42 protein-coding genes and 1 rRNA gene (1 of these 43 running past the window's edge) are annotated in these 57,671 nt (G+C 73.9%); 12 read left to right on the top strand and 31 right to left on the bottom strand.

The features are described from left to right. The 5 genes in view from ACZ55U_RS15845 to ACZ55U_RS15825 are tightly spaced (at most 12 nt apart) and all read right to left on the bottom strand, a layout consistent with a single transcriptional unit that may run on beyond the window. Positions 1-845 carry the beginning of an ATP-dependent DNA helicase gene (locus ACZ55U_RS15845; protein ID WP_465526603.1) on the bottom strand. The gene continues 1,264 nt to the left of window position 1, outside the view, so the window shows 845 of its 2,109 coding nt (coding positions 1-845); the start codon lies at positions 843-845; the stop codon falls past the left edge of the window. A 12-nt stretch (positions 846-857) separates the two neighbouring features. After that, positions 858-2,681 (bottom strand): IucA/IucC family protein, encoded by a 1,824-nt coding sequence (locus ACZ55U_RS15840; RefSeq protein WP_465526601.1) that lies wholly within the window; start codon positions 2,679-2,681, stop codon positions 858-860. Continuing rightward, a complete protein-coding gene (locus ACZ55U_RS15835; protein WP_465526599.1) occupies positions 2,659-4,047 on the bottom strand; it encodes a lysine N(6)-hydroxylase/L-ornithine N(5)-oxygenase family protein in 1,389 nt (462 codons plus the stop codon). The genes ACZ55U_RS15840 and ACZ55U_RS15835 overlap by 23 nt, the downstream gene beginning before the upstream one ends. 9 nt (positions 4,048-4,056) lie before the next feature. After that, positions 4,057-4,752 (bottom strand): GNAT family N-acetyltransferase, encoded by a 696-nt coding sequence (locus tag ACZ55U_RS15830; RefSeq protein ID WP_465526704.1) that lies wholly within the window; start codon positions 4,750-4,752, stop codon positions 4,057-4,059. Beyond that, complete coding sequence (locus ACZ55U_RS15825) at positions 4,644-6,443, bottom strand: IucA/IucC family protein (protein WP_465526597.1); 1,800 nt, start codon at positions 6,441-6,443, stop codon at positions 4,644-4,646. Before ACZ55U_RS15825 ends, ACZ55U_RS15830 begins: the two co-directional genes overlap by 109 nt. 412 nt (positions 6,444-6,855) lie before the next feature. Here ACZ55U_RS15825 and ACZ55U_RS15820 point away from each other — a divergent pair, with 412 nt between their 5' ends. Continuing rightward, positions 6,856-8,055, top strand: a complete 1,200-nt coding sequence (locus ACZ55U_RS15820) for a trypsin-like serine peptidase (protein WP_465526595.1) — start codon at positions 6,856-6,858, stop codon at positions 8,053-8,055. 54 nt (positions 8,056-8,109) lie between these two features. Next, positions 8,110-9,219 carry a trypsin-like serine peptidase gene (locus ACZ55U_RS15815; RefSeq protein WP_465526593.1) on the top strand — a complete coding sequence of 370 codons (1,110 nt, stop codon included), beginning with the start codon at positions 8,110-8,112 and terminating at the stop codon, positions 9,217-9,219. 54 nt (positions 9,220-9,273) lie between these two features. Here the strand turns inward: ACZ55U_RS15815 and hflX are convergent, their stop codons facing one another. The 5 genes from hflX to miaA form a co-directional block, all read right to left on the bottom strand. Beyond that, on the bottom strand, positions 9,274-10,776 hold the full coding sequence (gene hflX / locus ACZ55U_RS15810) for a GTPase HflX (protein WP_465526591.1): 1,503 nt from the start codon (positions 10,774-10,776) through the stop codon (positions 9,274-9,276). Between the two features lie 236 nt (positions 10,777-11,012). Next, the gene (locus ACZ55U_RS15805) at positions 11,013-13,193 is read right to left on the bottom strand and encodes a RelA/SpoT family protein (protein WP_465526589.1); all 2,181 of its coding nucleotides are present in this window, start codon (positions 13,191-13,193) and stop codon (positions 11,013-11,015) included. 211 nt (positions 13,194-13,404) lie between these two features. After that, positions 13,405-14,310 carry a diaminopimelate epimerase gene (gene dapF, locus ACZ55U_RS15800; RefSeq protein ID WP_465526587.1) on the bottom strand — a complete coding sequence of 302 codons (906 nt, stop codon included), beginning with the start codon at positions 14,308-14,310 and terminating at the stop codon, positions 13,405-13,407. Between the two features lie 32 nt (positions 14,311-14,342). Then, a complete protein-coding gene (locus ACZ55U_RS15795; protein ID WP_465526585.1) occupies positions 14,343-14,855 on the bottom strand; it encodes a hypothetical protein in 513 nt (170 codons plus the stop codon). Between the two features lie 227 nt (positions 14,856-15,082). After that, positions 15,083-16,042, bottom strand: a complete 960-nt coding sequence (miaA, locus tag ACZ55U_RS15790; RefSeq protein ID WP_465526583.1) for a tRNA (adenosine(37)-N6)-dimethylallyltransferase MiaA — start codon at positions 16,040-16,042, stop codon at positions 15,083-15,085. 195 nt (positions 16,043-16,237) lie between these two features. Between miaA and ACZ55U_RS15785 the strand changes: the two genes are divergently transcribed. Further along, a complete protein-coding gene (locus tag ACZ55U_RS15785; protein WP_465526581.1) occupies positions 16,238-16,492 on the top strand; it encodes an antitoxin in 255 nt (84 codons plus the stop codon). Positions 16,493-16,507: 15 nt separating this feature from the next. On the opposite strand, the gene ACZ55U_RS15780 is transcribed toward ACZ55U_RS15785, so the two are convergent. Further along, a complete protein-coding gene (locus ACZ55U_RS15780) occupies positions 16,508-17,206 on the bottom strand; it encodes a class III extradiol ring-cleavage dioxygenase family protein (RefSeq protein WP_465526579.1) in 699 nt (232 codons plus the stop codon). 80 nt (positions 17,207-17,286) lie between these two features. Further along, entirely contained in the window at positions 17,287-18,771 is a 1,485-nt protein-coding gene (gene miaB / locus ACZ55U_RS15775) for a tRNA (N6-isopentenyl adenosine(37)-C2)-methylthiotransferase MiaB (protein WP_465526701.1), read from the bottom strand. A gap of 156 nt (positions 18,772-18,927) precedes the next feature. Here miaB and ACZ55U_RS15770 point away from each other — a divergent pair, with 156 nt between their 5' ends. Then, positions 18,928-19,947, top strand: coding sequence for a TAXI family TRAP transporter solute-binding subunit (locus ACZ55U_RS15770; RefSeq protein ID WP_465526577.1), 1,020 nt, complete (start codon positions 18,928-18,930; stop codon positions 19,945-19,947). Positions 19,948-19,960: 13 nt separating this feature from the next. On the opposite strand, the gene ACZ55U_RS15765 is transcribed toward ACZ55U_RS15770, so the two are convergent. Both ACZ55U_RS15765 and ACZ55U_RS15760 read right to left on the bottom strand, forming a co-directional pair. After that, on the bottom strand, positions 19,961-21,385 hold the full coding sequence (locus ACZ55U_RS15765; protein ID WP_465526575.1) for a sensor histidine kinase: 1,425 nt from the start codon (positions 21,383-21,385) through the stop codon (positions 19,961-19,963). Positions 21,386-21,391: 6 nt separating this feature from the next. Beyond that, on the bottom strand, positions 21,392-22,141 hold the full coding sequence (locus ACZ55U_RS15760) for a response regulator transcription factor (RefSeq protein ID WP_465526573.1): 750 nt from the start codon (positions 22,139-22,141) through the stop codon (positions 21,392-21,394). A gap of 389 nt (positions 22,142-22,530) precedes the next feature. On the opposite strand from ACZ55U_RS15760, the gene ACZ55U_RS15755 reads away from it, so the two are divergent. The 5 genes from ACZ55U_RS15755 (at position 22,531) to ACZ55U_RS15735 (ending at position 27,828) form a co-directional block, all read left to right on the top strand. Further along, positions 22,531-23,304 carry an amino acid ABC transporter ATP-binding protein gene (locus tag ACZ55U_RS15755; protein ID WP_465526571.1) on the top strand — a complete coding sequence of 258 codons (774 nt, stop codon included), beginning with the start codon at positions 22,531-22,533 and terminating at the stop codon, positions 23,302-23,304. 118 nt (positions 23,305-23,422) lie between these two features. Next, positions 23,423-24,328, top strand: coding sequence for a glutamate ABC transporter substrate-binding protein (locus ACZ55U_RS15750; RefSeq protein ID WP_465526569.1), 906 nt, complete (start codon positions 23,423-23,425; stop codon positions 24,326-24,328). Positions 24,329-24,381: 53 nt separating this feature from the next. Next, on the top strand, positions 24,382-25,032 hold the full coding sequence (locus ACZ55U_RS15745; RefSeq protein ID WP_465526567.1) for an amino acid ABC transporter permease: 651 nt from the start codon (positions 24,382-24,384) through the stop codon (positions 25,030-25,032). Positions 25,033-25,105: 73 nt separating this feature from the next. Next, positions 25,106-25,954: an amino acid ABC transporter permease gene (locus tag ACZ55U_RS15740; protein ID WP_465526565.1), complete on the top strand. Its 849-nt coding sequence runs from the start codon at positions 25,106-25,108 to the stop codon at positions 25,952-25,954. 122 nt (positions 25,955-26,076) lie between these two features. Beyond that, the gene (locus ACZ55U_RS15735) at positions 26,077-27,828 is read left to right on the top strand and encodes an FAD-dependent monooxygenase (protein WP_465526563.1); all 1,752 of its coding nucleotides are present in this window, start codon (positions 26,077-26,079) and stop codon (positions 27,826-27,828) included. 347 nt (positions 27,829-28,175) lie between these two features. Here ACZ55U_RS15735 and ACZ55U_RS15730 read toward each other — a convergent pair whose 3' ends face one another. The 6 genes from ACZ55U_RS15730 to ACZ55U_RS15705 all read right to left on the bottom strand — a co-directional run bounded on the left by ACZ55U_RS15730 (position 28,176) and on the right by ACZ55U_RS15705 (position 34,271). Next, complete coding sequence (locus ACZ55U_RS15730; RefSeq protein WP_465526561.1) at positions 28,176-28,631, bottom strand: hypothetical protein; 456 nt, start codon at positions 28,629-28,631, stop codon at positions 28,176-28,178. Between the two features lie 134 nt (positions 28,632-28,765). Then, entirely contained in the window at positions 28,766-29,866 is a 1,101-nt protein-coding gene (locus ACZ55U_RS15725) for a regulatory protein RecX (RefSeq protein ID WP_465526559.1), read from the bottom strand. Positions 29,867-29,870: 4 nt separating this feature from the next. Then, on the bottom strand, positions 29,871-30,983 hold the full coding sequence (gene recA, locus ACZ55U_RS15720; protein ID WP_465526557.1) for a recombinase RecA: 1,113 nt from the start codon (positions 30,981-30,983) through the stop codon (positions 29,871-29,873). A gap of 192 nt (positions 30,984-31,175) precedes the next feature. Then, positions 31,176-32,414, bottom strand: a complete 1,239-nt coding sequence (locus tag ACZ55U_RS15715; protein WP_465526555.1) for an AI-2E family transporter — start codon at positions 32,412-32,414, stop codon at positions 31,176-31,178. 37 nt (positions 32,415-32,451) lie between these two features. After that, positions 32,452-32,646 carry a DUF3046 domain-containing protein gene (locus tag ACZ55U_RS15710; RefSeq protein WP_465526553.1) on the bottom strand — a complete coding sequence of 65 codons (195 nt, stop codon included), beginning with the start codon at positions 32,644-32,646 and terminating at the stop codon, positions 32,452-32,454. 98 nt (positions 32,647-32,744) lie between these two features. Then, a complete protein-coding gene (locus ACZ55U_RS15705) occupies positions 32,745-34,271 on the bottom strand; it encodes a S8 family serine peptidase (RefSeq protein WP_465526551.1) in 1,527 nt (508 codons plus the stop codon). Positions 34,272-34,468: 197 nt separating this feature from the next. Here ACZ55U_RS15705 and ACZ55U_RS15700 point away from each other — a divergent pair, with 197 nt between their 5' ends. Beyond that, the gene (locus ACZ55U_RS15700) at positions 34,469-39,253 is read left to right on the top strand and encodes an ATP-dependent helicase (protein ID WP_465526549.1); all 4,785 of its coding nucleotides are present in this window, start codon (positions 34,469-34,471) and stop codon (positions 39,251-39,253) included. Between the two features lie 145 nt (positions 39,254-39,398). Here the strand turns inward: ACZ55U_RS15700 and ACZ55U_RS15695 are convergent, their stop codons facing one another. The 9 genes from ACZ55U_RS15695 to ACZ55U_RS15655 form a co-directional block, all read right to left on the bottom strand. After that, positions 39,399-39,698: a hypothetical protein gene (locus tag ACZ55U_RS15695; protein WP_465526547.1), complete on the bottom strand. Its 300-nt coding sequence runs from the start codon at positions 39,696-39,698 to the stop codon at positions 39,399-39,401. A 55-nt stretch (positions 39,699-39,753) separates the two neighbouring features. Next, positions 39,754-40,122: a helix-turn-helix domain-containing protein gene (locus ACZ55U_RS15690; RefSeq protein ID WP_049660741.1), complete on the bottom strand. Its 369-nt coding sequence runs from the start codon at positions 40,120-40,122 to the stop codon at positions 39,754-39,756. A 306-nt stretch (positions 40,123-40,428) separates the two neighbouring features. Continuing rightward, on the bottom strand, positions 40,429-40,911 hold the full coding sequence (locus tag ACZ55U_RS15685; protein WP_465526545.1) for a CinA family protein: 483 nt from the start codon (positions 40,909-40,911) through the stop codon (positions 40,429-40,431). Positions 40,912-40,927: 16 nt separating this feature from the next. Next, positions 40,928-41,566, bottom strand: a complete 639-nt coding sequence (gene pgsA, locus ACZ55U_RS15680) for a CDP-diacylglycerol--glycerol-3-phosphate 3-phosphatidyltransferase (protein ID WP_465526543.1) — start codon at positions 41,564-41,566, stop codon at positions 40,928-40,930. Further along, positions 41,563-43,053, bottom strand: a complete 1,491-nt coding sequence (rimO, locus tag ACZ55U_RS15675; RefSeq protein WP_465526541.1) for a 30S ribosomal protein S12 methylthiotransferase RimO — start codon at positions 43,051-43,053, stop codon at positions 41,563-41,565. Before rimO ends, pgsA begins: the two co-directional genes overlap by 4 nt. 96 nt (positions 43,054-43,149) lie before the next feature. Then, the gene (locus tag ACZ55U_RS15670; RefSeq protein WP_465526539.1) at positions 43,150-44,013 is read right to left on the bottom strand and encodes a helix-turn-helix domain-containing protein; all 864 of its coding nucleotides are present in this window, start codon (positions 44,011-44,013) and stop codon (positions 43,150-43,152) included. Between the two features lie 283 nt (positions 44,014-44,296). Next, entirely contained in the window at positions 44,297-46,984 is a 2,688-nt protein-coding gene (locus tag ACZ55U_RS15665; protein ID WP_465526538.1) for an FtsK/SpoIIIE family DNA translocase, read from the bottom strand. 144 nt (positions 46,985-47,128) lie between these two features. After that, complete coding sequence (locus ACZ55U_RS15660; RefSeq protein WP_465526699.1) at positions 47,129-47,767, bottom strand: response regulator; 639 nt, start codon at positions 47,765-47,767, stop codon at positions 47,129-47,131. A gap of 294 nt (positions 47,768-48,061) precedes the next feature. Beyond that, positions 48,062-52,570 carry a HAMP domain-containing protein gene (locus ACZ55U_RS15655; protein ID WP_465526697.1) on the bottom strand — a complete coding sequence of 1,503 codons (4,509 nt, stop codon included), beginning with the start codon at positions 52,568-52,570 and terminating at the stop codon, positions 48,062-48,064. 575 nt (positions 52,571-53,145) lie between these two features. Between ACZ55U_RS15655 and ACZ55U_RS15650 the strand changes: the two genes are divergently transcribed. Continuing rightward, positions 53,146-55,707 (top strand): SpoIIE family protein phosphatase, encoded by a 2,562-nt coding sequence (locus ACZ55U_RS15650; protein WP_465526536.1) that lies wholly within the window; start codon positions 53,146-53,148, stop codon positions 55,705-55,707. A 312-nt stretch (positions 55,708-56,019) separates the two neighbouring features. Next, positions 56,020-56,583, top strand: coding sequence for a GPR1/FUN34/YaaH family transporter (locus tag ACZ55U_RS15645; RefSeq protein ID WP_465526534.1), 564 nt, complete (start codon positions 56,020-56,022; stop codon positions 56,581-56,583). Positions 56,584-56,661: 78 nt separating this feature from the next. On the opposite strand, the gene ACZ55U_RS15640 is transcribed toward ACZ55U_RS15645, so the two are convergent. Both ACZ55U_RS15640 and rrf read right to left on the bottom strand, forming a co-directional pair. Next, entirely contained in the window at positions 56,662-57,507 is an 846-nt protein-coding gene (locus ACZ55U_RS15640; protein ID WP_465526532.1) for a phosphatase PAP2 family protein, read from the bottom strand. Between the two features lie 59 nt (positions 57,508-57,566). Continuing rightward, a 5S ribosomal RNA gene (gene rrf / locus ACZ55U_RS15635) occupies positions 57,567-57,671 on the bottom strand; the annotation flags it as partial.

Below are 57,671 nucleotides of genomic sequence, written 5' to 3'. Positions count from 1 at the left end.
ACGGCGCCGACGGTCAGCTCGGCGGTGGCCGCGCCGGTGACCCGGTTGACCAGCTCGTGCGCCTCGTCCACGATCAGCAGCCCGTGCTCGGGCAGCACCGGCGCGCCCTCGATCGCGTCGATCGCGAGCATCGCGTGGTTGGTGACCACGATGTCCGCCAGCTTGGCCCGCTCCCGGGCCTTCTCCGCGAAGCACTCCTGCCCGTACGCGCAGCGGGTGGCGCCCAGGCACTCCTTGGAGGTGACCGACAGCTGGGCCCAGGCCTTGTCGGAGACGCCCGGGCTGAGGTCGTCGCGGTCCCCGGTGTCGGTCTCGTCGGCCCAGTCCCGCAGCCGCAGCACGTCCTGGCCGAGCTTCCCGGTGGGCCCGCCGAGCGCGTCCACCGGGTCGAACAGGCCCTCGCCCTCCTCGCTCGGGGTGCCCTCGTTGGCCCGGTGCAGGCACAGGTAGTTGGAGCGGCCCTTGAGCATCGCGAACAACGGACGGCGGCGCAGCACCGGGTGCAGCGCTTCGACCGTGCGCGGCAAGTCCCGCTCCACCAGCTGGCGTTGGAGCGCCAGGGTGGCGGTGGCGACCACCACGCGGTCCCCGTGGGCGAGCGCGGGCACCAGATAGGCCAGGGACTTCCCGGTGCCGGTGCCGGCCTGGACGAGCAGGTGCTCGCCGTGGTCGACGGCGTCGGCGACGGCCTCGGCCATCCGGACCTGACCGGGGCGTTCCACGCCGCCGACGGCCGCGACCGCCGCGTGCAGCAGTTCGGGGATCCGCGAGCGCGGAACGGCGACGGCTTCCTCGGCCTCGTCGCCGAGGTCCGCCGCGGGCTGGGATTCGGAGTCGTTCGTCATGACCCTCCCAGCCTACGGGGCGGGGGTGACAATCCGGTCCCGCTGCGCGGGCATCCGCACGTCCACGGCGACCAGCGCGTTCGGCACCGTCCCGTACCGGGCGGCGTGCGGTCGGTGTGGGCGGTCCTGGTAGCCGTCCAGCAGGAGCCGGTTGCGGTTGAGGCAGAGCCGGTCGATCCGGGGGCGGAACAGGTCGAACAGCTCGAAGCGCTCGCCCAGCTCGGGGAAGCGCTCCTGGTAGCGGAGCACCTCGGCGCGCAGCAGGGCCCAGAACTCGGCCTCCGGCAGCCCGGTCTGCTCCTCCAGCAGCGGGGCGAGGTAGCGGAAGACGCCGATGAACAGCCCGGAGTGGATGAACTGGCAGAGCCCCTGCGGGCTCTCCCGCAGCAGCACCTCGGCCACCTCGCCGGGCAGGCCGCGCAGTTCGGGCAGGTCCTGCGCGCTGAGGTTGACGTCGTCCACGAAGTCCTTGACCGCGAGCCGCACCGGCACGTCGGAGGAGTCGAAGACCACGATCGCGTTCTCCCCGTGCGGGGAGAAGACCAGCCCGTAGCGGTAGAGGAAGTGCAGCAGCGGCGGCAGCATCGCGGCGAACAGCCGGGCGGTCCAGTCCCCGGGGAGGAGGCCGGAGCGGGCGATCAGCTCGGCGGCGAGCGCCCGCCCGTCGGAGCCGGTCTGCAGCAGCGCGGCCAGGGTGCGGGCGCGCTCGTCGCCGTCCAGGAAGGGGCCGAGCGGCTGGCGCCAGATCGCGCCGAGCAGTTCCTTGTACTGGTACGGCGCCTCGGGCAGCTCGCGGTAGAGCGGGTGGTCGACGGTGACGGAGGCGATCTCCCCGAGCAGGATCACCCGGCACTCGTCGCGCAGGTACGGGTCGGCGTCGCGCAGCCCGAGCAGCCAGGCGGTGACGGCGGGCGCGGCCAGCGTGCGCTCGACCGGCAGGCCGCGCCAGACCAGGGTGTTGAGGATGGACAGCGGCAGCTTGACGGTGCAGCGCTCGGGGTGGGCGGTGTTGAAGAAGGAGCGGATGGACTGCTGGGGCAGCCGTGGGTCGCCGTCCGAGGGCAGCGGGACGATCTCCCCGGAGGCGATCCAGGGGGCGAACAGCGGCAGGATCGTCTGCTCCCACTGCCAGGGGTGGACGGGCAGCAGCAGGTAGTCCTCGGCGTCCGGGCCGAGCGCGGCGCGCAGCGCGTCGACGTCGTCCAGTTCGCGGGCGTACAGCTGCTCGGGCCGCTCCAGACCGGGCACGCCGCGGTACTCGGCGAGCCGCCGGTGCACCGCGATCCAGGGCAGCGGGCGCGGGCTGCGGGCCTCCGGGGCCCAGCGGGCGGCGTCGATCCCGGAGAACCCGATCCGGCCCTTGTTGGGGACGATCCAGGGGTGGCCGGTCTGCCGGCCTTCGAGCGCGGCGTGGTCGAGCCGGGCGAGTTCGGCGGCGGTGAGCGCGGTGGCGAGCTGGCGGGCGTCGGCGGTCAGGGTGGCGGAGAGCTCGCGGATCAGGTGGCCGGTGGTCTCACCGCTCATGCCGAGGGTCTGCCGGGCGTACGGGAGGAAGCGCAGCGGGTCCAGTCCGTCCGGGCGGGTGCAGCGGACGGACTCCGGGTCGACCTGCCAGCTGTCGTAGGCGCCGCGCCGGGCGGTGAAACGGTACTCCACCTCGGGCAGCTCCAGCCGGTACTCGCCGGGCTCGTCGCCGGGGACGGGCCGCAGCAGTTCCTCGTAGGCGAACTCGCCGAGCATCTTGGCCAGCAGGGCGCGGCCGGCCCGCCGCCAGTGCCCGGCGGTGAGGTGCGGGGGCAGGTGGAGCGGCGGTTCAGCGGCCGACGGTTGCGGCACGGGTCAACTCCTGTGGGCGGGGGACGACGGGGGTCTGGGGCGGCGTCGCGGGGGCGGGCGGTGCGAAGCCGGTCCAGGCGGTGCGGCCGGGCAGCCGGTGGACGGTGCGCCCGGTGACGGCGTTGAGGATCACGGCGGCCCGGTGGGCGCCGAGCCCGAGGTCCGGGGTGCCGACGCCGTGGGTGTGCAGTTCGGCGTTCTGGACGTACAGCCCGCCGGCGAGTTCGGGCCGGGTGGCGACCCGGTGGTCCAGGTCGACCCGGTAGCGCCCGGACTCGTCCCAGTCGATCAGCGCGGCGAGCGGTTCGAGCGCGGCCGGGCGGGCCGCCCGGTAGCCGGTGGCGAGCACCACGGCGTCGGTGCGCAGCAGGTGCTCGGCGCCGGAGTCGTCGTGCCGGCAGTGCAGTTCGAGGCCGCCGCAGGGGCCCGGCCGGGCGTCGGTGACGGTGGTGCCGGGGGTGATCTCGACCGGGGCGGTGTCGATCGGGCGGCCGATGGTGCGCTCGTAGAGGTGGTCGTGGATCTCGGCGAGGGTCTCGGCGCTGGCGGCCTTGTGCAGCTGCCACTGGGCGGCGACCAGCGCGTCCCGGACGGGGGCGGGCAGACCGTGGAAGTAGCGGGTGTAGTCGGGGGTGAAGTGCTCCAGGCCGAGCTTGGAGTACTCCATGGGGGCGAGCGCCCTGGTCCGGGTGAGCCAGCGCAGCCGGACCCGGTCGTCCTCGTGGCGCCGCAGCAGGTCGAGGAAGACCTCGGCGCCGGACTGCCCGCTGCCGACCACGGTGATGTCCCGGGCGCCGTCCAGGTCGGCGCGGCGGTCCAGGTACTCGGCGGAGTGGAAGGCGCGCGGGTGGCCGGCCAGCGCGCCGAAGGCCTCGGGCAGCACCGGCCGGGTGCCGACGCCGAGGACGAGGTTGCGGGCCCGCACGGAGGAGCGCCGCCCGGTCGCGGTGTCGGTCAGCTCGGCCCGGTACCAGGGCGCGTCCCAGTGCAGGGCGGTGACCTCGGTGCCGAAACGGCAGTTGGCCAGCCGTTCGGCGGCCCAGCGGCAGTAGTGGTCGTACTCGCGGCGCGGCAGCTGGAAGCGCTCGGCGAAGTAGAAGGGGAACAGCCGGTCCTGCTCGCGCAGGTAGTTGAGGAAGGACCACGGGTTGGTCGGGTCGACCAGGGAGACGAGGTCGGCGAGGAAGGGCACCTGCATCCGGGCCCCCTCCACCAGCATGCCGGGGTGCCAGCGGAACTCCGGGCGCTGGTCGCAGAAGAGCGTGCGCAGGCCGGGCACCGGCTCGGCGAGTGCGGCGAGCGAGAGGTTGAACGGGCCGATGCCGACGCCGAGCAGGTCGTACGCGGTGGTTGTCGAGGTGTCCACAGGGGTGTCCTAGGCGGGGAGTTGGGCCTGTCGCACGACAGGCCCCGGGGCTCGGTCGCGGACCATGAGGGCGGCGCGCTTGTCGGGCAGGTCGAGTTCGGCGGTGGCCCGGAACCCGGCCCGTTCGAAGGCCCGGACGGACCGCCGGTTGCGGACGTCGGGCTCGGCCACCACCCGTTCGCAGCGCGGAACACGGCGGAGAATCAATTCTGCGAGCGCGGCCAGGAGCAGGGCGCCGAGGCCCCGGCCGCGGCGGGCGGCGGGACCGAGCAGCAGGTGCACCCCGGTGTCGTACGGCCGGGCCGGGTAGTGGGCGGCGAGCGGGTCGAGGTCGGCGCGGTAGACCTCCCAGTAGCTCATCGGCTCGCCGTCGAGCAGGCCGAGGCAGGGGGTGCTGCGGCCGTCGCCGTCCAGTTGGGCCCGGAGGTGCCGTTCGGTGACCTCCGGCGGACCGGCGAGCCGCCAGAACTCGTCGACCTCGGGGTCGTTCATCCACCCGGCGACCAGCTCCAGGTCGGCGGGCAGCCGGACCGGGCCGAGCCGGAACTCGCCGGCCGGGGTGGGGACGGCGCCCCACCCGGGCAGGTCGTGCGGCATCAGGCGCCCGCCAGCGGATTGGGGATGTCCACGTAGACGGACTGGCTGGCGACCGGGCCGACCAGTTCGTCCATGCCGTTGATCCGGGTCAGCAGGTTGGCCTTGCAGGGCAGCGTGGGCGCGTCGAGCAGCAGCGCGGGCAGCGCCGAGCGGGTGGCGGTGGCCCGCGGGCCGGTCAGGAAGCGGCGCAGCGCGGCCAGCAGCACGGTCTCGTCGGCGAGCCGCTGGGAGCCGAAGGCGCCGATCAGGCCGAACACGTGGTTGATGCCGAGGTAGTAGGCGAAGTGGTGGTCGATCACCTCGTCGGGGAGGAAGGTGTCGCTGTCCGCGCCGAGCCCGGGCAACCGGGCGGTGAGCCGTTCGGCGGCGCTCTCCCGGTAGTAGTAGCCCTGGTTGTCGCGGTAGCGGCCGCCGCACGGCCAGCCCTCGGCGTCCAGGTGGACGATGCTGTTCTGCTGGTGCGCCTCCAGGGCGATGCCGCCCCGGCCGTCCAGCCAGAGGATGGGCAGCACGACCGCCTCCAGGTACCGCAGGAACCATTCGGCCGCCACGGTCCGCACCGGTCGGCCGCAGCGCGCGGCCAGCGCCCGCAGCAGGTCGCCGAGCCGGGAGGGCACGGTGTCGCCGGTGCCCAGCGGCTGTTCGGCGACCAGCCCGGCGACGCACAGCGCGCGCTCGGCGGGGGCGAAGGGCTGGGCGCGCAGCACGGTGTCCAGGCCGCCCGGGTCGCCGAGGCCGGGGTGGTCGACGCCGATCCAGGCCGGGTCGCGGACGATGTCGAAGCCGGGGTGGGCGGCCCGCCACTCGGCGGCCAGCCCGCTCTCCAGCAGCCGGTGCATCTCCAGGCCCCGGTGCAGTTCCTTGCGCAGGTTCTCCCGGCGGGAGTTGGTGATCCGCAGGCCGAGCGAGAGCTTGAGCATCCACGGGGTGCCGGGCCGGTAGACGGTGCGCACCGAGGAGGTGGGGTACCAGGGCTCGCCGGCCTGGCCGAGGTCGTGCAGCAGCCCGTCCGCGAGCAGCGCGGACACGGCCGGGCGGTGGGCGAGTTCGCGGGCCTGCCAGGGGTGCAGCGGCAGCGCGGCGGTGCCGGGCGGCAGCGCCGGGCCGCCGTCGAGGAGGCCGGCGGTGATCCGCTCGGCGCTCTCCGCGACGGCGGAGCCGGCCGCGAGCAGCGCGCGGTCCACCGCGAACCAGTGGAGCTGGAAGGAGCCGTGCAGCTCGGGCGAGTAGGCGGCGCTCTGGGCCGGGCCGAGGCCGTCGCGGCTCTTCGGGGTGGGGTGCAGCGGGTGGCCGAGCAGCAGGGACTGTTCGGCGGCGAGGAAGTGCGAGCGCTCCGGTCCGCCGGGGACGGCGCCGGTGCGGCGGTGGGCGAGGATCTCGGCGGTGCGCACGACCGAGTCGGCGACCCGGGCGGCGAGGTCGGCGACCTGCCCGGGGTCGGGCCGTTCGGCGGCCGCGGCGGCGAGCAGCGCGGCGGTGGTGACGGCGTCCACCGGGGCGTCGGCGGTGCCCTCGCCGGCCGCGAGGGTGGCGGGCCCGAAGCGGTGCCAGCCGCCCGGCGACCAGTAGCGGACGGGGACGGTGAGCCTGGCGGCGCCGCCGAGGACGGCGATCCGCAGCCGGCCGTCCGGCCCGGGCCGGGCTCCGGTCTCCCGCGTCCAGCAGCGCAGCAGGGCCTCCAGGCCGGCCTGTTCCGCGGCGACGGCCGGGTCGGGGTCCAGCAGCAGGTCGTGTCCGACGGACCGTTCCGCAGTGCGCGGCGGTACGGGCGGGGCTCCGGTGAGGGCGGCGGTGCTCAAGGCTGCTCCTTGGGGCGCGTGGGGGTGCTGACGCGCACTGCGGCGGAGGGGTCGGCGGGCACTCGCACCGTCGCGTCAGGTAAGGGTTACCTATCCGTGACGGGTGATCACAAGGACCGCTCACTCGTCCGGGTGAAGATCTTGGATTGTCCGCTTCCGAGGCCGAACACCCTGCTGCACTCTCGGACCGACCCGGCCCGGATCACGGATCGGTGACCTCCCGGCCGCCGCGGAACCCGGGGGGCGGGCACCGCCGTCCTCGTCCGCGATGGAAGACTCCAGGGCGGCGGACCGTCGCCGCACGCATCGGACGGGTACCCACCACCCCGGAGCGGAGCCGCCGGCCGCGGCACCGCCCGGGCCCGGGGCACCGCCCGGCACCGAACCACCGAGCACAGGGGGAAACGCACAGATGGCAACGATCCACCGGTCGGCGCTGGCCGCCGCCCTGGCCGCCGGCACCCTGCTCGCCGTGAGCGCCTGCGGGCCGGACGGGCCGCAGGGCGGCACGAGCAGCCCCGAGCCGCCGCCCGCCTCGACGGCCGGCCAGGCCGCGGGCTCGGGCTCGGGCGGCGTGATCGGCGGGATCACCCTCCCGTCCGGGCTGCCGACCAGCCTGCTGGAGGGGCTGCCCAGGAGCTGGGACGACCTGAAGAAGTGGAAGTTCGAGGACTGGGACAAGTGGGCGTCCAAGCACGTCTTCAACAACCCCGTGGTGAAGGACTTCTGGGACCCGGACAAGATGGGCGACTCCAAGCCCGCCGACCCGGCCCCGCCCGCCGCCAAGCCGGCGCCCGCCACGCCCAAGCCGGCCACCGACGACGGCGTGACCGACCCCGAGCCGCCCGCGGTCAAGGCCGTGGCGGTGCCCCGTCCGTACACCAAGCAGCCCTCCGGCAAGGTGTTCTTCTCCGCCCAGGGCGGCCGCGGCAACTGCTCGGCGACGGTGATCGCCGATCCCCAGCACCCGGGCAGGAGCAACCTGGTCTGGACGGCCGGCCACTGCGTGCACGAGGGCAAGGGCGGCAACTTCTACAAGGACCTGGTCTTCGTCCCGGCCTACAACAACTCGGGCGCCTCCAGCGGCGGCAAGCGGGCGCCGCTGTCCGAGCTGGCCCCGCTCGGCACCTGGTGGGCCGACCAGGTCACCACCTCGCCGCAGTGGATGGTCGAGGGCGGCGGCACCGGCGACGCCGCCAACCAGTACGACTTCGCGATCATGCGCGTGCACAACCAGAACGACACCGGCAAGTCCCTGGAGGAGACGGTCGGCTCGGCCGTCCCCGTCTGGTTCGACGCGCCGCGCGACCAGCTCAAGGTCACCGCCACCGGCTACCCGCTCGCCAAGCCGTTCGACGGCCAGGAGCTGTACAAGTGCGACGGCGGCAAGCCCACCCGGCTCTCCTTCGACGCCAAGCGCCCGACCATGCTGACCATCGGCTGCACCATGACCCAGGGCTCCAGCGGCGGCGGCTGGTTCGCCACCATGCCGGACGGGCGGACCGCCCTGGTCAGCAACACCTCGATCGGCACCCAGGAGCACACCTCGCTGAGCGGCCCGTACCTGGAGGCGGTCGCCAAGCAGGCCCTGGACTGGATCTCCAAGAAGTAGCGGCCGCCCGGGGGCGGTATTGAACCACCAGCACAGCACGGGGGACGATCCAGCATGCCGAGAACCACCAGCCGGGCCACGGCGGGCGCCGCCGCGCTGCTCGCCGTGCTCGCCCTGGGCGCGTCCGGGTGCGGTCCCAACGGCCCGGCCCGGCCCGCCGCCCCTCCCCCCGCCCTGCCCACGTCCGCGCCCACCAGCCTGGGCGACCTGAGCGGCTGGAAGGTGGAGGACTGGGCCCGCTACGTCGCCGACAGCGGCTTCCCGGGCGGCGCGGCGCCCGGCTACTGGACGGCGGCCCGGATGGACGCCGCCAAGCCCCGTCCCACGCCGGAGTACTCGCTGACCGCCCCCGCCGCGGCCGGCGTCGAGCGGGACGCCCCGCCCGCCGCCGTCCCGGCGCAGCCGCTGCCGCACCCGTACGGCCCGGCCGGCGCGGTGGTCGGCCGGCTCTTCATGACCACCCCGCAGGGCGACGCGGCCTGCTCCGCCACCGTGGTCTCCGACCCGGCCAGCCCGGGCCGCAGCAACCTGGTCTTCACCGCCGCGCACTGCCTGCACGACGGCAGGGGCGGCGGCTGGCTGAGGAACCTGGTCTTCGTGCCCGGCTACAACCGGGACGGCCGGGCGGCCCACGGCAGGCCGTACCCCGAGCAGCAGGCTGCCCCGTACGGCCGGTGGACGGCGGTGCGCGCGCTGGTCTCGCCGACCTGGCTCCAGGAGAGCGGCGTCGGCGCCCACGACCAGTACGACTACGGCATCCTCCGGGTGCGCGGCGAGGACGACTCCGGCACCTCCCTGGAGGAGGCGGTCGGCGGCTCGGTCCCGATCTGGTTCAACGCCCCGCGCGACCGGATCACCGCGGTCGCCGCCTACGGCTACCCGGCCGAGCGGCCGTTCGACGGCCTGGAACTCGAACACTGCGACTCCCCGGTCGCACCGGGGCGGCTCTCCTTCGACCCGACCCGCCCGCCGCTGTACGTGCTCGGCTGCACCATGACGGCCGGTTCCAGCGGCGGCGGCTGGTTCGTCGTCAGGGACGGCAAGCCCAACCTGATCAGCGTCGGCGCGGTCGGCGACCGCAACCCGGCCGGCTACCAGGCCGGCCCCTCGCTCCAGGACCAGGCGAAGCAGGCGTTCGACCACTTCACGAAGAACGTCAAGTAGGGACGGCGGAGGGCCCCGGAACGGCATCGCCGCTCCGGGGCCCTCCGTGCGCGCTCAGCCCTGGAGGGCCACCGCGAAGTACTCCAGCTCGGCGGCCAGCTCGGCCGGCACCTTGGCGTGCAGCAGGGTGCCCTCACCGGTGTGCTCGGTGGCGAGCAGCTCCCCCTCGGCGTGCACCCGGGAGACCAGCGCGCCCTGGGTGTAGGGCACCAGGGCCCGCACCTCGACCGCCGGCCTCGGCAGCTCGTCGTCGATGAGCTTCAGCAGCTCGTCGATGCCGGCGCCGCTGCGGGCCGACACCACGACGGCGTGCGGCTCGCGGCGCAGCAGGCGCTGGAGCACGTGCGGATCGGCGGCGTCCGCCTTGTTGATCACCACGATCTCCGGCACGTTCTGCGCGTCGACCGAGACGATGACCTCGCGGACGGCGGCCAGCTGCGTCTCCGGCTCCGGGTGCGAGCCGTCCACCACGTGCAGGATGAGGTCCGCGTCGGCGACCTCCTCCATGGTCGAGCGGAAGGCCTCGACCAGGTGGTGCGGCAGGTGCCGGACGAAGCCGACGGTGTCGGCCAGGGTGTACAGCCGCCCGCTCGGGGTCTCGGCCCGGCGGACCGTCGGGTCCAGGGTGGCGAACAGCGCGTTCTCCACCAGCACGCCGGCGCCGGTGAGCCGGTTGAGCAGGGAGGACTTGCCGGCGTTGGTGTACCCCGCGATGGCCACCGACGGCACCTGGTGGCGCCGGCGCTCCTGGCGCTTGGTGTCGCGGCCCTTCTTCATGTCCGCGATCTCCTTGCGGAGCTTCGCCATCTTCTCGCGGATCCGGCGCCGGTCGGTCTCGATCTTGGTCTCACCGGGACCACGGGTGGCCATGCCGCCGCCCGAGGAGCCGGAGCCACCGCCACCCATCTGCCGGGACAGCGACTGACCCCAGCCGCGCAGGCGCGGCAGCATGTACTGCATCTGCGCGAGCGAGACCTGCGCCTTGCCCTCCCGGGACTTGGCGTGCTGGGCGAAGATGTCCAGGATCAGGGCCGTCCGGTCGACGACCTTGACCTTGACCACGTCCTCCAGGTGGATCAGCTGGCCCGGGGTGAGCTCACCGTCGCAGACCACGGTGTCGGCGCCGGTGGAGGCGACGATGTCGCGCAGTTCCTTCGCCTTGCCGGAGCCGATGTAGGTGGCCGCGTCGGGCTTGTCGCGGCGCTGGATGACGCCGTCCAGCACCTGGGAGCCCGCCGTCTCGGCGAGCGCGGCGAGCTCGGCCATCGAGTTCTCCGCCTCCTCCAGGGTGCCGTCCGTCCAGACGCCGACGAGCACCACGCGCTCCAGGCGGAGCTGGCGGTACTCGACCTCGGTGACGTCCTCGAGTTCGGTGGAGAGGCCGGCGACCCTGCGCAGGGCGGCTCGCTCGCTGCGGTCGTACTGGTCGCCGTCGTAGTGGTGGCCGAGGTCCTCGTCGATGGCCGCGAGGTCCTCGTCCATGAGGGCTTCCGCCCGCAGACCGTCGAGGCGGCGCGGAGCGTCGGCGTGGTCGCGGGTGTCGAACGTGGAGGTCATTCTGTCCTTTGGCTCGCTGGTACGGATGGCCTTCCGGGGCCGCCTCCGCGGTCCCGTACGGAGTCTGCCCAGCTGCCGCCCCGGTTACCGTCCGGGCGGGGTGAGCTACCCCTCAGGCCCCCGGCTGTCGACCGGGCTCCTGTGCCCGGAGAACGCCGTGGACCGGCCGTGAATTCCCCATGATGGTCGCACGCCGGGCGCGCGCCGGTCATCCCCATTTCCCGCCGGACGCCGCCCTAGGGCCGCTCCGGGGCCTGCGGGCGGCTCACGTCGTACACCCCGGAGACCTTGAGCATCGCCCGCATCAGCGCCGGCAGCACGGCCGGATCGGGCAGTTCGACGGTGTAGGTGTGCCGGACCCGGGACTCCTGCGGCGGCTCGACCTCGGCCGAGACGATGCCGACGCCCGCGCCGGAGATCGCCGCGGTGAGGTCGGCGAGCAGCCGCGGCCGGTTCAGTGCCTCGGCCCGCAGGGTGACCCGGTAGCCGGCCGCCGGCGCGCCCTCCGGCTGCCAGTGGACCTCCAGCTCGGCCCGCCCGTCCGCGCGCATCCGCTCCCCCGCCGGACAGCCGGTGCGGTGGACCGCGACCGCCGCTCCGCCGCGGATCGGGTAGCCCGCCACCTCGTCCGGCGGTACCGGGGTGCAGCAGCGCGCCAGCCGGACCGGTGCCCCGGGCCGTCCGGCCACCGCGACCGGGGCGGTCCGCCGTTCGGCGGCCGGGCGGCCGGGCGGGGCGGGCTGGCCGCTGGCCGGGCCGGTGCGGACCACCGGCTGCCGGGCGGGGTGGTCGGCCAGCCAGCGTTCGATGGCCAGCCGGGCGGCGGGGGTGCGGGCGTGCGCCAGCCACTCCGGGGCGGGGCCGGAGGGCTGCCCGCCACCGGCCGGGAAGGTCTCGGTGAGCACCTCGATGAGGTCACCGTCCTCCAGCACGGTGGACAGCGCGGTGAGCCGCCCGTTGACCCGCACGCCGATGCACCGGTGGCCGGTCTCCTCGCCGAGCAGGTAGGCCGCGTCCACGCAGGTGGCGCCGGCCCTCAGCTGAAGCGTTTCGCCGCTCGCCGTCACCACGGTGATCTCGCGGTCCCCGGCGAGGTCGGCGGTGAGCGCGGACCAGAAGGCGTCCGGGTCGGGCGTCTCCTGCTGCCACTCCAGCAGCCGGCTGAGCCAGCCCGGCCGGGCCGGGTCGGTGCGGTCCAGTTCGTCGGTGTCCTGGACGGCGCCCGCCCGGGTCGGGTCGCCGAGCGCCACCACCCCGGTCTCGGCCACCTCGTGCATCCGCCGGGTGCGGACCAGCACCTCGACCACCGCGCCGCCGTTGAGCGCCACGGCGGTGTGCAGCGACTGGTAGAGGTTGAACTTGGGCGCGGCCACGAAGTCCTTGAACTCCCCGGGCAGCGGCGTCCAGCAGGTGTGCAGTTCGCCGAGCACGGCGTAGCAGTCGGCGTTCTCCTCGACCACCACCAGCAGCCGCCCGTAGTCGGCCGGCCGCGGCTCCTGCGGCCGGCCGTCCGGCCCGGACACGGCGGCCCGCCGCAGCAGCACCCGGTGCAGCGAGACGCAGTGCCGGGGCCGCACCGTCACCTCGGCGGCCACCCCGGCCTCGGCCAGCTGGCGGGCCAGCTGCCGCGCGAAGGGCTCCAGCAGGGTGTCCGGCTCGGCCTCGTGGCCGGCCATCAGGGCGCGGGTCCTGGCGTGCTCCTCGGGGTGCAGGGTGGCGAAGACGATGTCCTCCAGCTCCGCCTTGAGCACCTGGATGCCGAGCCGTTCCGCCAGCGGGATCAGCACGTCCCGGGTGACCTTGGCGATCCGCACCTGGCTGGCCGGCTTCATGTGCCGGATGGTGCGCATGTTGTGCAGCCGGTCGGCCAGCTTGATCACCATCACCCGGACGTCGTCCCCGGTGGCGACCAGCATCTTGCGGAAGGTCTCGGCCTCGGCGGCGGCGCCGAAGTCGACCTTCTCCAGTTTCGTCACCCCGTCGACCAGGTAGGCGACTTCGGGCCCGAACCCGGCGCTCACCTGATCCAGCGTCAACTCCGTGTCCTCGACGGTGTCGTGGAGCAGCGAGGCGACCAGGGTCGTGGTCCCGGCGCCGAGTTGGGCCAGGATCATGGTGACGGCCAGCGGGTGGGTGATGTACGGCTCGCCGCTCTTGCGCTTCTGGCCGCGGTGGCTGGCCTCGGCGAGCCGGTACGCCCGGGAGAGCAGGCCGAGGTCGGCCTGGGGGTGGTGCCGGCGGTGGACCTGGACGAGGGGTTCCAGGGCGTCCGGCACGGGCGGCCGGCCGGTGGCCAGGAGGGCGGCCCGCCCGGCCCGGCCGAGGGCGGCCCGGCCGAGTTCCCCGAGGGGCCTCCTGGCCCCGGCCTGCCGCACGGTCGTCGGCTGCCCCGTCACGGGCTGCCCGGCTTGTCGCATCCCCTCCAAGGGACTATCAACCCGCTGGTCCATGCCATAGAGCACACCACGTTCCACGGCGATTTGCGCCCCCTTCGCAGACGGCATCACCCGATCAGGGGGATTCGCCACCGAACGAAATGGGCAAACCGGGCCGTCCTTCTCGGCGCACCGGCTCCACCGGCCTCAGTACACCGGCTCCACCGGCCTCAACGCACCGGCTCCACCCGCCTCAGCGCACCGACTCCCACCAGCGCCCGTCCAGCCGCCCCTCGGCCACGATCACCGCCGGCCCGGTCATCTCCACCCGTCCGTCCGGGTTCTCGGTGATGACCAGTCGGCCGCCCAGCACGTCCACGGTGTACGCGACCGCCTCGCCGGTGACCGCCGGGTCGGCGCCGTCCCGGCGGATGGCCGCCACCGCGACGGCGCAGGCGCCGGTGCCGCAGGAGCGGGTCTCGCCCGAGCCGCGCTCGTGCACCCGCATCGCGACGTGCCGCGGCCCGCGGTCCACCACGAACTCGACGTTGACGCCCTCCGGGTAGGCGCTCGCGGGGCTGGTCAGCGGCGCGGTGAGCAGGTCCCCGGCGTGGTCCAGGCTCTCCACGAAGGCCACCGCGTGCGGGTTGCCCATGTTGACGTTCAGCGCCGGCCAGCTCCGCTCGCCGACCGCGACCTCGATGCCGTCCGGCCCGGGCAGCCTGGCCCGGCCCATGTCGACGGTGACGTCGCCGGGCGTGCCGTCCTCGGCGGCCTCGGCGACCCTCGCGGTGAGCACCCCGGCGCGGGTGGCGACGGCCAGTTCGCCGGGCTCGGCGAGGCCCGCCTCGACCAGGAAGCGGGCGAAGACCCGCAGGCCGTTGCCGCACATCTCGGCGATGCTGCCGTCCGAGTTGCGGTAGTCCATGAACCACTCGGCCCGGTCGGCCATCCCCGCGGCGGCCGGGTCGGCGGCGGCCCGCACCACGCGCAGCAGCCCGTCCCCGCCGAGGCCGGCCCGCCGGTCGCACAGCGCGGCGACGGTCCCGGGACCGATCTCCAGGGCGCCGTCCGGGTCCGGGACGATGACGAAGTCGTTCTGGGTGCCGTGCCCCTTGAAGAAGGGGATGCCGCCCTGCTGGGGAGAGGATGCGCTCACCCTCCCGATGGTACTGAGCCGCCGGAACGGGCTCAGCGCAGGTAGGCGACCCGCCAGACGGCGAGCGCGCAGGCCACCACCGCGACCAGGGTGTAGAGCGCGATCGCCTTCCAGCCGGCCCGCTGCCCGGAGCCCCGGCGCGGCAGTCCCGGCCACTTGTAGCCGGCGTGCCGGGCGGCCATCGCGCCCCAGCCCATCGAGGCGGCGGTGAGCAGCAGCCCCAGCATCCCGACCATGGTGGCGCGCGCGCCGGCCGAGCCGAAGGCGAGCGGGAAGGCGAACATCAGCGAGCCGAGGGTGCCCACCAGCGCGATCGGCAGCGTCTGCCACCAGCGCAGCCGGCGCCGCGGGCGGATCTCCCGTTCGTGCACCGCGCCGCCGGGCGGGGTGCGGGTGTCCAGGGCGGGTGCCGCGACCGCGTAGGAGGTCGGTGCCTCCAGCCCGGTCAGCACAGGGAGGTCGCCCATCGTCGACTCGTCGAACTCCTCGGTCGAGGCGGTGACGCTCCCGCCCTGGCCGGATTCGGGGCCGGTACCCGTCGACACGCGGCCTCCCCTGACAGTTCGACACGAGCGGACTCGCGGCCGGGCACGGTCGGCCCGTCCGGCCGACCCCTACGGCATCGATGATGGCATGTCCAGAGGGGCGTTCCGGGCCTGACCGGGGTCGACGGGTGATCCGTGGCCATCACGTGATCGGGCCGTGACCGCCGGTTGGTCCTGCACGGTCGCCTGCGCGCGCAGGTGCACCGCCGGAATGGCCGAAAGCCGTGCTAGGCGGCCGGAACTCCCTGACGTCCGATCAGTTCCAGGGACCGTTCCAGCAGCTCGACCGGGTCGGTTCCGGCCGGTCGGGAGAGCCAGTGGATCCGGTCGTCGCGGCGGAACCAGGACTCCTGACGGCGGGCGAAGCGCTTGGTGGCCCGTACGGTCTCGGCCCGGGCCTCGTCCTCGGTGCACTCGCCGGCGAAGTGGTCGAGCACCTGCTGGTAGCCGAGCGCCCGGGAGGCCGTCCGCCCCTCCCGCAGCCCGGCCTCCTCCAGCGCCCGCACCTCGTCCAGCAGACCGGCCTCCCACATCCGGTCGACCCGCAGCGTGATCCGCTCGTCCAGTTCGGGGCGCGGCACGGCGACGCCGAGCTGCACCGCGTCGTACACGGCGGTGTTGCTCGGCAGGTTGGCGGTGAAGGGCTGCCCGGTGATCTCGATGACCTCCAGGGCGCGGACGATCCGCCGCCCGTTGCTGGTCAGGATCGCCTCGGCGGCGACCGGGTCCAGCTCCGCCAGCCGCCGGTGCAGCGCGTACGGGCCGGCCTGCTCCAGTTCGGCCTCCAGCCGGGCCCGCACCGCCGGGTCGGTGCCCGGGAACTCCATCTCGTCGATCGCCGCCCGGACGTACAGCCCGGAGCCGCCGACCAGGACGGGCGTGCGCCCGGCGGCGAGCAGCCTGTCGATCTCGGCGCGGGCCAGCCGCTGGTACTCGGCGACGCTGGCGGCCTCGGTGACGTCCCAGACGTCCAGCAGGTGGTGCGGCACCCCGCCGCGCTCGGCCATGGTGAGCTTCGCGGTGCCGATGTCCATGCCCCGGTACAGCTGCATCGAGTCGGTGTTGATCACCTCGCCGTCGAGGCTGCGGGCGATGGCGACGGCCAGGTCGGACTTGCCGGCGGCGGTCGCGCCGACGACGCAGACCACTCGGGAGGGGGCGACACGCGGGGTGCTGGAGCTGCTCACCGCTCCAGTCTCGCAAAACCGCCCGCGCGCCGGTGACCGGGCTGCCGCTCGCCCGGGACTGCGCGAGGATATGACTGTCCCCGGGACTGTTTCCGGCCGTTTCCCCAGTTGAGCCCGCTTTGCGAACGCTTTGCCGGGCGCGGACGTTGGGCAGGAGACGGGGATGGACGGACGACAGGGAAGGGTGAGACCGCCATGGGTCTGATGGACAACCTCAAGGGCAAGGCCGAGGAGCTCAAGGACAAGGCCAGCGAGTTCGCCGGCAAGCACAGCGACCAGATCGAGAAGGCCGTGGACAAGGCCGGCGACGCGATCGACAAGGCCACCAAGGGCAAGTACAGCGACAAGATCGAGCAGGGCACCGGCAAGGCCAAGGGCGCCGTCGGCGACTTCGCCCACAAGCCGAAGCCGGAGGACGGGGGCCCGGAGGGCCAGGGGCCGCAGGCCTGAGGCCCGGCCGCGGGCTCAGCTCCAGGACGCCACGAAGTACCCGACCCCGTACGGCGCGTCCTGGTAGCCCAGCCGCCCGGTGAGGCCGGCGCCCCGCGCGGCGCCGGCCAGCACCTGCCAGGGCGCCCGGCCGTCGGCCTTGAGCTCGGCGGCGAGCACCGGGTCCAGGGCGGCCAGCGCGGGCAGGTCGGCCGCGCCGAGGGCGGCGGCCAGCGCGGCGTCGAAGTCCTCGGCCCGCTCGTCCAGGTAGCCCGGCGCCTTCACCGAGCGGCAGGCGCTGCCGTCCCCGACCACCAGCAGGGCGACCCGGTCGGCGAGGCCGGCCAGGCCCTGGCCGAGGCCGAGCATCCGGTCGGTCGGGGCGTCGGCGGGCACCGCGCAGGCGTGCGTCGGCAGGGTCACCCCGGCACGCTCCAGCAGCCAGGCGCCGACGGTCAGCGAGGGTGCCAGCTCCGGCCCCTCGACCCGGTCGCCGGGCAGCTTGGCGACCAGCGGCACCCCGTAGCGGTGGAAGGAGCCGGCCCCGCCCTCGGTCCACACCTCGGCCGCCGGCCCGGTGCCGACCACCACGACCAGCTGCGGTCCGGCCGCGACCAGCGCCGCCAGCGCCTCGTCGCAGGCGGCCCGCAAGCCGTCCAGCTCGGCCGCCGCCCCCGCGGCGACCTCGGGGACGAGCAGCGGCGGACAGGGGCACACGGCGGCGGCTACCAGCATGTGGATCACTCTAGCCAAAACGCGCGGCGGCCCGGCCGGAGCCGGGGTGCTCCCGCCGGGCCGCCGTCACGGCACGCGTGTCAGTCGCCGCAGCAGGCCCCGCCCGCCGGCGCGGCGAGCGGCAACTCGGCCGGGGCGCCGATCTTCGGCAGGCCGAGCATGACGCCGGCCGGCTCGGCGGCGGGCTTCGCCTGGCGCTTCTCCCAGGCGTCGCCGGCCCGGGTGCGGCGCACCGAGAGCGCCGGGCCCTCGGCGAGCAGGTGGTGCGGGGCGGCGTAGGTGATCTCGACGGTCACCATGTCGCCCGGGCGCACCGGTTCCTCGGGCTTGGTGAAGTGGACCAGGCGGTTGTCGGGGGCGCGCCCGGACAGCCGCTGGGTCCGGTCGTCCTTCTTGCCCTCGCCCTCGGCGACCAGGATCTCCAGGGTGCGGCCGACCTGCTTCTTGTTCTCGTCCCAGGAGATCTCCTCCTGGAGGGCGATCAGCCGGTCGTAGCGGGCCTGCACGACCTCCTTCGGCACCTGGTCCGCCATCTCCGCGGCCGGGGTGCCGGGGCGCTTGGAGTACTGGAAGGTGAAGGCGTTGGTGAAGCGGGCCTCGCGGACGACGTGCATCGTCTCCTCGAAGTCCTCCTCCGTCTCGCCGGGGAAGCCCACGATGATGTCGGTGGAGATGGCCGCGTCCGGCATCGCCTCGCGGACCTTCCGGATGATCCCGAGGAAACGCTCCTGCCGGTAGGAGCGGCGCATCGCCTTGAGCACCCGGTCCGAGCCGGACTGCAGCGGCATGTGGAGCTGGTGCATCACGTTCGGGGTCTCGGCCATCGCCGCGATCACGTCGTCGGTGAAGTCGCGCGGGTGCGGCGAGGTGAAGCGGATCCGCTCCAGGCCCTCGATCCGGCCGGCGGAGCGCAGCAGCTTGGAGAAGGCCTCGCGGTCGCCGAGGTCGGAGCCGTAGGCGTTGACGTTCTGGCCGAGCAGGGTCACCTCGATGACGCCCTCGTCGACCAGCGCCTCGATCTCGGCGAGGACGTCGCCGGGGCGGCGGTCCTCCTCCTTGCCGCGCAGCGCCGGGACGATGCAGAAGGTGCAGGTGTTGTTGCAGCCGACCGAGATGGCGACCCAGGCCGCGTACGCGGACTCGCGGCGGGTCGGCAGGGTGGAGGGGAAGGTCTCCAGCGACTCCAGGATCTCGACCTGGGCCTTGCGCTCGACGGCGGCCCGCTCCAGCAGCGCCGGCAGGTGGCCGATGTTGTGGGTGCCGAAGACCACGTCGACCCAGGGGGCGCGCTTGACGATGGTCTCGCGGTCCTTCTGCGCCAGGCAGCCGCCGACGGCGATCTGCATGCCCTGGTGACGGGACTTGACCGGCGCGAGCTGGCCGAGGTTGCCGTACAGCTTGTTGTCGGCGTTCTCGCGCACCGCGCAGGTGTTGAACACCACCAGGTCCGGGTCGCCCTCGGGCCCGGCCTTGACGTAGCCCGCGTCCTCCAGCAGCCCGGACAGCCGCTCGGAGTCGTGGACGTTCATCTGACAGCCGTGCGTGACGACCCTGTAGCTCTTCAATCCGCTCTCACCGCTCACCAGACCAGGGTACGGGCAGCCGCGAAGCGCTTTTCCCGGAGCTTCCCCCGACTTCACCGTCGCTTCCCCGGCCTCCGTCGGTGCTTCCGGGCCCGGCCGCCCCTCCCGTTCGGCCGGAGCGCCTGGCAGTATCCCCTCATGACCCCCACCACCCCGTCCCGTCTCGGCGCCGCCGTCCGCACCGCGGCCCGCAGCCCGCTGTGGCGGACGGTGCTGGTGCTCGTGCTGCTGGTCGCCGGGCTGGGCGGCTGGTGGCTGTCGGCCGGCCGCTCGCCCGGGTACCCGCGCGGCGAGGTCCGCTTCGCCACCGGGGTGCAGCGCGGCGTCTACGACCGGTACGGGCAGCTGCTCCAGGCCCACGTCTCCCGGACGATGCCGGGGGTGCGGCTGGCCCTCGACAACTCGGAGGGCTCGGTGGACAACGTCAACCGGGTGCTCGCCGGCCAGGACACCTTCGCGATAGCCACCGCCGACGCGGTCGCCGACTACCAGGGCCCGGGCAAGGACAGGCTGCGGGCGATCGCCCGGCTGTACGACGACTACCTGCAACTGGTCGTCCCGGCCTCCTCCCCGGTGCGCCGCACCGCCGACCTCAGGGGCCTGCGGGTCGGCGTCGGCCTGCCGCAGTCCGGGGTGAACCTGGTGACCAAGCGGCTGCTGGCCGCGGCCGGGCTGGACCCGGACCACGACATCGTGCCGGTCTCCGCCGGCATCGGCGACGCCGCCGACCAACTGCGCGAGCACAGGCTGGACGCCTTCTTCTGGTCCGGCGGCCTGCCCACCAGCGCGCTCACCGACCTCTCCGAGCACGTCCCGATGCGGATCGTGCCGCTGAGCGACCTCGCCGAGGCCCTGCACAAGGCCGAGGGCGGCGGCACCGACGCCTACCGGGCGGCCACCATCCCCAAGGGCACCTATCCGGCCGCCGAGCCCAAGGACGCCGTCGCCACGGTGGCCGTGCCCAACCTGCTGATCACCCGGGACGACGCCGACCCGGGCCTGGTCGAGGGCATGACCCGCGCGGTGATCGACAGCCGGGACCAGATCGGTGCCCAGGTGCACGCCGCCCAGCTGGTCGACCTGCGCACCGCCGTCTACACCGATCCGCTCCCGCTGCACACCGGCGCGGCGCGCTACTACCGCTCGGTGAAGCCCTAGCCGTTCCGACCCGTCAGCTCTCCGGCCGCGGCACCGCCAGGGTCACCGCGAGTCCGGTCGGCTTGACCGGCGCGAAGCCGAGCGAGCCGCCGCCGGCGGCCAGCAGGGTGCGGGCGATGGACAGCCCGAGCCCCGAGCCGTCCACGTTCTGGTGCCGCGCGCTGCGCCAGAACCGGTCCCCGGCCCGGGACAGCTCGTCCTCGGTCAGCCCGGGACCGGCGTCGGAGACGGTCACCGAGACCTCGTCCCGGCGCACCGCGACCCGCAGCCGCACCTCGCTGCCGGCCGGGCCGAACTTGAGGGCGTTGTCCAGCACGGCGTCCAGCGCCGAGCCGAAACCGATCGGGTCGGCCATCCCGACCGCCAGCGCCGGGCCGTCCCAGCGCAGCCGGATCCCGCGCTGCTCGGCCACCGGCCGCCAGGCGTCCACCCGGGCCAGGGTGAGCTGGGCGAGGTCGGTGCGCTGCGGTTCGGGGCGGGCGTGCTCGGCGGTGGCCAGTCCGAGCAGGTCGTCCAGCACCCGGGCCAGCCGGACGCCCTCCTCCCGCACTCCGCTGAGCTCCTCCTCGTGGCCCTCGGGCAGTTCCAGGCCGAGCACCTCGACCCGCAGCAGCAGGGCCGACAGCGGGTTGCGCAGCTGGTGCGAGGCGTCCGCGACGAAGGCCTTCTGCTGGTCCATGGCGAGCACCACGTGGTCCGCCATCTCGTTGAACGAGCGGGCCAGCCGCTGGAGCTCGGGCGGTCCGCCGCCGGGGGCGACCCGGGCGGTCATCTGGCCGGTGGCGATGTCGTGGGTGGCCCGGTCCAGCGTGCGCACCGGGCGCAGCACCCATTCGGTGAGCCGGACGGCGAGCAGGACGGCGACGATCATCGCGGCGGCCTCGCCCGCGCCGATCACCAGCCACTTGTGCAGCACCCGGGTGCGCAGCGCCCCGGTCGGGGACTCGCTCAGCACCACCGCGACCACGTCTCCGTCGCGCACCACCGGGGCGGCGACGGTGATCGTCCGGTCCGGTGTCCACGGCCAGACCTGCGGCGGGTTGTGGCTGCGCCGTCCGTCCAGCGCCTCCTGGAAGGCCTGGGCGCCCCAGCCCTCGTCGGGCACCCGCCAGTCCTTGGGGGCGGCGGCGATCGGCAGGCCGTCGCGCTGGAAGATGGCCAGCCGCACGCCGTACAGGTCGTGGTAGCGGCGGACCTCGGCGTCGATCGCGTGCCGGCGGCCGGGGTCGCCGGGGGCCGGGTCCGGGTCGCCCTTGCGCGCCGAGTCGGCGGCGCCGGAGGTGGGAAGGTCCTGGGCGAAGCGGGCCGCGTCGTCGAGCCGGTCGACGACCACCCGGCTCTGCTCGGCCGCCGCGACCGCCGCCGCGAGCGGCAGCCCCAGGGCGGCCAGGACGCAGAGCATGAGGGCGATCAGGATGCCGAGCAGGCGGGTGCGCACGTGCGGTCAGCGCTCCGCGGGGGCGGAGGGGGCCTCGTCGGCCGCGGGGAAGTCCGGGATCAGCCGGTAGCCGACGCCGCGCACGGCCTCGACCAGGCCGGGCAGTGCCAGCTTGTTGCGCAGCGAGCCGATGTGCACCTCCAGGGTGCGCCCGTTGCCCTCCCAGCCGCTGCGCCAGACCTCGCTGAAGATCTGCTCGCGCCGGTAGACCACGCCGGGGCTCTGGGCGAGCAGCGCGAGCAGGTCGAACTCCTTGCGGGTGAGCGGCACGTCGCGGCCGTCCACGCTGACCCGGCGGCGCTCCCGGTCGATCCGGATGCCGCGGGACTCCAGCGGGCCGCGCTGCTGGGGCACGGTGTCGGACGCGAGGGCGGGCGCCGCGGCGGGGGCGGCGCCGCGGCGGGCCACGGCGTGGATGCGGGCGAGCAGTTCACCCATGTCGTACGGCTTGGTGACGTAGTCGTCGGCGCCCAGGTTGAGGCCGTGGATCCGGGAGCGGACGTCGGCGCGGGCGGTGACCATGATCACCGGTACGCCGCTGCCGGCCCTGATCCGGCTGCACACCTCGAAGCCGTCGCGGTCGGGCAGCCCGAGGTCGAGCAGCACCACGCGGTACGGCTCGTGGCCGTCCGGCACGAGGGCGTCCAGCGCCTCGTGCCCGCTGCGGGCGTGCCGGACCTGGAAGCCGTGCCGGCCCAGCACCGCGACCAGCGCGGCGGCCACGCGTTCGTCGTCCTCGACGAGCAGCAGTCGCATCCTGTTCTCCTCCTTCCCCCACGTGATCACCGGTGATCACCCGACCGATCGGTCAGGTGCCGGTCCTGCGCAGTATGGGCCAGCGAACGGCCCGGCGCCAGGCTCGACCGCGCTCCGGACCCGTGGGGGACGGGGAAGACCGGAGCGGTTTCCGCTGTGACATGCCCCGTGGGCGCCGGCGCGAACGGGGCGTGGGCGCCGTGTGGCCGTTTCGTGATCCTCAAGTTCCGCTCAGATCGGCTGACGGCGAACCGTCAGGGCTCCTATGGTCGGCCCACCGGGGGCTGCGGCTCCGCCGGCCGCGGCCCCCGGATTCGTACCACCGTTGCCTCCCAAGGAAGTTGGGACTTCCCGGGCGGCACCATTCGACGACAGAGGGAGCAGGCGCGATGACCGAGAGCCCCGTCGAGGACTCCACCCCCGCAGCCGCCCCGCTGGTCGTGCTGAGCAACGTCAACAAGCACTACGGCGCGCTGCACGTGCTGCAGGACATCGACCTCGAAATCGCCGAGGGCGAGGTGGTCGTGCTGATCGGCCCGTCCGGTTCGGGCAAATCCACGCTCTGCCGGACCATCAACCGACTGGAGACGATCGACTCCGGCACGATCACGATCGACGGTCGGCCGCTGCCCGCCGAGGGCAAGGAGCTGGCCCAGCTGCGCGCCGAGGTCGGCATGGTGTTCCAGAGCTTCAACCTGTTCGCGCACAAGACCGTGCTGGAGAACGTGGTCATCGGCCAGGTGAAGGTGCGCAAGGTGCCCCGCCCGCAGGCCGAGAGGACCGCCCGGGAGCTGCTGAAGCGGGTCGGCGTCGGCGCGCAGGCGGACAAGTACCCGGCCCAGCTCTCCGGCGGCCAGCAGCAGCGGGTGGCGATCGCCCGGGCGCTGGCGATGAAGCCCAAGGTGATGCTCTTCGACGAGCCCACCTCGGCGCTGGACCCGGAGATGGTCAACGAGGTGCTGGAGGTCATGCGCCAGCTGGCCGCCGACGGCATGACGATGGTCGTGGTCACCCACGAGATGGGCTTCGCCCGCTCCGCCGCCAACCGCGTGCTGTTCATGGCCGACGGCAGGATCGTCGAGCAGAACACCCCGGAAGCCTTCTTCACCGCGCCGCGCTCCGACCGCGCCAAGGACTTCCTCTCGAAGATCCTCCACCACTGACGCTTCGAGACCGGCGGGGCCACCACCGGCAACGGCGCCGCCCGGCCCCGCCCGCGCACGACTCCCAGACTCCAGAGCCCGGTTGACGCCGGGGCCCACCCCCAGGAGAACACCCGCCATGAGGACTTCCCGCACCCTCGCCATCGCTCTCTGTGCCGTCGCGCTCACCGCCACCGCCGCCTGCGGCAAGGACGGCAAGCCCGGCGCCACCGCCGCGAGCGGCGGCGCCTCCGCCCCGGCGCTGCCGAGCTACGCGGTCAAGACCGACGTCAAGATCGACTCCGCCGTCCTCGCCGAGGCCAAGAAGCGCGGCCAGCTGATCATCGGCGCCAAGGCCGACCAGCCGAACCTCGGCTGGGAGGACGTCGCCAGCGGCGACCGCAGCGGCTTCGACATCGAGATCGCCAAGATGATCGCCGCCGACCTCGGCTTCACCCCGCAGCAGATCAAGTGGCAGACCCTGGTCTCCTCGCAGCGCGAGCCGGCCATCGCCAAGGGCCAGATCGACTTCTACGTCGGCACCTACAGCATCAACGACGAGCGCAAGAAGTCCGTCTCCTTCGCCGGCCCGTACTACATCGCCGGCCAGGACCTCCTGGTGAAGGCCGACAACACCTCGATCACCGGCCCGGAGAGCACCAGCGGCAAGAACGTCTGCACCGCCACCGGCTCGACCTCGATCAAGAACATCCAGCAGTACAACCCGAAGATCACGCAGTTCGACACCTACTCGGCCTGCGTCGAGAAGCTGCTGTCCGGCGAGGTCGACGCGGTCACCACCGACGACGCGATCCTCAAGGGCTACGCCTCCAAGTACGCCCCCAAGCTCAAGGTCGTCGGCAAGCCGTTCACCAAGGAGAACTACGGCGTCGGCCTCAACAAGGACGACAAGGCGCTGCGGGACGCGATCAGCGACGCCCTCAAGGCCCACGAGGACAACGGCGACTGGAAGAAGGCGTACGACGCGACCCTGGGCGCCTCGGGCTCGGCTGCGCCGGAGGTCCCGGCCCTCGACCGCTACTGATCCGCCCGCCGCACGTCGACTTCCCGACCATGAATTGAGAGGAGGGCCGCCGGATGGGGTTCCTGTTCGAGGACGACAACTTCGCGTTGTTCCGCGACGGCTTCCTACAGACGATCGAGGTGAGCGCGCTCAGCGCCCTGCTCGCCCTGCTGCTGGGCACCCTGCTGGCGGCCTTCCGGGTCTCCCCGGTGCCGGTGCTGCGCGCCTTCGGCACCGGCTGGGTGACGCTCTTCCGCAACACCCCGCTGACCCTGCTGTTCTTCGCCGTCACCTTCGGACTGCCGCCGCTGGGCGTGCACTTCAGCCACCTGGTGTTCGCGGTGCTGGCGCTCGGCGGGTACACCGCCTCGTTCGTCTGCGAGGTGATCCGCTCCGGCGTCAACACCGTGCCGCTCGGCCAGGCGGAGGCCGCCCGCAGCCTCGGCATGACCTTCGGTCAGACCCTCACCCTGGTCGTCCTGCCGCAGGCCGGCCGGGCCGTCCTGGGCCCGATGAGCAGCGTGTTCATCGCCCTGCCGAGGAACTCGGCGATCGCCGGCGCGTTCAGCGTCACCGAGCTGTACAGCGCCCAGCAGACCTTCTCCGAGCGCGGCTACTCGATCTTCGCCATCTTCTTCTGGGTGGCCTGCGCCTACCTGCTGATCAGCGCGACGATCGCCACCTTCTTCCGCTTCCTGGAAACCCGACTGGCGGTGGCCCGATGAACGAGAGCGGCGAGCGAACGATCGAACGGCGCGGGCGGGCGAACGCCCGGGCCGAGCACGGCGAGGTGAGCGCATGAGCCTGTTCCAGCGCCAGGCCACGGCCAGCGTCCTCTACGACGCCCCCGGCCCCAGGGCCCGTGCCCGGTACCGCGCCTTCGGTGTCCTGTCCGTCCTCGCGATCATCGGCCTCCTCTGGTACGTCTTCAGCGCGCTGAACGACAACGGCCAGTTCGACCCGGGCCTCTGGGACGCCTTCCAGTACACCTTCGTCCAGCAGCAGATCGTGGACGGGCTGCTGTCCACCCTGAAGGCCTTCGGGCTGGCCGCCCTGTTCTCGCTCACCCTGGGCGCCCTGCTGGCGGCCGGCCAGCTCTCCGACCACCGGCCGGTCCGCTGGGCCTGCACGGGCTTCACCCAGTTCTTCCGGGCGATGCCGCTGCTGATCCTGATCGTCGGCCTCTACTACGCCTTCTTCGCCCAGCAGCCGATGTGGGCGCTGGTGCTCGGCCTCACCCTCTACAACGGGGCTGTCCAGGCCGAGATCATCCGCGGCGGCGTCAACGCCGTCCCGCGCGGCCAGGCCGAGGCGGCGTACGGGCTGGGCATGCGCAAGTCCCAGGTGCTGACCTCGATCCTGGTGCCGCAGGCCGTCCGCTCGATGCTGCCCACGATGATCGGCCAACTGGTCGTCACCCTCAAGGACACCTCGCTCGGCTTCATCATCACGTACCACGAGCTGCTGTTCATCGGGAAGGCGATCGCCAGCCAGCCGATCAACGCCGCGGGCTTCCCCTACATCCCGGTGGTGCTGGTGATCGGCCCGCTCTACATCGCGATGTGCCTGCTGCTGACCGCGCTCGCACGCTGGATCGAAGCACGTGGCCGCCGCGGCGCGAACCGGCGCACTTCGGCTTCTGCTTGACGGGCACGCAGGTGAACTGTTGCATTGCTCTTCGTGACACCTCCCGGGAGCATCCACACGGCATATGCGGCAGCCGTAACTGACGCCGGACGATCGGCCGGTTCGTGCCCGGAGGTTCCCTCATGGACCCGGTGATCGTGGTCGGGGCCGGACCGGTCGGCCTGGCCCTGGCCCTCGCCCTGGCCCGGCACGAGGTGCCGACCGTCGTGCTGGACGAGGGCTCCGGGCTCTGTCCCGAGGGCCCGCGCAGCCTCGTCCTCGGCGCCGACACCGCGGCCTTCCTGACCCGGATCGGCTACCCGCGGGCCGTCTCGGACTCCGCCCTGTGGGACTCCTTCGCCATCTGGCGGCGCCGCCAGGAGGTGCTGCGGATCGACCTCACCGACTCGCCCACCTTCCACCTGCCGCAGCACCGCCTCCAGCGCGGGCTGCGCGACGCCCTGACCGGCTCCCCGCTGATCAGGCTGGTCCCGCTCAACCGGGTGGTCGAGCTCGAACAGGACCGGGACGGCGTCAGCGTCCGCACCACCGGCACCCAGGACGGCTCCACCACCTGGTGGCGCGGCAGCCACCTGGTGGGCTGCGACGGCGCGAGATCCACCGTCCGCAAGCTCCTGAAGATCCGTTTCCCCGGCCGCCCCGCGGTCGACCGCAACGCCATCGCCACCGTCCGGGTCGACCTGCCCTTCGACGGCGCCCGGCTGCACCGCGAACCCCCGTGGCGGGGCGACCGCGAGGCCTCCGCCCGTCCGCTGCCGGACGGCGTCTGGCGGCTGGACTGGCGGCTGCCCCCCGGCCGCCCCGCCCCCACCGAGCCGGTCGACCCGCACGCCACCTGGCCCGGCATCGTCACCGGCGACACCCTGCTCACCCGGGTCACCTCCACCCTCACCGGCTGGTGCGGCGAACTGCCCCGCTTCGAGCTGCTGGCCGCCGCCGACCACACCGCCCAGCAGCGCCTCGCCGCCCGCTTCCGGGTCGGCCGCTGCTTCCTGGCCGGCGACGCCGCCCACCTGCACGGCGCGCTCGGCATGCAGAACCTCCCGGACGGGCTGCGCGACGCCGACAACCTGGCCTGGCGGCTCGCCCTCGCCTGGCACCTCCACTCCGGGGGCCCCCAGCCCGGCGGCTCGCTGCTGGACGGCTACGAGGCCGAGCGGCGCGGGGCCGTCGGCGCCCGGCTGCGCGCGGTCGACCAGTCCATGCCGCTGCTGCGCCCGCTGCGCGGCTGGCAGCAGACCCGGCGCTCGCTGCTGGTCGGCGGCTTCCGCAAGCACGCCCCGCTGCTCGCCGACGGCCAGCTCGGCACCGGCCGCTTCGGCGGCGCACCCGCCTACCCGACGGTGCCCGCCACCGCCCCGGGCCGGGTCCCGGTGCAGCGCGGCTCGCGCGGCACCACCTCGCTCAGCGAGCTGCTGCCCGCGACCGCCCCCGGCGTGCTCGTCCCGGACCTTCCGGTACTCGCCGACGACGGCACCCCCGACCACCTGCACGCCCGGCTCGGCGCCACCTTCCTGTTGCTGCTGGTCGCCCCCGGCACCGCCGTGTGGTCCTCCGAGCACTGGCTCGGCGCCGGTCTGATGCCCCGCCTCGCCGAGGTCGCCGCCGCCCTGCCCGTCCCGGCCGAGGTCCTGGTCACCGAGGACTACCCGGGCGCCGGACCGCACACCGTCCTGCTGATCCGCCCGGACGGCCACCTGGTCGGCGTCACCCAGGGCGCCGTGGCCGAGGAGCTGCTCGCGCTCGCCGACCTGGCCCGCGGCGGCCCGGCCACCCTCGACCCGGCCCCCGGCCCGGCCGGCCGGCCCTCGCCTGCACCCGCGCCCGCGCCCGCGCCCGGACGGATGGACTCACCCCGCCGGGGTGCTTCCTAGGACGCTTCGAAGGTCAGGGGCCGAGGGCCGATCAGCCGGCCACCGCCGTGGCACGGCTCTCCCGGACCGCCGTCGCCCGGATCTGCCCCGGGTACGTCAGCTCGGTGGAGGCCGGCGGGCGACCTCACGGGCGATCAGCTCCGCTCCGAGGTGGTCCACCGCGTCCGGCCGGACCCTCACCCGGACCTCGCGTCCCGCCCGCTGCGCGTACACCTCGGCCACCCCGTCGTGCGGGCGCGCCGATCTCCTCCAGCCGCGCCGGCCGCCGGACGTACGGCTCCGGCGACTCCTTGCGCGCGCCCGGCCGAGCGCCCGAGCAGCCGTCGGCGGCCTGGTCAGCCCGGCCGTCACGGTGCGGGGTCGACCTCCGCCCTGGCCTCGCGCTCGACCTCCCCGCGCCATCTCCCAGCGGGCCGACTCCTCGGCCTCCCACCGGAGTTCGGCGCGGCCTGCTCGGCGCAGAGCCCGGCGGCCCGCTCCAGCACCCTCACCCGGCGGGCCGGCGGCGCCTCGGCCTCGCTCCGGAGCCGACCCAACTCGGCCGCACAAGCGGCGAGTTCGTCCTGCCGGCGGCGCAGCCTGCGCAGTTCATCGGCCACGGCCTCCTCGGGGCGGGCGAGTTCGGAGCGCTGTCGGGTGGCCCGCTCCCCGGCCCACCGGCGGGTCCGCGCGACCTCGGCCGAGGCGCATCGCCGGGCCGTCCGCAGCCGCCTGATGACCAGCCCGGCGAGCACCAGCGACAGCGGTCCGGCCGATCCGGCCGCCGGCAGACCGCCCGGTCCGGAGCCCGCCGAAGTCCCCATGGCCGTCCCACTCCCCCGTCGCCGCACGGACCGCCGTGCGGCAGGCGCCCCGGGCGCTGAAGGCGAGGCTGGGTAGCGGTCGCGAAACGGCCCGAGTCGACCTGTCGCGCTCGGAGAAGCCCGCGGAACTGCCGCTACTCCCCACCCCGCGGTTCACTCGACTCCTCCTCCAGCGCCGTGCGCACCACCCGGAACGCCAGCCCCTCGGAGTAGCCGCGCCGGGCGAGCATCCCGACCAGCCGCCGGGTGCGCACCTGCGCGTCCAGCCCCCGGGTGGACCGCAGCTTGCGCTCGACCAGCGCCCGGGCCGCGTCCGTCTCGTCGTCGTGGTCGAGCTGGGCGACGGCCTGCTCGACCAGGTCGGCGGCGACCCCCTTGGTGCGCAGCTCCTGGGCCAGCGCCCGCCGGGACAGCCCCCGGACGGCGTGCCGGGACTCCACCCAGGCCGAGGCGAAGGCCGCGTCGTCGATCAGCCCGACCTCCTCCAGCCGGGTGAGCACCTCGTCGGCGACGTCGTCCGGGATCTCCCGCTTGCGCAGGGCGTCGGCGAGCTGCTTGCGGGTCTTGGCGGCACCGGTCAGCAGCCGCAGGCAGATGTCCCGGGCGCGGGTCTCCGGATCGGCCGACTCCTCGGCCTGCCGCCGGGAGGGACGGCCGGCGCCCTCCTCCTGCGGCGCTTCCCCGGCGGACCGCCCGCTCCGAGCCGAGCCGCGACGCGCGCCGCGGCGGGAGGCCGAGGCGACCGCACCCCCGTGACCGGTCGCCTCGTCCGTCTCCCCGCCCCAGCCGACCTCCACGGCCGTCGGCGTCGAGCCGAGCCGGGCCGCCGTGGTCTCCGTGACCTGCTCGGCCGGCTCGGACCACTGTTCGACCTGTTCGGCCCGCTCAGCCGCCAGGGCCGAGCGCCGCCGACGGCGGCCGGTGGGCAGCTCGGAGGCGGAGACCAGGCCGAGCGCCTCGACCGAGGCCTCCGCCGGCTCCGTCCCGGGCGCCGCGCCGCGCACCGCCCGGGCCGGAGCCCGGTCGAACTCCGGCTCGGAGCCGGATGTCCACTTCCTGGCGGACGGACCGCCGCGCCGCCCGCCGCGTGAGCGCGAACCGGCTCGGAACCTCCCGGCCGAGGGCTCCGGCTCGGGGTCTGGCTCTTCCGCGACCGCGGCGAACCAGTCCGGCGGCCCGTAGTCGTCGTCCTCCGGGCCCTGCGGGCCGCCGCCCACCGTGTCGTACTGCGTCAACGGCTCAGGCCTTGGCAGCCGCCGTCTTCTTCGCCGCGGCCGTCTTGGTGGCGGCGGCGGTGATCGGCTTGGCGGCGCCGTCGGCGGCGGCCTCCGCGGCGCCCTCGGCCGGCTCCTCCGGCTTGGGGCCGATGCCGAGCTTGCCCTTGATCTTCCGCTCGATCTCGTCGGCGAGCTGCGGGTTGTCCCTCAGGAAGTTGCGGGCGTTCTCCTTGCCCTGGCCGAGCTGGTCGCCCTCGTAGGTGTACCAGGCGCCCGACTTGCGGATGAAGCCGTGCTCCACGCCCATGTCGATCAGGCCGCCCTCGCGGCTGATGCCGACGCCGTACAGGATGTCGAACTCGGCCTGCTTGAACGGCGCGGCGACCTTGTTCTTGACCACCTTGACGCGGGTGCGGTTGCCGACCGCCTCGGTGCCGTCCTTCAGCGTCTCGATCCGGCGGATGTCGAGGCGGACCGAGGCGTAGAACTTCAGCGCCCGGCCACCGGTCGTCGTCTCCGGCGAACCGAACATCACGCCGATCTTCTCGCGCAGCTGGTTGATGAAGATCGCGGTGGTGTTCGACTGGTTCAGCGCACCGGCGATCTTGCGCAGCGCCTGGCTCATCAGCCGGGCCTGGAGACCGACGTGCGAGTCGCCCATCTCGCCCTCGATCTCGGCGCGCGGGACGAGCGCCGCGACCGAGTCGATGATCACCAGGTCGATCGCGCCGGAGCGGATCAGCATGTCGGTGATCTCCAGCGCCTGCTCACCGGTGTCCGGCTGGCTGACCAGCAGGGCGTCGGTGTCCACGCCGAGCTTCTTGGCGTACTCCGGGTCGAGCGCGTGCTCCGCGTCGACGAACGCGACCGTGCCGCCGGCCTTCTGGGCGTTGGCGGCCAGGTGCAGCGTCAGGGTCGTCTTGCCGGAGGACTCGGGGCCGTAGATCTCGATCACCCGGCCGCGCGGGATGCCGCCGACCCCGAGGGCGACGTCCAGGGCGGTGGACCCGGTGGAGATCACCTCGACCGGCTCGTTGGCCTTCTCGCCGAGGCGCATCACCGAGCCCTTGCCGAACTGCCGCTCGATCTGGGCGAGAGCGGTCTCCAGGGCCTTCTCGCGGTCCGTACCTGCCATGGCTTTTTCCCTCGGGTTCTGTGCTGTGCGCTTCATCGTCCTCGACGCTAGCGCGTCCCACTGACAAACGAGACCGACCGGCCTCGGCCTGTGGAAAACTCCTCGCCGGAGAGTACAAAGAACATCTGTTCGATTCAAGCGTCGCACGTCCGGCCGCGCCGCCCCGCGGACACCCCGGGGCGGCGCCCCGGATCATCCCCCGTCCCCGCCCACCATCCGGCGCAGCCGCCGGGCCGCCTTCCGTCGCAGCTCCCGCCGGGCCCGCCGCTGCTCGCCCCGGTCGATCCGGGGATCGGTGGCCACCTCGTACCGCCGCACGTACGTCCCCACGAAGCCCTGGAGCGTCGCCGCCGCCGGGATCGCGATCAGCGCGCCCACCGCCCCGAGCAGCGCCGCCCCGGCGATCACCGAGCCGAACGCCACCGCCGGGTGCACGTCCACCGTCCGCGCGGTGATCCGCGGCTGGAGCAGGTAGTTCTCGATCTGCTGGTAGACCACCACGAAGCCCAGCACCCACAGCGCGTCCACCGGATCCACCGTCAGCGCCACCAGCACCGGCAGTGCCCCGGCCAGGTACGTCCCGACGGTCGGCACGAACTGCGACACGACGCCCACCCAGACCGCCATCGCCGCCGCGTACGGCAGGTCCAGCAGCGCGAACATCACCCAGTGCGCGGCGGACGACACCACCGCGAGCAGCGCCCGGGAGTACAGGTAGCCGCCGGTCTTGGCGAGCGCGATCTCCCAGGCCCGCAGCACCTCGGCTTGCTTGGCCGGCGGCAGCATCGAACAGACCGTCCGGCGCACCCGCGGGCCCTCGGCGGTGAAGTAGAAGGTGAACAGCCCGACCGTGAAGGCCTGGAACAGCCCGCCGATCAGGGTCGAGGAGACGCCCCAGACGTTGTCGGCCGCCTGCCGGACGTAGCTCTCGATGGCGCCGGAGTCCTTGAGCAATCGATTCTGCAACTCGCCCAGCGAGAGGTCCTGGTGGAAGGTCCGGTTGATCCACCCGATCAGGCTGTCGACCAGGTGCGGCAGGTCCCCGGCGATCTTCGCCACCTGGTCGACCAGCAGCGTGCCGAGCGCGGTGACGAAGCCCACCACGGCGACCCCGACCGCCACGAACACCAGGAAGGTGCCGATCCCCCGCCGCACCCCGCGCGCCGCCATCCGGTCGACGGCGGGCTCCAGCGCCAGCGAGAGGAAGAAGGACACCAGCAGCATCACGAAGAGGTCGATCAGCTGCCGGAAGGCCCAGTCCGCGAGCTGGAACACCCCGACCAGCACCAGGAACAGCACCATCGCCCGCGGCAGCCAGGGCGGCATGCCGCCCCACGGGCTCCCGCCCGCCCGTCCACCGGGCTCCCCGCCGGTGCCGTCGGCCTCCGGCACCGCCCTGTCCGCATTCGTCCGTTCTGCGCTGCTTGTCACCAGAACAGTCTGTCCCATGCCGCCCGGAGGCCGGCAGTCAGCGCAGCACGCCGGTGATCCCCTGGGTGTCGCACACCACGCGCCAGACGTCCTTGGCCTCCCAGCCCGCCTCCAGCGCCTGCCGCACCGTCCGCCCGCCCAGCTCGCTCATCACGTGGTCGGTCGCGAACGACTCCGCGTACGCCTCGCCGAAGTGCGCGTACATCCGTCGCCAGAACTCCGTCAGCCTCATGCCCCCAAGTATTCCGGGCCCGGGAGCGCCGCGGCCACTCCCGTCACGCCCGCCCCGGCGCCGCCGGCCGATCCCCGCCCCGGCGCCCCCGGACTTCGTCACCGGGGCAGCGCCAGCAGCCCCGCCCCGAAGTACTGCCGCTCCCCGCACGCGCGCGGCCCGGGAGAGCACCCGGCCGCCGCCGTCGCCGCCAGCAGGGCCGCCAGCCCGTCCGACCCCAGCTCTGGGTGCAGCGCCGCCGCCACCGCCACCGCCCCGGTCACGTGCGCGGCCGCCATCGAGGTCCCCGCCAGCGCCGCGTACTGCCCCTCCGGCCAGTCGGAGACGATCGCCCCCTGCGGCCCGCCGTCCGGGACGCCCCCGGGCGCCGCCAGCGAGACCCGTCCGCGCCCGTAGTTGGAGTAGCCGACCGGGCGCCCGTCCCGGCCCACCGCGGTGACGGTCACCACCCCGGGCAGCTCGCCGGGCAGGCGCACGCACTCGGTGCCCAGGTAGCGGGTGCGGGCCGGCCCCGAGATCCGGTCGTTGGGGCTGCGGTCGTCGGTCCGCGGGGCGCCGAGGTCCTGCCCGTCGTTGCCCGCCGAGGCCACCACCACCGCACCCCTGCGCCGGGCGTAGTCGGTGGCCCGGCCGACGGCGGCGATCAGCGCGGCCTGGTCCGGGTCCTCGGGGCAGTTGTACTTCCACGGGTCGGCGAAGTAGCTGTTGTTGACCGCCTTCGCACCGTGGTCGGCGGCCCAGAGCAGACCGCAGACGATGTTCTCCGCGTAGTACTGCCCGAGCGGCCCCAGCAGCCGGACGGCGGCGATCCGCACGCCCGGCGCGACCCCGGTGACGCCGTGGCCGTCCCGCGCGGCGCCGACGATCCCGGCGACGTGGGTGCCGTGCCCGCTCTCGCCCACCCCGGGGACGGGCCGCCAGGCGCCGGTACGGGCGTCGGGCCGGCCGTCGGCACAGGAGGCGGAGGCCTTCGGGTCGACGGCGGCGCGCAGGTCCGGGTGGGTGTCGTCGACGCCGGAGTCCAGCACCGCGACCAGCACCCGGCGCAGGGCCTCGGCCCCCGGCCCGGCGGCGGCGTCACCGGCCCGGGCGGCGGCGTCACCGAGCATCGCGAGGTTCCAGGCCCCGCCCTCCCCCGGATCCGGCACCGTCGTGGTCCCGTCGTCCGCCCGGTCACCGGCCCTCCCCCGGCCGGCCCGACCACCGCCCGCCGCGTCCCCGCCCCACCGGGCGCCCGCCGTGAAGTCCCCCGCACCCGCCACCTCCCGTGGCGGCGCGACCACCGGCGCCGTCCTGGTCGCCCCGGCGGCGGCGATCCCGGGCCGGGCCCGCACCCGCTCGGCGAACGAACCGGTCGCGTACACCAGCGCCGCCCCGATCTGCGGGTACTCCTGGACCACCTGCCCGCCCGCCGCCCGGCTCGCGGTCCCCGCCAGAGCCGCCCCGGCCGCGTCCTCCCCCTCGGCCAGCACCAGGTAGCTGAGGTAGGCCCGCCCGGGCCCGGACACGTACGGAACGGCGCCGCCCGCCACCAGCGCCGTGAGCGCCATCCCGAGCAGGACCCGGGCGGGCCCGCGGAACCGGCGGCGCCGGGCGGGCCTGCCCGACGGGTGCTCCTGCGCCATCGCTCGGTCTCCGCTCGCCGGTCCGGTCGGTCACGGGTGGCCGCCGACCCCGGTGGATCGGCGGCTCCCGGTGGATCAAGCCCCGGTTCCTCACGATATGAGCGGAATGTCGATCCTGCCCCCCGGCTTGCACCCCTCCCCGTCACCCGCTCCGCCCGCCGGTCCCGCTTGTCAGTCCCACCCGGCACCATGGGGGCATGGCGCCCGAGCACCCCACCCCGCCCGCCGACGACCCCCTGGCCGGCTTCGCCCCGGCCACCCGGGCCTGGTTCACCGGTGCCTTCGCCTCCCCCACCACCGCCCAGGCCGAGGCCTGGCGCGCCATCCGGCAGGACACGGACGTCCTGGTGGTCGCCCCCACCGGCTCCGGCAAGACGCTGGCCGCCTTCCTCTCCGCCCTCGACCGGCTCAGCAGCACCCCGCCCCCGGCCGAGCCCAAACGCCGCTGCCGGGTCCTCTACGTCTCACCGCTCAAGGCCCTCGCGGTGGACGTCGAACGGAACCTGCGCGCCCCGCTGGCCGGCCTGCGCCAGGCCGCCGTCCGGCTCGGCCTGCCGGAGCCGGAGGTCCAGGTCGCCATCCGCTCCGGCGACACCCCGGCCGCCGACCGCCGCCGCTTCGCCACCCACCCGCCGGACATCCTGATCACCACCCCCGAATCGCTGTTCCTGCTGCTCACCTCCGCCTCCCGGGAGGCCCTGCGCGGCGTGGACACGGTGATCCTGGACGAGGTGCACGCCGTCGCCGGCACCAAGCGCGGCGCCCACCTCGCCCTCAGCCTGGAACGGCTGGACGAACTGCTGGACCGCCCGGCCCGCCGGATCGGCCTGTCCGCGACGGTCCGCCCGGTCGAGGAGGTGGCGCGCTTCCTCAGCCCCCGGCGCGGCGCCGCCGTCGTCCAGCCCACCGCGGCCAAGGACTTCGACCTCTCGGTGGTCGTCCCCGTCCCCGACCTGGACGACCTGCCCGCCGCCCCGGCCGCCGGAGGCGCCGCCGGCACCGATCCGCAGCGGCTGGGGGCACCTCCCGGCCGCCAGGCCGGGGGCGCCTCGATCTGGCCGCACGTCGAGGAGCGCATCGTCGACCTGGTCGAGGCGCACCGCTCGACCATCGTCTTCGCCAACTCCCGCCGCCTGGCCGAACGGCTGTGCAACCGGCTGAACGAGATCGCCCACGAGCGCGCCACCGGCACCGCGATCCCCGAGGCCCACGCCCCGGCCCAGCTGATGGGCGGCTCGGGCGCGGCCAAGGGCGCGCCACCGGTCATCGCCCGGGCCCACCACGGCTCCGTCTCCAAGGAGCAACGCTCGCTCGTCGAGGAGGAGTTGAAGGCCGGCCGGCTGCCCGCCGTGGTCGCCACCTCCAGCCTGGAGCTGGGCATCGACATGGGCGCCGTCGACCTGGTCGTCCAGGTCGAGTCCCCGCCCTCGGTCGCCTCCGGGCTGCAGCGGGTCGGCCGGGCCGGCCACCAGGTCGGTGCCGTCTCCACCGGCGTCTTCTTCCCCAAGTACCGCGGGGACCTCGTGCAGTCCGCCGTGGTCACCGAACGGATGCGGACCGGCCGGATCGAGGCGCTGCGCATCCCGCGCAACCCGCTGGACGTGCTCGCCCAGCAGCTGGTCGCGATGACGGCCCTGGACTCCTGGCCGGTGGACGAACTGCTCGCCGTGGTCCGCCGCGCCGCCCCCTTCGCCACCCTCCCGCAGTCCGCCTTCGACGCGGTGCTCGACATGCTGGCCGGCCGCTACCCCTCGGACGCCTTCGCCGAGTTGCGCCCCCGCCTGGTGTGGGACCGGGTGGCCGGCACGGTGACCGGCCGCCCCGGCGCCCAGCGCCTGGCCGTCACCTCCGGCGGCACCATCCCCGACCGCGGCCTGTTCGGCGTCTTCATCGCCGGAGCGGAGCCGACGAAAGGCGGCGGGCAACAGGAGGGGCAGCTCGCGGCGCTCCCCAAGAAGGGTGGCGGCGGCCGGCGGGTGGGCGAGCTCGACGAGGAGATGGTCTACGAGTCCCGCGTCGGCGACGTGTTCACCCTCGGCACCACCTCCTGGCGGATCGAGGAGATCACCCACGACAAGGTGCTGGTCACCCCTGCCCCCGGCATCCCCGGCCGGCTCCCCTTCTGGAAGGGCGACACCCTCGGCCGTCCGCTCGAACTCGGCCGCGCCCTCGGCGCGTTCACCCGCGAGCTGAGCGCCCTCCAGCCCGCGGAGGCCACCCAGCGGCTCAAACGGGCTGGCCTGGACGACTGGGCCGCCGCCAACCTGCTCGACTACCTCGCCGAACAGCGCGCCGCCTGCGGCCACCTCCCGGACGACCGCACCATCGTGGTCGAGCGCTTCCGGGACGAGCTCGGCGACTGGCGGATCGTCATCCACTCCCCCTTCGGCGCCCAGGTGCACGCCCCCTGGGCACTCGCCCTCGGCGCCCGGCTGCGCGAGAAGCACGGCCTGGACCCGCAGGTCATGCACGCCGACGACGGCATCGTGCTCCGCCTGCCCGACGCCGACCTGCTCGCCCTCGACTTCGACTTCAGCGGCCCTGCGGAGCAGCGGAGTCCGGACGAGGCCCCGGTCGGCGCCGACGCCGCCCTGTTCGACCCCGGCGAGATCGAGCAGCTGGTCACCGACCAGGTCGGCGGATCCGCCCTGTTCGCCTCCCGCTTCCGCGAGTGCGCCGGCCGCGCCCTGCTGCTTCCCCGCCGCAACCCCGGCCGTCGCACCCCGCTCTGGCAGCAGCGCCAGCGCGCCGCCCAACTGCTCGAAGTCGCCTCCGAGTACGGCTCGTTCCCGATCGTCCTGGAGGCCGTCCGGGAGTGCCTCCAGGACGTCTTCGACGTCCCCGGCCTGGTCGAGCTGATGGGCGATCTGGAGTCCCGCGCCGTCCGCCTGGTCGAGGTCACCACCCCCGAGCCCTCGCCCTTCGCCCGTTCCCTGCTGTTCGGCTACGTCGCCCAGTTCCTCTACGAAGGGGACTCCCCGCTCGCCGAGCGCCGCGCCGCCGCCCTCGCGCTCGACTCCCGGCTGCTGTCCGAACTCCTCGGCCAGGCCGAGCTGAGCGAGCTGCTCGACCCCCGGGTGCTCACCGAGCTGGAGGCCGAACTCCAGCGCCTCACCCCCGAGCGCCGGATCAAGGACGCCGAGGGCGTCGCCGACGCCCTGCGCCTGCTCGGCCCGCTGACCGAGGCCGAGTTGACGCTCCGCGGCGCCGAGCCGCTCTGGGCCCTGGAGCTGGAGGCCGCCCGCCGGGTGATCCAGGTCCGGATCGCCGGCGAGCAGCGCTGGGCCGCGATCGAGGACGCCGGACGGCTGCGCGACGCGCTCGGCACCCCGCTGCCGGTCGGCGTCCCGGAGGCCTTCACCGAGCCGGTCAAGGACCCGCTGGGCGACCTGATCGCCCGCCACGCCCGCACCCACGGCCCGTTCACCGCCGCCGAGGCCGCCGCCCGCCACGGCCTCGGCACCGCCGTGGTCACCGGCACCCTGCACCGGCTGACCGCCGCCGGCCGCCTGGTCCAGGGCCAGTTCAGGCCCGCCGGGAGCCCCACCGACCCCGAGCGGCACGCCGCCCCCGAGTGGTGCGACGCCGAGGTGCTCCGCCGGCTGCGCCGCCGCTCGCTGGCCGCCCTGCGCCAGGAGGTCGAGCCCGTCCCGCCGCGCGCCCTGGCCGCCTTCCTGCCGCAGTGGCAGCACCTGGCCGGCCACAGGCTGCGCGGCCCGGACGGCCTGCTCCGGGTGGTCGAGCAGCTCCAGGGCACCGCCCTGCCCGCCTCGGCGCTGGAGAAGCTGATCCTCCCGGCCAGGCTCGCCGACTACTCCCCCGGTCTGCTGGACGAGTTGACGGCGGCCGGCGAGATCGGCTGGTGCGGCGCCGGAGCGCTGCCCGGCAAGGACGGCTGGCTCAGCCTGCACCTCGCCGAGAACGCCCACCTGCTGCGGCCCGATCCCGTCCCGCCCGCACTCACCCCGGTGCACAGCGCCCTGATGTCCGCGCTGGCCGGCGGCTACGGCCTGTTCTTCCGCCAGCTCGTCCAGCAGCTCCCCGAGGAGACGCCGGAACCGGAGGTCGTCGAGGCGCTCTGGGACCTGGTCTGGGCCGGTTACGTCACCAACGACACCCTCGCCCCGCTGCGCGCCCTGCTCGGCTCCGGCAGGACGGCCGGAGCCACCGCCCACCGAGCGCCCCGGTCCACCCCGCGCGGCCGCTACGGCGGTGCCGGGCGTCCCTTCGGCCGGGTGGGCGGCGCGCTGCGCAGCGGTCCGGCGACGGTGGCCGGGCGCTGGTCACTGCTGCCCGCCTTCGCCGCCGACCCGACGGTCCGGGCCACGGCCCAGGCGCAGAGCCTGCTGGACCGGCACGGCCTGCTCACCCGGGGCACGGTGTCGGCCGAACGGGTGCCCGGCGGCTTCGCCGGGGTGTACCGGGTGCTCGCCGCGATGGAGGAGCGCGGCCGGGCCCGCCGGGGCTACTTCGTCGAGGGCCTGGGCGGCGCCCAGTTCGCCATGGAGGGCGCGGCCGACCGGCTGCGCTCGGTGCACGGCCGGCTGGAGCGGTCCCGGGCGGCCGAGTGGCCGGCCGCCCCGACCGGCGAGCCGCCGCAGGCCCTGGTGCTGGCCGCCGCCGACCCGGCCAACGCCTACGGCGCCGCCCTGCCCTGGCCCGAGCCGCCCGCCGCCCCCGGCGGCAAGGAGTCGACCGCCCACCGCCCTGGCCGCAAGGCGGGCGCCCTGGTGGTGCTGGTGGACGGCGAGCTGGCGCTGTACGTCGAGCGCGGCGGCAAGTCCCTGCTGGCCTGGCCGGAGGACGAGGGCACCCGGGCGCTGGCGGCGGGGGCGCTCGCCGCCGCCGTCCGGGAGGGAGCGCTCGGCAGCGTCACGGTCGAACGCGCCAACGGCGAGCCCGCTCTCGGCTCGGCCCTCGGCCGGGGCCTGGAGGAGGCCGGTTTCCACGCCACCCCGCGCGGCCTTCGGCTGCGCCCGTGAGCCGGACGCGCCGCCCGAGCGCGCCGGAGGCCGACGAGAGCGCCGACGGCGTACGGAAATACCGGAGGCGTACGGGAACACCGGAGGCCACGAGAACGCCGAAGGCCGCGGAGTCCAGGACCCCGCGGCCTCCTGCCCCGTCGAATCACCCGATCGGCGGCGGCTGCGCCTCCACCGGCCCCGCCGGTCCCTCGCGTCGGCGCCGGACCGGTCCGGTCGCCGTCCAGTCGGCGTGGACCGGAATGAGGCCGAGCCCCCAGCCGCCGGCCGCGAGCAGCCCCAGCGCGGCACCGTCGGCCAGCTGGCCCCGGACCACCAGGAGCCACCAGGCGAGCCCGGCCGCCGAGGCCGCCAGCGCCCACCGCACCGGACGCCGCGCCCGGAGGAACAGCCGTGCCCGGGCCGGTATTCGGGCCATCGGGCGCGTCTGCGCGTCTGTCGGCACGACCGCCCTCCCTTCGCTCGCCCCGGGCAGGGGCGCCCGGGAGTCGAGGCCGGGATCAGGCGGCGACCACGTCCATCGCGGCGGCCTTGGGCGACATGTTCGCCCGGTCGGTGCCGGGGGCGGGCAGCGGAACCGGTTCGAGTACCGGCCTCAGCAGATCACCTTCGGAGAGGGTGGCCATCGCCGCAAGTTCGGCGAGCGACAGTTCGTCGCTGACCTCGCGCATGACCTCGGACATCCGGACGTCGAGTGCGTCGCAGATGGCGGAGAGCAGCTCCGACGAGGCCTCCTTCTGTCCCCGCTCGACCTCGGAGAGGTACCCGAGCGAAACCCTGGCGGCCGCCGACACCTCGCGGAGTGTGCGGCCCTGGCGCTGGCGCTGCCGACGCAGCACATCGCCCAGTAGGCGACGGAGCAGGATCATCGGTGCCTCCCTCCTCGGACTGCGGATCGAGATGTCACGACCCCACCGTACCGCCTTGCCCGCTTCGCGTGCGGGGACCCCGGTCGTGTTCACTCTGGGCTGCAAGGCCGCCCCCCTCCTGTTTCCGGTGTCCTACCCGGGTTCGCGGGCCCCTCGTGGTACCCGATGCGGCCCACCCGGCCACCGTCACGCAACTCGTTCGCCACCTGGTTTCTGCCCCACCAGGGTGTTGGATGTAACACGATCCTCCAGCTGTCCCATGCCCGCGCACCGGATCGACGGATCCGGATCCCTCCCGGCGGGCCCCTAGCGCCCGATCCGACCGATCAGCAGCTCCAGCGCGGCGGTCACCGCCCCGTGACGGATTGTGGCACGACCGCCGGACAGCAGGGGCGAACTGACCAGAGTTCCCCCCGGGCCCGCGACCGCCAGGTGGACCGTGCCCACCGGCTGCCCGCCCTGCGGGTCCGGCCCGGCCACCCCGGTCGTCGCCAGTCCGTACGTGGCTCCCAGCAGCGCGCGCACGCCCTCGGCCATCTGCCCGGCCACCACCGGGTGGACCGGTCCGTACACGTCCAGCAGGCCCTCGTCCACCCCGAGCACCGAGGCCTTCAGCTCGGTCGCGTACGCGGTGACCGAGCCCCGGAAGGTCGCCGACGCCCCGGGGACGTCCACCAGCGCGGCGGCCAGCAGCCCGCCGGTCAGCGACTCCGCGACGGCCAGCGTGCCGCCCTCGGCGCGCAGCTCGGCGTGCGCCCGCTCGGCCAGTTCGTGGTCCCGCTCCGCCACCCTGCTCCCCCGTCGCTCAGCGGTCCGCGTGCGCCGCGGCCTGTCCCTCGCGCCGCAGTCGCAGCGCCTGTCCGATGTAGTCCAGCGCGGTGCCGACGGTCAGCAGCACCGCCAGCCCCATCAGTACGGCCCGCCCGGTGGCCAGCCAGCCGGTCAGGTGCAGGACGTACATGCCGACCGCGGTGCCCTGGGTCAGCGTCTTGAGCTTGCCGCCTCGGCTGGCGGGGATGACCCCGTAGCGGATCACCCAGAAGCGCATCAGCGTGATGCCGAGCTCGCGGGCCAGGATCACCACGGTGACCCACCAGGACAGGTCGCCGAGCAGCGAGAGGCCGATCAGCGCCGAGCCCATGATCGCCTTGTCGGCGATCGGGTCGGCGATCTTCCCGAAGTCGGTGACCAGGCCCTTGCGCCGGGCCAGTTCACCGTCGAACAGGTCGGTGATCATCGCGATCGCGAACGACGCCCACGCGACCGAGCGCCACTTGGGGTCGTGCCCGCCGTCGGCGAACAGCAGCGCCACGAAGACCGGCACCAGCAGCACCCGGACCATCGTGAGCACGTTGGCGATGTTCCAGACCCCCGGGGCGGACGGCGCCGCGGCCACCGGTCTGCCCGGGTGGGCCGCGGCCGGGGCGCCGGGCCCCTTGGTCATTCCCCGACCCCCGAGGTCTGACGGACCCGGACCTGCTCCAGCGCCTCGGCGATCAGGTCGACGCCCTCGCTGGCCACGACCTTGGCCCGCCAGAACTGGCCGACCTTCGGGTCCTCGACGCCGTGCAGGGTGGTCAGGCCGTCGGTCTCGGGGGCCTGGTGGGCGGAGCGGCCCTCGACCACGCCGTCCTCGACCGACTCGATCAGCACCTCGACCTCGGTGCCGATCCGCTGCTCGGCGCGCTGGGCGGTCATCTCCTCGGCCAGTCGGCTCAGCCGGTCCAGCCGGTCGGCGATCACGTCCTCGGCGAGCTTGCCGTCGTAGGTCGCGGCCTCGGTGCCGTCCTCGTCCGAGTAGCCGAAGACGCCGATCGCGTCCAGCCCGGCGTGGGTGACGAAGCGCTCCAGCTCGGCGAAGTCCTCCTCGGTCTCACCGGGGAAGCCGACGATGAAGTTGGACCGGGCGCCGGCCTGCGGGGCCTTGCCGCGGATGGTGCCCAGCAGCTCCAGGAACTGGTCGGTGGAGCCGAAGCGGCGCATCCGGCGCAGCACGGCGGGCGCCGAGTGCTGGAAGGACAGGTCGAAGTACGGCACCACGTCGGCGGTCCCGGTCATCGCGTCGATCAGGCCGGGGCGCATCTCGGCCGGCTGGAGGTAGGAGACCCGGACCCGCTCGACGCCCTCGATCGAGGCGATCTCGCCGAGCAGCGTCTCCAGCAGCCGGATGTCGCCGAGGTCCTTGCCGTACGAGGTGTTGTTCTCGCTCACCAGGACGATCTCGCGCACGCCCTGCCCGGCCAGCCACTGGGCCTCGTGCAGGACGTCGGAGGGGCGGCGGGAGATGAAGGAGCCGCGGAAGGCCGGGATGGCGCAGAACGAGCAGCGCCGGTCGCAGCCGGAGGCGAGCTTGACCGAGGCGACCGGGCTGTCGTCCAGCCGCTTGCGCAGGGTGCGCGGGCCGGAGGCCGGGGCGAGGCCCTCGGGCAGGTCGGCGATCGGCTCGGCGGCGGCCTCGGCGCCGTGGCCGGGCAGCGCGACGGCCTCAGCGGCGCCCTGCCGCTCGGCCGGGCTGATCGGCAGCAGCTTGCGGCGGTCACGGGGGATGTGCGGGGCGTGGTGGCCGCCGGAGAGGATGGTCTGCAGGCGGTCGGAGATGTCCGCGTAGTCGTCGAACCCGAGCACGCCGTCCGCCTCGGGCAGCGCGTCGGCAAGCTCCTTGCCGTACCGCTCGGCCATGCAGCCGACCGCGACGACGGCCTGGGTGCGGCCGTGCCCCTTGAGGTCGTTGGCCTCCAGCAGGGCGTCCACCGAGTCCTTCTTGGCGGCTTCGACGAAGCCGCAGGTGTTGACGACGGCGACGTCCGCCTCGGCGGCGTCGTCGACGAGCGACCAGCCGTCGGCTTCCAGTCGCCCGGCGAGTTCCTCGGAGTCCACCTCGTTGCGGGCGCATCCGAGCGTGACAAGGGCGACAGTACGGCGTTCAGGCATAGGGCCAAGATTAACGCGCGGGCTCCGGTGCCGTTCGCCCCGGAGGCCGCGCGCCTCGGATCAGCTGATCATCATCGGGCCGCCCGGCCCCTGTGGTCAGCCCGCCTGCGGGTCTCCGGGGGTGTACGTGACGTGCACCACCTGGCCGTCCTTGCCGAGGAGGCCGAGGTCCTTCCCGTTGACGTACGCGTGCACGGCCCCGCCGTTGCCCAGCACCAGCTTGATCTGCTTGGGGTCGGTGAAGGTCTGGTCCTGGCCGTCGCTGATGTTGTTCTGGAACAGCGACTTGCCGTTGCCGTCCATCGCGGAGACCCAGCTGGTGCCCTCGGCGACCAGCTTCACGGTGACCTTGTCGGCCGGCACGGCGGCGATCGCGGCGGCGCTCGGCGCGGGCGCCGGCGGCTGGACGGCGGTCGTGGCGGCGGGAGCCACCGAGCCGGTGCCGGAGCCGCTGGGCAGCGGCGCGCTGGCCGAGCCGGTGGTGCCGTGCCCGCCCTTGCCGCTGACCAGGTTGAAGCCGATCAGCGCGACCACGGCGACGATCGCGGCGACCATGGCGGCCGCCCAGTTCGGCCGGCCGCGGCCGGGCACCTTGATCGGGCCGCTGTCGACCAGCTGGGTCGCCGGGCGCCTGGCCGCGGGCGAGCCGCCGTGCGCGGCGTCGTACCGCGCGACCAGCGCCTCGCCGTCCAGCCCGACCGCCCGGGCGATCAGGCGGATGTGACCGCGGGCGTAGAAGTCACCGCCGCAGCGTTCGAAGTCGTCCGCTTCGATGGCGTGGACGATCGGCACCCGTACCCGGGTGGCGGTACTCACCTGGTCCACCGTGAGCCCCGAGTCGATCCGGGCGGTGGCCAGCACCCGGCCGATGCTCGGGGCATCGGCCGCCTGCGCCGCGTCGTCGGTCGGCTCGACGGACGACGGGGCGTTCTCGTGGTCGGGGGACTTGCCGATGGTCACGGGGCACGCCTTTCGAGCGGATGGCCACCTGCTGGGGAACAGTCTAGGGGCGTGGGCGGATCGTTTCTCAAGCGGAACGGGCCGAATGCGCGCGCCCGGTCCCACCGGAGTCCGGCGCCCGGCTGACACGCCGTCAGCGGGACCGCGCGCGGGGAACCCGGGGTTCCCTTTCCGCCGTGTGACGCGGCGTACGGACGTTCGGTTCCCCGCACGCCGCCTACCCTCCTCCGAACGAGTGACACCTCGGTCAGGACACGGCCGGGGCCCCGCACGGCCCCCCGGATCAGCCCCTCAGGGTGACCAGCACCCCGTCCAGCTCGTCCGGCTTCACCAGCACGTCGCGGGCCTTGGAGCCCTCGCTCGGGCCGACGATCCCGCGCGACTCCATCAGGTCCATCAGCCGGCCCGCCTTGGCGAAGCCGACCCGGAGCTTGCGCTGGAGCATCGAGGTGGAGCCGAACTGGGTGGAGACCACCAGCTCGGCCGCCTGGATCAGCAGGTCCAGGTCGTCGCCGATCTCCTCGTCGATCTCCTTCTTCGGCCCGGCCCCGGCCATCACGTCGTCCCGGTAGACGGCGGTCAGCTGGTCCTTGCAGTGCTGCACCACCTTGGCGATCTCCGCCTCGGTGACGAAGGCGCCCTGCATGCGGATCGGCTTGCTCGCGCCCATCGGCAGGAAGAGCGCGTCGCCCTTGCCGATCAGCTTCTCCGCGCCGGGCTGGTCCAGGATGACCCGGGAGTCGGCCATCGCGGAGGTCGCGAAGGCCAGCCGGGACGGCACGTTGGCCTTGATCAGGCCGGTGACCACGTCCACCGAGGGCCGCTGGGTGGCGAGCACCAGGTGGATGCCGGCCGCGCGGGCCAGCTGGGTGATCCGGACCACCGAGTCCTCGACGTCGCGCGGCGCGACCATCATCAGGTCGGCCAGCTCGTCGACGATCACCAGCAGGTACGGGTACGGCGTCAGCTCGCGCTCGCTGCCCAGCGGCGGGGTGACCTTGCCGGCCCGCACCGCCGCGTTGAAGTCGTCCACGTGCCGGAAGCCGAACGCCGCGAGGTCGTCGTAGCGCATGTCCATCTCGCGCACCACCCACTGGAGGGCCTCGGCGGCCTTCTTGGGGTTGGTGATGATCGGCGTGATCAGGTGCGGGATGCCCTCGTACGCCGTCAGCTCGACCCGCTTGGGGTCGACCAGCACCATCCGCACCTCGTCCGGGGTGGCCCTGGCCAGGATCGAGGTGATCAGACAGTTGATGCAGGACGACTTGCCCGCGCCGGTGGCGCCGGCCACCAGGATGTGCGGCATCTTGGCGAGGTTGGCCATCACGGTGTGGCCCTCGACGTCCTTGCCCATGCCGACGACCATCGGGTGGCCGTCCTCGGCGGCCGCGCGCGAGCGCAGCAGGTCGCCGAGGTTGACCATCTCGCGGTCCCGGTTGGGGATCTCGATGCCGACCGCGGACTTGCCCGGGATCGGGCTGATGATCCGCACGTCCGGGCTGGCCACCGCGTACGCGATGTTCTTGGCGAGCGCGGTGATCCGCTCCACCTTGACGGCCGGGCCGAGCTCGACCTCGTAGCGGGTGACCGTCGGCCCCCGGGTGAAGCCGGTGACCCTGGCGTCCACCTTGAACTCGGCGAAGGTGCCGGTGAGCTGGGCGACCACCTCGTCGTTGAGGGCGCTGCGGGCCTTGGCGGGGCCGCCGCGCTCCAGCAGGTCGAGCGAGGGCAGCGCGTAGGTGACGCCCTCGCCGAGCTGGAGCTGCTCCATCCGCACCGGCGCCTCGCCGTGCTCCTCGGGAGCGCCCGGGCCGCCGCTGCGGGCGGCCGGGACGGCGGGTTCCTCCGGCGGGGCGGTGCGGTCCTGCACCTGGTGCATCATGTCCGCCACCGCGGAGGAGGCGGGCACGCCGTAGACCAGCGCGCCGTCCAGGTCGGCGGCGGCGCCGGCGGCGAGGTCGCGGGTGGCGTACGGGTCCAGCGGCTCCTTGTCCAGCGAGATCCGCTCGGCGTCGTCCGGCTCGTCGGACTGCCGGCGACGGCGGCGGCGCCGACGGGCGGCCACCTCGTCGGCCGGGTCGTCACCGTCGGTGTCCACGGTGAACGGCAGTGCGTCGGGGTCGGCGTCCTCCGGCGGGTCGGTGGACAGCTCGCGCTCCGGCGTGCGCCCCCAGCGCTCCTCGTCCTCCGGCCCGGGCTCGACCACCCCGAGCCGTATCCCGACCCCGCGCACCCGCTCGCCGATCCGGTTGATCGGGGTGGCGGTGACCACCAGCAGGCCGAAGAAGGCCAGCAGCAGGAGCAGCGGCACGGCGAGGGCCGGCCCGGCGGCGGCCATCATCGGGGTGGACACGGCCCAGCCGACGATCCCGCCGGCCGCCCGTATCCGGGAGGCGCCGCTGCCCATCATGGGCGCGCCGCAGCCGATGTGGACCAGGCCGAGGACGCCGACCAGCAGCGCGCTCAGCCCGATCACGATCCGGCCGTTGGCCTCCGGCAGCTCCGGGTGGCGCCAGAGCCGGATGGCGATCGCGGCCAGCAGGAACGGCACCAGCACGTCGAGCCGGCCGAACATCCCGGACACCACCGCGGTGGCGCCCTCGCCCAGCCAGCCCTGCGGGCTGAACCAGGTGCCGGCCGCGGTCACCAGCGCGAGCGCGAACAGCAGCAGGCCCACGCCGTCCTTGCGGTGGTCCGGGTGGAGGTTCTTAGCGCCGTCGCCGAAGCTCCGGAAGATCGCGGCGATCGGGCTGGCCAGCGCGTTGAGCGCGCCCATCAGCACCGACCTGGACGGCTTCGGCGGCGGGGCCGACTTCGACGCCGTCCTCTTCGCGGGAGCCGCCTTCTTCGCCGCCGCCTTCTTCGCCGCCGCCTTCTTCGCGGGCGGCTTGCCCGGGGCCTTCGCCGCGGCCTTCTTGGACGGTCCCGGACTCGACTTACGTGCTGCGTTCCCGGGCGTGCGAGTGGCCATGGGTCAGCAGCCTACCGGGGCGGGCGACCACTGCACACGCGGCCGAGCCCGGGCGCCGGGTCGTGTCGCAGACACACCGTCACCCTGACCGGGTTTCACCCGGTCGCCTCACGGAACCACCCGGAAGGGTGAACCGGCTGGGGATCAGGAGCTGCCCGGACGCATCGCGTCCAGGGCCCGGCGCAGCCCCACGAGCTTGCGCTCCAGGTGCGCGACGGTGGCGGCCACCCCGGCGTCCTCGACACCGTCCAGCTGCTTGCCGAGCGCCTCCGCCTGCTCCTCGACCGCCGCCAGCCGCGCGGACAGCTCGCCCAGCAGCGCCCCGCCGAGGGCCTGCTCGCCACCGCCCTCCTCCAGTTGCAGGCGCAGCAGCGCGGCCTGCTCCTTCAGCTGGCAGTTCTTCGCGTACAGGTCGACGAAGACGGAGACCTTGGCGCGCAGCACCCACGGGTCGAAGGGCTTGGAGATGTAGTCCACCGCGCCGGCCGCGTAGCCGCGGAAGGTGTGGTGGGGGCCGTGGTTGATCGCGGTCAGGAAGATGATCGGGATGTCCCGGGTGCGCTCGCGGCGCTTGATGTGCGCGGCGGTCTCGAAGCCGTCCATCCCCGGCATCTGGACGTCCAGCAGGATCACCGCGAAGTCGTCGGTGAGCAGCGCCTTGAGCGCCTCCTCGCCGGAGGCCGCGCGCACCAGCGTCTGGTCCAGGGCCGAGAGGATGGCCTCCAGTGCCAGCAGGTTCTCCGGCCGGTCGTCGACCAGGAGGATCTTGGCCTTCTGCATCAGGGCTCGCCCTCCTGTCGCCTGCCTGCCGCTCGGTGCAGGCACCCGCGTACTGCCCACCGCTACCCCGGTCATGCTAGCCGCACCCCCTCGCCCGGCACATCGCTCCGTCGTGACCCGGTCCGGAGCGGCGCGCAGTCAGTGCTCCGGCGCGCGCTCACCAGCGAGTCGCCGTCCGGTCACTGTTCGCAACGATCGGTGACCCTACCGGGTTCCCGGGCCCGTCCGCCAGCAAACCGGCCGCCCGGCAGGTGTGAATCCCGGGGCCCGGCCCGGGATTCACACCCGCCGACGCCGTCACGCGCGGTCGCCGTTCAGCCACTCGTTCATCACCGACAGCAGGTGGTCGGTCTCCACCGGCTTGGTGATGTGGTCGGTGGCGCCCGCTTCCAGGGACTTCTCCCGGTCGCCCTTCATCGCCTTGGCGGTCAGCGCGATGATTGGCAGGCCGGCGTACTGGGGCATCCGGCGGATCGCCTCGGTGGTCGCGTAGCCGTCCATCTCCGGCATCATGATGTCCATCAGGACCAGCGCCACGTTCTCGTGCTGCTCCAGCATCTCGATGCCCTCGCGGCCGTTCTCCGCGTACAGGACGGTCAGGCCGTGCTGCTCCAGCACGCTGGTGAGGGCGAACACGTTGCGGACGTCGTCGTCGACGATCAGCACCTGCTGGCCGTCGAAGCGCCGTCCGCCGGCTGCCGGGCGCGGCGGGGCGGGCTCCACCGCCCGCGGCTCGGCGGCGCTCTCCAGGGCGGCGTTGCGCCGGCGCTCCACGGCGCCGCGGCGGCGCTCCTCGGCCAGTTCCCGGACCTCCTGGGCCCAGTGGTCGGCCGGGTTCTCGCCGACCGGCACCGGCAGGCCCACCGGGGTCACCCCGACCGTGGCGCGCGGCGCCAGGCCGTTCTGCGAGGCCTGGCGCGGCTCGCCGGCGGCCTCCGGGGCCTCGGTGCGCAGCGGCAGGTAGAGCGTGAACGTGGAGCCCTTGCCCAGCTCGCTCTCGGCGTGGATCTCGCCGCCGAGCAGCCGGGCGATCTCGCGGCTGATGGACAGGCCGAGGCCGGTGCCGCCGTACTTGCGGCTGGTCGTGCCGTCGGCCTGCTTGAAGGCCTCGAAGATCTCCCGCAGCTTGTTGTCCGGGATGCCGATGCCGGTGTCGGAGACCGCGAAGGCGATCAGCTCGTCGTCCGGGCCCTGGATGGAGCCGGACTCCAGCAGCCGCTCGCGCACGTGCTGCGGGGTCTCCGGGCCGGCCGGGTGGATCGAGAAGTCGACGGCTCCGGTGTCGGTGAACTTCACCGCGTTGGAGATCAGGTTGCGCAGCACCTGCTGGAGCCGCTGCTCGTCGGTGTGCAGGGTGACCGGCAGGGCGGGCGAGACCCGGACGGCGAAGTCCAGGTTCTTGTCCAGCGCGACCGGCTGGAAGGTGGCCTCCACGTAGTCGACCAGCTGGACCAGGGCGATCCGGGCCGGGCGGACGTCCATCTTGCCGGCCTCGACCTTGGACAGGTCGAGGATGTCGTTGATCAGCTGGAGCAGGTCGGAGCCGGCGCCGTGGATGGTGTCGGCGAACTCGACCTGCTTGGGCGAGAGGTTGCCCTCGTTGTTGTCGGAGAGCAGTTTGGCCAGGATCAGCAGCGAGTTGAGCGGGGTGCGCAGCTCGTGCGACATGTTGGCGAGGAACTCGCTCTTGTACCGGGAGGCCAGGGCGAGCTGCTCGGCGCGCTCCTCCAGGACCTGCCTGGCCTCCTCGATCTCGCCGTTCTTGATCTCGATGTCACGGTTCTGCTGGGCGAGTTGCTCGGCCTTCTCCTGCAACTCCTCGTTGGTGCGCTCCAGTTCCTCCTGGCGCGCCTCCAACTCGGCGGACCGCATGGAGAGTTCGGCGGTCAGCCGCTGGGACTCCAGCAGCAGGCCCTCGGTCTTGGTGTTGACGCTGATGGTGTTGACGGTGACGCCGATCAGGTCGGCGATCTGGTTCAGGAAGTCCAGCGCGACGGTGGTGAAGGAGCTGAAGGTGGCCAGCTCGATCACGCCGAGCAGCCGGCCCTCGAACAGCACCGGCAGCACCACGATGTGGGCCGGGGAGGCCTCGCCGAGCCCGGAGGCGATCTTCAGGTACCCGGGCGGCGCCTCCTTGAGGATGATCGGCCGCTTCTCCACCGCGGCCTGGCCGATCAGCGACTCCCCGGGGCGGAAGGTGGTGGGCATCGCCCGCCGCTGGTAGCCGTAGCTGCCGATCAGGCGCAGCACGGTGTCGTTCTCGTCGTCGTCCTCGGTGATCAGTTCGGCGGTGCGCCCGGCCGGCTGGGCGAGGAAGAAGGCGCCGTGCTGGGCGGAGACCACCGGGGTCAGCTCGGTCATGATCAGCGAGGCGACCGCCTCCAGGTCCCGGCGGCCCTGGAGCAGGCCGGAGATCCGGGCCAGGTTGGTCTTGAGCCAGTCCTGCTCCTGGTTGGTGCGGGTGGTCTCGCGCAGGTTGGCGATCATCTGGTTGATGTTGTCCTTGAGCTCGTCGAGCTCCCCCGCGGCGTCCACGTCGATCCGCAGGCTCAGGTCGCCCCTGGTGACCGCGGTGGCGACCTGGGCGATCGCGCGCACCTGCCGGGTCAGGTTGTTGGCCAGCTCGTTCACCGACTCGGTGAGGTCCTGCCAGGTGCCGTCCACGCCCGGCACCCGGGCCTGGCCGCCGAGCCGCCCGTCGGTGCCCACCTCGCGGGCGACGCGGGTGACCTCGTCGGCGAAGGCCGAGAGCTGGTCGACCATGGTGTTGATGTTGGTCTTGAGCTGGAGGATCTCGCCGCGCGCGTCGACGTCGATCTTCTGCGAGAGGTCGCCGCGGGCGACCGCGGTGATCACCAGGGCGATGTTCCGCACCTGACCGGTGAGGTTGTTGGCCATCTGGTTGACGTTGTCGGTCAGGTCCTTCCAGATGCCGGCCACCCCGGGCACGCTCGCCTGGCCGCCGAGGGTGCCGTCGGTGCCCACCTCGCGGGCCACCCGGGTGACCTCCACCGCGAAGGAGGAGAGCTGGTCGACCATGGTGTTCAGGGTCGCGGCGAGCGCCGCCACCTCGCCCTGCGCGTCGATGGAGATCTTCTTGGAGAGGTCGCCCCGAGCCACCGCGCCGGCGACCTCGGCGATGTTGCGCACCTGTCCGGTCAGGTTCGACGCCATGAAGTTGACGTTGTCGGTCAGGTCCTTCCAGATGCCCGACACCCCGCGCACCCGCGCCTGACCGCCCAGGATGCCCTCGGTGCCCACCTCGCGGGCCACCCTGGTCACCTCGTCGGCGAAGGCCGACAGCTGGTCGACCATGGTGTTGACGGTGGTGACCAGCTCCAGGATCTCGCCCCGGGCGTCAACGGTGATCTTCTTGGAGACGTCGCCGCGTGCCACCGCCGTGGTCACCTCGGCGATGTTGCGGACCTGACTGGTCAGGTTGTTGGCCATCAGGTTGACGCTGTTGGTCAGGTCCTTCCACGTCCCGGAGACCCCGGGCACGCTGGCCTGGCCGCCGAGGATGCCCTCGGTGCCGACGTCCCGGGCGACCCTGGTGACCTCGTCCGCGAAGGCACCCAGCTGGTCCACCATCGTGTTGATGGTGTTCTTCAGCTCCAGGATCTCCCCGCGCGCGTCGACCTGGATCTTCTGCGACAGGTCGCCCTTGGCGACCGCGGTCGTCACCTGGGCGATGTTGCGCACCTGATCGGTGAGGTTGTTCGCCATGAAGTTGACGTTGTCGGTCAGGTCCCGCCAGACACCGGCCGCCCAGGGCACCTGCGCCTGACCGCCGAGCCGCCCCTCGGTGCCCACCTGCCGGGCCACCCTGGTCACCTGCTCGGCGAAGCCGGAGAGCTGGTCGACCATCGTGTTGATGGTGTTCTTCAGCTCCAGCATCTCGCCGCGCGCGTCCACCTCGATCTTCTGCGAGAGGTCCCCCCGGGCCACCGCCGTGGTCACCTGGGCGATGTTGCGCACCTGGCCGGTCAGGTTGTCGGCCATGAAGTTCACCGAGTCGGTCAGGTCCCGCCAGACCCCGGCCACGCCCGGCACCTGGGCCTGGCCGCCGAGCCGGCCCTCCGTCCCCACGTCCCTGGCCACCGTCGTGACCTGGGCGGCGAAGCCGTTCAGCTGGTCCACCATCGTGTTGACGGTGTTCTTCAGCTCCAGCATCTCGCCGGCCACCTCGACGGTGACCTTCCGGGACAGGTCGCCCTTGGCCACCGCCGTGGTCACCTGGGCGATGTTGCGCACCTGGGCGGTCAGCCGGCCCGCCATGGTGTTGACCGAGTCCGCCAGGTCCTTCCAACTGCCGGAGACGCTGCGGACCTTGGCCTGCCCGCCGAGCTTGCCCTCGGTGCCCACCTCGCGGGCCACCCTGGTCACCTCGTCGGTGAACTCGGAGAGCTGGTCCACCAGCCCGTTCACGGTGCGCCCGATCTTCAGGTACTCGCCGCGCAGCGGGTGGCTCACCCCGTTGCTGTGCAGCGAGCGCAGCTCCATCTTCTGGGCCAGGTCGCCCTCGGCGATCGAGGTCAGCACCCGGCCCACCTCGGCCATCGGGCGGGCCAGGTCGTCGATCAGCGCGTTGCAGTTGTCGACCGCCGCCATCCAGGCGCCCTCGCCCGCGCCGGTCTCCAGCCGCTCGTTCAGACGGCCCTCGCGGCCCACCGCCCGCCGCACCCGCGCCAGTTCACCCGTCAGGTGCTGGTTGCGCTCGGCGACCTCGTTGAACACCGCGGCGATCTCGGCCAGCGGCCCGTCCCCCGGGACGGTCAGCCGGCGGCGGAAGTTGCCGTCCCGCATCGCGGTCAACGCCGACAGCAGCTTGCGCAGTTCGGCGGGCTCGGCGCCACGGTTGTGGCTCGCCCGCCGGCCGGCCGCGTTCCGCGGCACGGCCCCGGGGCGGCCGCCGCGCGCGGCGGGCGGCGTCGTACCGGTTGCGTCCTTGGTGGCCGAACTCAACGGACCCCTCCCACGATCGTGAACTGTCCGGTGACCGTCCGTGCCGGATTGCGGCACGCACCCGGGAACCGGCCCGGCTGGGCTGCGTACCGGCGGCCTGTGGCACTCCGGCACCCACACGACCGTACTGCTCCCACCGGCCGTCGCGGACCCCCCAGTCTGGCAGCACCTGCGCCGGGTGCACGGCCGGTTGCGCGCGGTTCGTACCTCACCGTCCGAAACAGGTGGGCAGAATCACCCTCTGGTGCCTGTTTCGACTCCCCGCCCCCACGGGGAACCAACCGGAAAGTAGGGTGGAGCGCTGCACCGGGCCACGACCCGACCCAGCGCCGCCGCTCACCCCGACGGCGCGCGCGGGGAGTCGGCGCCGCACCCCCCGGAAGCCAGGGCAAGAGCAGTAGAGGAGAAGTGGCAACGTGGTCACCGCGCGCGCAGCCGCCACCTTCGGACCCGACGGCCGGTCCGCGGCCGCCGCCCGGGGCTTCGTCCGGGACGCGCTGCTCGGCTGGGGCCTGCCCGAGGTCGTCGACGACGCGGTCGTCCTGGTCAGCGAGCTCGTCACCAACGCCGTCGTGCACGCCGGTACCGACGCGGAGGTCAGCTGCCTGCGCGAGGAGCAAACCGTCCGGATCGAGGTGACCGACCACCACCCCGAACGCGGCCTGCCCTCCCTCGGCGGCGTTCCGGTCACCGACTCCGACCGCTACGCCGACCCCGACGGCGAGGGCGGGCGCGGTCTGCTGATGTGCTCCGCCCTCGCCGAGCGGTGGGGCGTCGAGTACGGGGCCGGCCGCAAGACCGTCTGGTTCCGCCTCGCGCTGCCCGCACACGTGCTCGGCACCCGCTACGCCGTTCCCGCCACTCCCGGCAGCGACCTGCCCAGCGGCCCCGGCCCGGTGCGCGTCGCCGTCGTCCAACTCGACGAGGACGGCCGGGTACTGGCCTGGAACCCGGACGCCGAGGCGCTCTTCGAGTACCCCGCCGCCGCCGTCCTCGGCCGCCCCTGGGCGGACCTCGCGGTCTGGCCCAAGTCCCCCGCCCGCGGCCTCGGTCTGACCGACACCCTGCGGATGGCCCGCTGGGAGGGCGGCTACGGCGTCCGCCGCCGGGACGGCCACGAGATCGAGGTGTACGGCCTCCAGGTCCGGCTGCGCGACACCGAGGGCGTCCCCTCCACCCTCTGTCTGCTCGTCCTCGAAGCCGACCGCGCGGTGCTGCGCTCCCCCGCCCGCGCCCTGCCCGGCGAGCGCCCCGACCCGCCCGGTCCCCGGCTCGACCTGCTGGCCGGCCCGGTCCCCACCGACGACCTCGACACGCTCCTCCAGCGCACCGTCGAACGCGCCCGCGACCTGCTCGACGGCGACGCCGCGTACCTGCTGCTCACCACCGACGACGAGACCGAGTTCGAGGTCCGCGCCGCCACCGGCCTCACCGCCGGACACCGCCGGCACTCCCGCTTCCCGGTCGAGACCGGCAACCGCTACGACTCGGCCCGGCTGCCCTCCGTCCACGAGGACCTCACCGCCAGACCCACCGGTCTGCCGCTGCTCTCCGACAGCGGCATGCGCTCCCTGGTCACCGTCCCGCTCAAGGTCGAGGGCCGGCTGATCGGCTCGCTCGGCATCGCCGCCGCCGCGCCCGGCCGCTACGACAACGAGGACGCGCTGCGCCTCCAGTTCGCCGCCGACCGGGTCGCCCTCGCCGTCGAGAGCACCCGGCTGACCGAGCTCGAACAGCTCCGCCGCGGCTCGCTCTCCTTCCTGGTCGAGGCCTCCGACCTGCTGGCCGGCACCCTCGAACACGAACAGACCCTCGCGCTGATGGCCCAGATGGCCGTCCCCACCCTCGCCTCCTGGTGCGCCGTCTACACCACCACCGACCACACCTCGCCGGCCCGGCTCGCCTTCGTGCTGCACGAGGACGAGGACCGGATCGACCCGCTGCGCGACCTGCTCGACAAGACGCCCGCCCCGGAGGCCGGCCCCAGCCACGGCGTCCGGTTCTGGACGGCCCCCACCGAGACCGCCGAGGCCGGCGGCCTCACCGACGGCCCCGGTCTCGCCGGCCTGCTCGGCGAGACCGTCGTGCTGGCGCTGACCGCCCGCAACCGGGTCATCGGCCTGCTGGCGCTCGGCGTCCCGGCCGGCGTCCGGTTCCGCCAGGAGATCCTCGAACTCGCCGAGGACCTCTCCCGCCGGGCCGCCCTCGCCCTGGACAACTCCCGCCTCTACTCCGAGCGCACCGCCACCAGCCAGGCCCTCCAGCGCAGCCTGCTCCCGCCGGACCTGCCGGAGATCCCCGGCGTCGAGGTCGACGTCTTCTACCAGGCGGCCGGCGAGGGCAACGAGGTCGGCGGCGACTTCTACGACCTGTTCCCCATCCGGGAGGGCACCTACGGCTTCGCCATCGGCGACGTCTGCGGCACCGGCCCCGAGGCCGCCTCGGTCACCGGCCTGGCCCGGCACTCGCTGCGGCTGCTCGCCCGGGAGGGCCTGGACGCCCCGCAGGTGCTGCGCCGGCTCAACGCGGCCATCCTGGACGAGGGTTCGCGCAGCCGCTTCCTCACCCTGCTCTACGGCGAGCTGACGCCGCGACCGGACGGCAGCACCGAGCTCTCCCTGGTCTGCGCCGGGCACCCGCTGCCGCTGCGGCTGCGCACCGACGGCCAGGTCGACCGCGCCGCCACCCCGCAGCCGCTGCTCGGCGTGATGGACGACCTCGACCTCACGGCCGAGACCCTGGTGCTCGCCCCGGGCGAGGTGCTCCTCTGCGTCACCGACGGGGTCACCGAACGCCGGGAGGGCCGGCGGATGCTGGGCGACGACGGCCTCGCCGAGGTGCTCACCGGCTGCACCGGTCTGACCGCCGGCGCGGTCGCGGCGAGGGTCCAGCGCGCGGTCGAACGTTTCGCCCCCGAGCCGCCGTCGGACGACATGGCGATCCTGACCCTGCGGGTGCCCGCCCAGCGCCAGGCGTGAGCACTCCGACGCTCACGCCTCAGGCCGTACCGGCGCAGTCACAAATTGTTATATTCACAACGGTACAAGCGAACCGAGCGGGGTAGACCGTTCCCACCGGGAAACCTCCCGGCGGGAGCCTGACCAGCGGTTCCCCGTCGGCCCATCACTCGCCGATGGCCCCTCACTGACGCCCGCAGCCCGCGCACGCTCACAGCCGTGCGCCCTCGGCGCGGTCGCGCGCGTCCACCCGTCTCCGCTCATCTCCACTCGCCACGACGACACCACCGCGTCACCGCGCCCTGCGCGCGCCCAGAGTGAAAGGAGCCTCCGGTGAGCAACGACGCTACCGGGGCAACCAACGCCCGTCCCACCGGAGCCGACGCGAGAAACCTCGGCCACCTCGCGCTCGGTCTCACCCTGCTCGCCTACGGCCTGCTCTCCACCGGCGTCCTGCACGGCGCCGGAGCCGGGGACGCGGCCCGTCTCGCCCACGTACTCGGCGGCATCACCCTCTTCGTCGCGGGCCTCTGGCAGCTGCGCGTCGGCGAGGGCTTCACCGGAACCGCCTTCGCCAGTCTCGGCGCGTTCTGGGTCACCTGGGCCTCGGCCGGCGCGGCGGGCAGGAACGCGGCCGGTCTGTTCCTGCTGCTGTGGGCCCTGCTCGCCCTGACCCTCACCGCGGCCGGCTGGGGCGCGGGCCTGCTCAGCCGCGCCGTCTACGGCCTGCTGACCCTCTCCCTGGTGCTCTCCGCCGTCGCCACCTTCGGCGGGTACGGCGGGCTGGCCAAGGCCGCCGGCTGGATCGCGGCCCTCTCCGGGCTCGCCGCCTGGTACTGGGCCACCTCGGCGCTGAGCAACGGCGCCTGGGGGAAGGTCACCCTGCCGGTGAAGTGACCGGAGGGCCGGGCTCAGCCCTGGCCCGGTTCCAGCCGGGCCTTCGGCTCAACCTCGGCCCACCTCGGCCACCTCGACTCAACCGACCTGCTCCAGCGGCTCGTCGGCGGCGCTCCGGGGCCGGTCCTCCGTCTCGGCGGCGGCCCGGCCCCGTCGGCGTGCCGCCAGCGCCAGGACGGCGTAGGCGAGGAGCAGGATCGCCACGGCCACGATGCCGTCCAGCCAGAAGTGGTTGGCCGTCACCACCACCACGGCGACCGTCAACACCGGATGCAGCACCATCACCCAACGCAGCGAACTCCGTGACACCCGGATCACCGCGACCGCCGCCAGAACGCACCAGGCGACGTGCACCGAGGGCATCGCCGACAGCTGGTCCGCCACCACCACACCGCCGACCGCGCCGCCGTACACCGACTGTCCGTACTCCGCGGCCACGTCGACGAAGCCGTTCTCCGGCAGCATCCGCGGCGGCGCCACCGGGATGAACTGCACCATCAGACAGACGGCGGTCGTGATCACCACGGTGTTGCGCACCCACGCGTACCGCTCCCGGTGCCGCAGGAACACCCAGAGCAGCACGCCGATCATCACGGCGAAGTGCATGACCGCGTAGTAGTAGTTCGCCAGCCTCACCAGCACCGGGTACGGCGTGACCGCCTTCTGCCAGGAGGCCTCGTCCGGGAGTCCGACCACCTGCTCGGTGTGGTGGATCCAGCTCGCACGGTCCAGCGCGTGGTCCGTACTCATCACCGAGAGGTGCCCGACCAGCTGCCAGAGCGCGAACAGCGCCAGCAGCGTGCCGGCCTCCCGCAACAGCGCCGACAGCGCCGGCTTCCGGCCCTTCACCGCGGCGTACGCGCCCGCGTGGAGACCTATCGCGGCGGCCCCGGCGGACTGCCAGGTCAGGGTCAGATTCTGCATTGGCAGAGGGTAACGCAAAAAGCCCCTTCCCGGACGGGAAGGGGCTTTTCGGAATAATTGTTCGGCGGCGTCCTACTCTCCCACAGGGTCCCCCCTGCAGTACCATCGGCGCTGAAAGGCTTAGCTTCCGGGTTCGGAATGTAACCGGGCGTTTCCCTCACGCT

It is taken from the genome of Kitasatospora sp. NPDC034533 (assembly GCF_055575155.1).
This window is presented reverse-complemented; position numbering and strand designations above follow the sequence as displayed.

What these genes read in the sequence shown, in the direction of transcription:
- ACZ55U_RS15820 (WP_465526595.1), top strand. Translation starts at nt 6,856, where the DNA reads ATGGCAACGATCCACCGGTCGGCGCTGGCCGCCGCCCTGGCCGCCGGC.
- ACZ55U_RS15815 (WP_465526593.1), top strand. Translation starts at nt 8,110, where the DNA reads ATGCCGAGAACCACCAGCCGGGCCACGGCGGGCGCCGCCGCGCTGCTC.
- hflX (WP_465526591.1), bottom strand. Translation starts at nt 10,776, where the DNA reads ATGACCTCCACGTTCGACACCCGCGACCACGCCGACGCTCCGCGCCGC.
- ACZ55U_RS15805 (WP_465526589.1), bottom strand. Translation starts at nt 13,193, where the DNA reads ATGCGACAAGCCGGGCAGCCCGTGACGGGGCAGCCGACGACCGTGCGG.
- ACZ55U_RS15785 (WP_465526581.1), top strand. Translation starts at nt 16,238, where the DNA reads ATGGGTCTGATGGACAACCTCAAGGGCAAGGCCGAGGAGCTCAAGGAC.
- ACZ55U_RS15780 (WP_465526579.1), bottom strand. Translation starts at nt 17,206, where the DNA reads ATGCTGGTAGCCGCCGCCGTGTGCCCCTGTCCGCCGCTGCTCGTCCCC.
- ACZ55U_RS15770 (WP_465526577.1), top strand. Translation starts at nt 18,928, where the DNA reads ATGACCCCCACCACCCCGTCCCGTCTCGGCGCCGCCGTCCGCACCGCG.
- ACZ55U_RS15760 (WP_465526573.1), bottom strand. Translation starts at nt 22,141, where the DNA reads ATGCGACTGCTGCTCGTCGAGGACGACGAACGCGTGGCCGCCGCGCTG.
- ACZ55U_RS15755 (WP_465526571.1), top strand. Translation starts at nt 22,531, where the DNA reads ATGACCGAGAGCCCCGTCGAGGACTCCACCCCCGCAGCCGCCCCGCTG.
- ACZ55U_RS15750 (WP_465526569.1), top strand. Translation starts at nt 23,423, where the DNA reads ATGAGGACTTCCCGCACCCTCGCCATCGCTCTCTGTGCCGTCGCGCTC.
- ACZ55U_RS15745 (WP_465526567.1), top strand. Translation starts at nt 24,382, where the DNA reads ATGGGGTTCCTGTTCGAGGACGACAACTTCGCGTTGTTCCGCGACGGC.
- ACZ55U_RS15740 (WP_465526565.1), top strand. Translation starts at nt 25,106, where the DNA reads ATGAGCCTGTTCCAGCGCCAGGCCACGGCCAGCGTCCTCTACGACGCC.
- ACZ55U_RS15735 (WP_465526563.1), top strand. Translation starts at nt 26,077, where the DNA reads ATGGACCCGGTGATCGTGGTCGGGGCCGGACCGGTCGGCCTGGCCCTG.
- ACZ55U_RS15730 (WP_465526561.1), bottom strand. Translation starts at nt 28,631, where the DNA reads ATGGGGACTTCGGCGGGCTCCGGACCGGGCGGTCTGCCGGCGGCCGGA.
- recA (WP_465526557.1), bottom strand. Translation starts at nt 30,983, where the DNA reads ATGGCAGGTACGGACCGCGAGAAGGCCCTGGAGACCGCTCTCGCCCAG.
- ACZ55U_RS15710 (WP_465526553.1), bottom strand. Translation starts at nt 32,646, where the DNA reads ATGAGGCTGACGGAGTTCTGGCGACGGATGTACGCGCACTTCGGCGAG.
- ACZ55U_RS15705 (WP_465526551.1), bottom strand. Translation starts at nt 34,271, where the DNA reads ATGGCGCAGGAGCACCCGTCGGGCAGGCCCGCCCGGCGCCGCCGGTTC.
- ACZ55U_RS15700 (WP_465526549.1), top strand. Translation starts at nt 34,469, where the DNA reads ATGGCGCCCGAGCACCCCACCCCGCCCGCCGACGACCCCCTGGCCGGC.
- ACZ55U_RS15690 (WP_049660741.1), bottom strand. Translation starts at nt 40,122, where the DNA reads ATGATCCTGCTCCGTCGCCTACTGGGCGATGTGCTGCGTCGGCAGCGC.
- pgsA (WP_465526543.1), bottom strand. Translation starts at nt 41,566, where the DNA reads ATGACCAAGGGGCCCGGCGCCCCGGCCGCGGCCCACCCGGGCAGACCG.
- rimO (WP_465526541.1), bottom strand. Translation starts at nt 43,053, where the DNA reads ATGCCTGAACGCCGTACTGTCGCCCTTGTCACGCTCGGATGCGCCCGC.
- ACZ55U_RS15665 (WP_465526538.1), bottom strand. Translation starts at nt 46,984, where the DNA reads ATGGCCACTCGCACGCCCGGGAACGCAGCACGTAAGTCGAGTCCGGGA.
- ACZ55U_RS15655 (WP_465526697.1), bottom strand. Translation starts at nt 52,570, where the DNA reads ATGCGGGACGGCAACTTCCGCCGCCGGCTGACCGTCCCGGGGGACGGG.
- ACZ55U_RS15640 (WP_465526532.1), bottom strand. Translation starts at nt 57,507, where the DNA reads ATGCAGAATCTGACCCTGACCTGGCAGTCCGCCGGGGCCGCCGCGATA.